Source organism: Vibrio sp. E150_011, from assembly GCF_053544015.1.
This window is the reverse complement of sequence record NZ_JBHFOL010000004.1, coordinates 229,980-287,650: the sequence shown is the minus strand read 5'-3', so window position 1 is coordinate 287,650 and position 57,671 is coordinate 229,980. Positions and strand designations below refer to the sequence as shown.

54 protein-coding genes and 1 tRNA gene (2 of these 55 cut by a window edge) are annotated in these 57,671 nt (G+C 43.8%); 25 read left to right on the top strand and 30 right to left on the bottom strand.

What is annotated here, in order from left to right:
• Positions 1 to 318, bottom strand: the 5' portion of a protein-coding gene (glgX, locus tag ACE1OE_RS09650) for a glycogen debranching protein GlgX (RefSeq protein ID WP_449210874.1). It extends 1,644 nt beyond the left edge of the window; 318 of the gene's 1,962 nt are visible here — the first part of the coding sequence; it begins with the start codon at positions 316 to 318; its stop codon lies beyond the left edge, outside the window.
• 431 nt (positions 319 to 749) lie between these two features.
• Between glgX and ACE1OE_RS09645 the strand changes: the two genes are divergently transcribed.
• From ACE1OE_RS09645 to ACE1OE_RS09630, 4 genes are all read left to right on the top strand, one after another.
• Positions 750 to 2,129, top strand: a complete 1,380-nt coding sequence (locus ACE1OE_RS09645) for a carbohydrate porin (RefSeq protein WP_449210873.1) — start codon at positions 750 to 752, stop codon at positions 2,127 to 2,129.
• A gap of 87 nt (positions 2,130 to 2,216) precedes the next feature.
• Positions 2,217 to 3,059 (top strand): MalM family protein, encoded by an 843-nt coding sequence (locus ACE1OE_RS09640; RefSeq protein WP_372061051.1) that lies wholly within the window; start codon positions 2,217 to 2,219, stop codon positions 3,057 to 3,059.
• Between the two features lie 249 nt (positions 3,060 to 3,308).
• Positions 3,309 to 4,487: a tetratricopeptide repeat protein gene (locus tag ACE1OE_RS09635; protein ID WP_449210872.1), complete on the top strand. Its 1,179-nt coding sequence runs from the start codon at positions 3,309 to 3,311 to the stop codon at positions 4,485 to 4,487.
• Positions 4,488 to 4,840: 353 nt separating this feature from the next.
• On the top strand, positions 4,841 to 5,551 hold the full coding sequence (locus tag ACE1OE_RS09630) for an oligogalacturonate-specific porin KdgM family protein (protein ID WP_372061048.1): 711 nt from the start codon (positions 4,841 to 4,843) through the stop codon (positions 5,549 to 5,551).
• Between the two features lie 96 nt (positions 5,552 to 5,647).
• Here ACE1OE_RS09630 and ACE1OE_RS09625 read toward each other — a convergent pair whose 3' ends face one another.
• Genes ACE1OE_RS09625 through ACE1OE_RS09615 form a run of 3 tightly spaced genes read right to left on the bottom strand, consistent with a single transcriptional unit; the run spans position 5,648 to position 8,628 of the window.
• On the bottom strand, positions 5,648 to 6,748 hold the full coding sequence (locus ACE1OE_RS09625) for an ABC transporter permease (RefSeq protein ID WP_449210871.1): 1,101 nt from the start codon (positions 6,746 to 6,748) through the stop codon (positions 5,648 to 5,650).
• Positions 6,745 to 7,671 (bottom strand): ABC transporter ATP-binding protein, encoded by a 927-nt coding sequence (locus ACE1OE_RS09620; RefSeq protein WP_102468086.1) that lies wholly within the window; start codon positions 7,669 to 7,671, stop codon positions 6,745 to 6,747. The genes ACE1OE_RS09625 and ACE1OE_RS09620 overlap by 4 nt, the downstream gene beginning before the upstream one ends.
• The gene (locus tag ACE1OE_RS09615; protein WP_449210870.1) at positions 7,672 to 8,628 is read right to left on the bottom strand and encodes an HlyD family secretion protein; all 957 of its coding nucleotides are present in this window, start codon (positions 8,626 to 8,628) and stop codon (positions 7,672 to 7,674) included.
• Positions 8,629 to 9,082: 454 nt separating this feature from the next.
• On the opposite strand from ACE1OE_RS09615, the gene ACE1OE_RS09610 reads away from it, so the two are divergent.
• The 4 genes from ACE1OE_RS09610 (at position 9,083) to napH (ending at position 12,425) form a co-directional block, all read left to right on the top strand.
• Positions 9,083 to 10,036 (top strand): M23 family metallopeptidase, encoded by a 954-nt coding sequence (locus ACE1OE_RS09610; protein WP_449210869.1) that lies wholly within the window; start codon positions 9,083 to 9,085, stop codon positions 10,034 to 10,036.
• A complete protein-coding gene (locus tag ACE1OE_RS09605; protein WP_449210868.1) occupies positions 9,940 to 10,467 on the top strand; it encodes a bactofilin family protein in 528 nt (175 codons plus the stop codon). The genes ACE1OE_RS09610 and ACE1OE_RS09605 overlap by 97 nt, the downstream gene beginning before the upstream one ends.
• A gap of 294 nt (positions 10,468 to 10,761) precedes the next feature.
• Complete coding sequence (napG, locus tag ACE1OE_RS09600; RefSeq protein WP_372061039.1) at positions 10,762 to 11,559, top strand: ferredoxin-type protein NapG; 798 nt, start codon at positions 10,762 to 10,764, stop codon at positions 11,557 to 11,559.
• Entirely contained in the window at positions 11,559 to 12,425 is an 867-nt protein-coding gene (gene napH, locus ACE1OE_RS09595; protein WP_449210867.1) for a quinol dehydrogenase ferredoxin subunit NapH, read from the top strand. The genes napG and napH overlap by 1 nt, the downstream gene beginning before the upstream one ends.
• On the opposite strand, the gene ACE1OE_RS09590 is transcribed toward napH, so the two are convergent.
• The 3 genes from ACE1OE_RS09590 to ACE1OE_RS09580 form a co-directional block, all read right to left on the bottom strand.
• Positions 12,422 to 12,880, bottom strand: coding sequence for a hypothetical protein (locus ACE1OE_RS09590; RefSeq protein WP_449210866.1), 459 nt, complete (start codon positions 12,878 to 12,880; stop codon positions 12,422 to 12,424). The genes napH and ACE1OE_RS09590 overlap by 4 nt on opposite strands.
• A gap of 37 nt (positions 12,881 to 12,917) precedes the next feature.
• Positions 12,918 to 13,520: a 2OG-Fe(II) oxygenase gene (locus ACE1OE_RS09585; protein ID WP_449210865.1), complete on the bottom strand. Its 603-nt coding sequence runs from the start codon at positions 13,518 to 13,520 to the stop codon at positions 12,918 to 12,920.
• Between the two features lie 174 nt (positions 13,521 to 13,694).
• Positions 13,695 to 15,506: a trans-sulfuration enzyme family protein gene (locus tag ACE1OE_RS09580; protein ID WP_449210864.1), complete on the bottom strand. Its 1,812-nt coding sequence runs from the start codon at positions 15,504 to 15,506 to the stop codon at positions 13,695 to 13,697.
• 161 nt (positions 15,507 to 15,667) lie between these two features.
• Here ACE1OE_RS09580 and ACE1OE_RS09575 point away from each other — a divergent pair, with 161 nt between their 5' ends.
• A complete protein-coding gene (locus tag ACE1OE_RS09575; RefSeq protein WP_449210863.1) occupies positions 15,668 to 16,123 on the top strand; it encodes an Lrp/AsnC family transcriptional regulator in 456 nt (151 codons plus the stop codon).
• Positions 16,124 to 16,336: 213 nt separating this feature from the next.
• Here the strand turns inward: ACE1OE_RS09575 and ACE1OE_RS09570 are convergent, their stop codons facing one another.
• The 6 genes from ACE1OE_RS09570 to ACE1OE_RS09545 all read right to left on the bottom strand — a co-directional run bounded on the left by ACE1OE_RS09570 (position 16,337) and on the right by ACE1OE_RS09545 (position 23,210).
• Positions 16,337 to 16,747, bottom strand: coding sequence for a phosphate ABC transporter substrate-binding protein (locus tag ACE1OE_RS09570; RefSeq protein WP_372061031.1), 411 nt, complete (start codon positions 16,745 to 16,747; stop codon positions 16,337 to 16,339).
• Between the two features lie 10 nt (positions 16,748 to 16,757).
• Positions 16,758 to 17,891 (bottom strand): hypothetical protein, encoded by a 1,134-nt coding sequence (locus ACE1OE_RS09565; protein WP_449210862.1) that lies wholly within the window; start codon positions 17,889 to 17,891, stop codon positions 16,758 to 16,760.
• 97 nt (positions 17,892 to 17,988) lie between these two features.
• On the bottom strand, positions 17,989 to 19,455 hold the full coding sequence (locus tag ACE1OE_RS09560; RefSeq protein ID WP_449210917.1) for a methyl-accepting chemotaxis protein: 1,467 nt from the start codon (positions 19,453 to 19,455) through the stop codon (positions 17,989 to 17,991).
• A gap of 587 nt (positions 19,456 to 20,042) precedes the next feature.
• A complete protein-coding gene (locus tag ACE1OE_RS09555; RefSeq protein ID WP_449210861.1) occupies positions 20,043 to 21,371 on the bottom strand; it encodes an anaerobic C4-dicarboxylate transporter in 1,329 nt (442 codons plus the stop codon).
• 362 nt (positions 21,372 to 21,733) lie between these two features.
• Positions 21,734 to 22,222, bottom strand: a complete 489-nt coding sequence (locus tag ACE1OE_RS09550; RefSeq protein WP_102468079.1) for a DM13 domain-containing protein — start codon at positions 22,220 to 22,222, stop codon at positions 21,734 to 21,736.
• A gap of 142 nt (positions 22,223 to 22,364) precedes the next feature.
• Positions 22,365 to 23,210: a LysR family transcriptional regulator gene (locus ACE1OE_RS09545; RefSeq protein WP_449210860.1), complete on the bottom strand. Its 846-nt coding sequence runs from the start codon at positions 23,208 to 23,210 to the stop codon at positions 22,365 to 22,367.
• Between the two features lie 423 nt (positions 23,211 to 23,633).
• On the opposite strand from ACE1OE_RS09545, the gene ACE1OE_RS09540 reads away from it, so the two are divergent.
• Together ACE1OE_RS09540 and ACE1OE_RS09535 are read left to right on the top strand one after the other, a co-directional pair.
• On the top strand, positions 23,634 to 24,530 hold the full coding sequence (locus ACE1OE_RS09540; RefSeq protein WP_449210859.1) for a DMT family transporter: 897 nt from the start codon (positions 23,634 to 23,636) through the stop codon (positions 24,528 to 24,530).
• 174 nt (positions 24,531 to 24,704) lie between these two features.
• Positions 24,705 to 25,502 carry a hypothetical protein gene (locus ACE1OE_RS09535; protein ID WP_449210858.1) on the top strand — a complete coding sequence of 266 codons (798 nt, stop codon included), beginning with the start codon at positions 24,705 to 24,707 and terminating at the stop codon, positions 25,500 to 25,502.
• Between the two features lie 166 nt (positions 25,503 to 25,668).
• Here ACE1OE_RS09535 and ACE1OE_RS09530 read toward each other — a convergent pair whose 3' ends face one another.
• The 3 genes from ACE1OE_RS09530 to ACE1OE_RS09520 form a co-directional block, all read right to left on the bottom strand.
• Positions 25,669 to 26,349 carry a hypothetical protein gene (locus ACE1OE_RS09530; RefSeq protein ID WP_449210857.1) on the bottom strand — a complete coding sequence of 227 codons (681 nt, stop codon included), beginning with the start codon at positions 26,347 to 26,349 and terminating at the stop codon, positions 25,669 to 25,671.
• 278 nt (positions 26,350 to 26,627) lie between these two features.
• The gene (locus tag ACE1OE_RS09525) at positions 26,628 to 27,659 is read right to left on the bottom strand and encodes an HlyD family secretion protein (RefSeq protein WP_449210856.1); all 1,032 of its coding nucleotides are present in this window, start codon (positions 27,657 to 27,659) and stop codon (positions 26,628 to 26,630) included.
• Positions 27,659 to 28,114 (bottom strand): magnesium transporter, encoded by a 456-nt coding sequence (locus ACE1OE_RS09520; protein ID WP_449210855.1) that lies wholly within the window; start codon positions 28,112 to 28,114, stop codon positions 27,659 to 27,661. The genes ACE1OE_RS09525 and ACE1OE_RS09520 overlap by 1 nt, the downstream gene beginning before the upstream one ends.
• A 564-nt stretch (positions 28,115 to 28,678) precedes the next feature.
• Between ACE1OE_RS09520 and ACE1OE_RS09515 the strand changes: the two genes are divergently transcribed.
• A tRNA-Leu gene (locus ACE1OE_RS09515) sits at positions 28,679 to 28,763 on the top strand.
• Positions 28,764 to 28,795: 32 nt separating this feature from the next.
• On the top strand, positions 28,796 to 29,425 hold the full coding sequence (locus ACE1OE_RS09510) for a DUF2913 family protein (protein ID WP_449210854.1): 630 nt from the start codon (positions 28,796 to 28,798) through the stop codon (positions 29,423 to 29,425).
• Positions 29,426 to 29,551: 126 nt separating this feature from the next.
• Here ACE1OE_RS09510 and ACE1OE_RS09505 read toward each other — a convergent pair whose 3' ends face one another.
• Entirely contained in the window at positions 29,552 to 30,136 is a 585-nt protein-coding gene (locus ACE1OE_RS09505) for a TetR/AcrR family transcriptional regulator (RefSeq protein WP_449210853.1), read from the bottom strand.
• 338 nt (positions 30,137 to 30,474) lie between these two features.
• On the opposite strand from ACE1OE_RS09505, the gene ACE1OE_RS09500 reads away from it, so the two are divergent.
• The gene (locus ACE1OE_RS09500; protein WP_372061015.1) at positions 30,475 to 31,134 is read left to right on the top strand and encodes a nitroreductase family protein; all 660 of its coding nucleotides are present in this window, start codon (positions 30,475 to 30,477) and stop codon (positions 31,132 to 31,134) included.
• Positions 31,135 to 31,285: 151 nt separating this feature from the next.
• On the opposite strand, the gene glgC is transcribed toward ACE1OE_RS09500, so the two are convergent.
• Positions 31,286 to 32,599 carry a glucose-1-phosphate adenylyltransferase gene (gene glgC / locus ACE1OE_RS09495; protein ID WP_449210852.1) on the bottom strand — a complete coding sequence of 438 codons (1,314 nt, stop codon included), beginning with the start codon at positions 32,597 to 32,599 and terminating at the stop codon, positions 31,286 to 31,288.
• Positions 32,600 to 33,218: 619 nt separating this feature from the next.
• On the opposite strand from glgC, the gene ACE1OE_RS09490 reads away from it, so the two are divergent.
• Positions 33,219 to 34,103 carry a DnaJ C-terminal domain-containing protein gene (locus ACE1OE_RS09490; protein ID WP_449210851.1) on the top strand — a complete coding sequence of 295 codons (885 nt, stop codon included), beginning with the start codon at positions 33,219 to 33,221 and terminating at the stop codon, positions 34,101 to 34,103.
• A 345-nt stretch (positions 34,104 to 34,448) separates the two neighbouring features.
• Here ACE1OE_RS09490 and ACE1OE_RS09485 read toward each other — a convergent pair whose 3' ends face one another.
• Positions 34,449 to 34,838, bottom strand: a complete 390-nt coding sequence (locus tag ACE1OE_RS09485) for a hypothetical protein (RefSeq protein ID WP_449210850.1) — start codon at positions 34,836 to 34,838, stop codon at positions 34,449 to 34,451.
• Between the two features lie 560 nt (positions 34,839 to 35,398).
• On the opposite strand from ACE1OE_RS09485, the gene ACE1OE_RS09480 reads away from it, so the two are divergent.
• The 6 genes from ACE1OE_RS09480 (at position 35,399) to ACE1OE_RS09455 (ending at position 43,839) form a co-directional block, all read left to right on the top strand.
• Positions 35,399 to 36,175, top strand: a complete 777-nt coding sequence (locus tag ACE1OE_RS09480; protein WP_449210849.1) for an alpha/beta fold hydrolase — start codon at positions 35,399 to 35,401, stop codon at positions 36,173 to 36,175.
• Between the two features lie 816 nt (positions 36,176 to 36,991).
• The gene (locus tag ACE1OE_RS09475; protein ID WP_449210848.1) at positions 36,992 to 37,195 is read left to right on the top strand and encodes a pyrophosphatase; all 204 of its coding nucleotides are present in this window, start codon (positions 36,992 to 36,994) and stop codon (positions 37,193 to 37,195) included.
• Positions 37,196 to 38,281: 1,086 nt separating this feature from the next.
• A complete protein-coding gene (locus tag ACE1OE_RS09470; RefSeq protein ID WP_449210847.1) occupies positions 38,282 to 39,499 on the top strand; it encodes a CaiB/BaiF CoA transferase family protein in 1,218 nt (405 codons plus the stop codon).
• Between the two features lie 12 nt (positions 39,500 to 39,511).
• Entirely contained in the window at positions 39,512 to 41,080 is a 1,569-nt protein-coding gene (locus ACE1OE_RS09465) for an AMP-binding protein (RefSeq protein ID WP_449210846.1), read from the top strand.
• Positions 41,081 to 41,123: 43 nt separating this feature from the next.
• The gene (locus ACE1OE_RS09460) at positions 41,124 to 41,900 is read left to right on the top strand and encodes an enoyl-CoA hydratase-related protein (RefSeq protein WP_449210845.1); all 777 of its coding nucleotides are present in this window, start codon (positions 41,124 to 41,126) and stop codon (positions 41,898 to 41,900) included.
• 724 nt (positions 41,901 to 42,624) lie between these two features.
• On the top strand, positions 42,625 to 43,839 hold the full coding sequence (locus ACE1OE_RS09455; RefSeq protein ID WP_372061004.1) for a phosphoribosyltransferase family protein: 1,215 nt from the start codon (positions 42,625 to 42,627) through the stop codon (positions 43,837 to 43,839).
• Between the two features lie 238 nt (positions 43,840 to 44,077).
• Here the strand turns inward: ACE1OE_RS09455 and ACE1OE_RS09450 are convergent, their stop codons facing one another.
• Positions 44,078 to 44,506, bottom strand: a complete 429-nt coding sequence (locus ACE1OE_RS09450; protein WP_449210844.1) for a MarR family winged helix-turn-helix transcriptional regulator — start codon at positions 44,504 to 44,506, stop codon at positions 44,078 to 44,080.
• A gap of 3 nt (positions 44,507 to 44,509) precedes the next feature.
• Positions 44,510 to 45,145: a cytochrome b/b6 domain-containing protein gene (locus tag ACE1OE_RS09445; protein ID WP_449210916.1), complete on the bottom strand. Its 636-nt coding sequence runs from the start codon at positions 45,143 to 45,145 to the stop codon at positions 44,510 to 44,512.
• Positions 45,146 to 45,274: 129 nt separating this feature from the next.
• Here ACE1OE_RS09445 and ACE1OE_RS09440 point away from each other — a divergent pair, with 129 nt between their 5' ends.
• Both ACE1OE_RS09440 and ACE1OE_RS09435 read left to right on the top strand, forming a co-directional pair.
• A complete protein-coding gene (locus ACE1OE_RS09440) occupies positions 45,275 to 45,754 on the top strand; it encodes a c-type cytochrome (RefSeq protein WP_449210843.1) in 480 nt (159 codons plus the stop codon).
• Positions 45,755 to 45,822: 68 nt separating this feature from the next.
• Positions 45,823 to 46,497 carry a hypothetical protein gene (locus ACE1OE_RS09435; protein WP_449210842.1) on the top strand — a complete coding sequence of 225 codons (675 nt, stop codon included), beginning with the start codon at positions 45,823 to 45,825 and terminating at the stop codon, positions 46,495 to 46,497.
• Positions 46,498 to 46,585: 88 nt separating this feature from the next.
• Here the strand turns inward: ACE1OE_RS09435 and ACE1OE_RS09430 are convergent, their stop codons facing one another.
• Positions 46,586 to 47,350: an endonuclease gene (locus ACE1OE_RS09430; protein ID WP_449210841.1), complete on the bottom strand. Its 765-nt coding sequence runs from the start codon at positions 47,348 to 47,350 to the stop codon at positions 46,586 to 46,588.
• 197 nt (positions 47,351 to 47,547) lie between these two features.
• On the opposite strand from ACE1OE_RS09430, the gene ACE1OE_RS09425 reads away from it, so the two are divergent.
• On the top strand, positions 47,548 to 48,117 hold the full coding sequence (locus tag ACE1OE_RS09425) for a DUF2959 domain-containing protein (protein ID WP_372077617.1): 570 nt from the start codon (positions 47,548 to 47,550) through the stop codon (positions 48,115 to 48,117).
• A 116-nt stretch (positions 48,118 to 48,233) separates the two neighbouring features.
• On the opposite strand, the gene ACE1OE_RS09420 is transcribed toward ACE1OE_RS09425, so the two are convergent.
• Positions 48,234 to 49,337: a carcinine hydrolase/isopenicillin-N N-acyltransferase family protein gene (locus ACE1OE_RS09420; protein ID WP_449210840.1), complete on the bottom strand. Its 1,104-nt coding sequence runs from the start codon at positions 49,335 to 49,337 to the stop codon at positions 48,234 to 48,236.
• 129 nt (positions 49,338 to 49,466) lie between these two features.
• On the opposite strand from ACE1OE_RS09420, the gene ACE1OE_RS09415 reads away from it, so the two are divergent.
• Positions 49,467 to 49,889, top strand: coding sequence for a helix-turn-helix domain-containing protein (locus ACE1OE_RS09415; protein WP_449210839.1), 423 nt, complete (start codon positions 49,467 to 49,469; stop codon positions 49,887 to 49,889).
• Positions 49,890 to 50,260: 371 nt separating this feature from the next.
• On the opposite strand, the gene ACE1OE_RS09410 is transcribed toward ACE1OE_RS09415, so the two are convergent.
• From ACE1OE_RS09410 to ACE1OE_RS09380, 7 genes are all read right to left on the bottom strand, one after another.
• Complete coding sequence (locus ACE1OE_RS09410) at positions 50,261 to 51,340, bottom strand: aldose epimerase family protein (RefSeq protein WP_449210838.1); 1,080 nt, start codon at positions 51,338 to 51,340, stop codon at positions 50,261 to 50,263.
• Positions 51,341 to 51,403: 63 nt separating this feature from the next.
• Positions 51,404 to 52,372 carry a D-2-hydroxyacid dehydrogenase gene (locus tag ACE1OE_RS09405; protein WP_372060990.1) on the bottom strand — a complete coding sequence of 323 codons (969 nt, stop codon included), beginning with the start codon at positions 52,370 to 52,372 and terminating at the stop codon, positions 51,404 to 51,406.
• Positions 52,369 to 53,910, bottom strand: a complete 1,542-nt coding sequence (locus tag ACE1OE_RS09400; protein WP_102468055.1) for a tripartite tricarboxylate transporter permease — start codon at positions 53,908 to 53,910, stop codon at positions 52,369 to 52,371. Before ACE1OE_RS09400 ends, ACE1OE_RS09405 begins: the two co-directional genes overlap by 4 nt.
• A 12-nt stretch (positions 53,911 to 53,922) precedes the next feature.
• Positions 53,923 to 54,828: a hypothetical protein gene (locus ACE1OE_RS09395; protein ID WP_449210837.1), complete on the bottom strand. Its 906-nt coding sequence runs from the start codon at positions 54,826 to 54,828 to the stop codon at positions 53,923 to 53,925.
• An 84-nt stretch (positions 54,829 to 54,912) separates the two neighbouring features.
• Positions 54,913 to 55,926, bottom strand: coding sequence for a Bug family tripartite tricarboxylate transporter substrate binding protein (locus tag ACE1OE_RS09390; RefSeq protein WP_102468053.1), 1,014 nt, complete (start codon positions 55,924 to 55,926; stop codon positions 54,913 to 54,915).
• A 70-nt stretch (positions 55,927 to 55,996) separates the two neighbouring features.
• Positions 55,997 to 56,965 (bottom strand): sugar phosphate isomerase/epimerase family protein, encoded by a 969-nt coding sequence (locus tag ACE1OE_RS09385; protein WP_102468052.1) that lies wholly within the window; start codon positions 56,963 to 56,965, stop codon positions 55,997 to 55,999.
• Between the two features lie 101 nt (positions 56,966 to 57,066).
• Positions 57,067 to 57,671, bottom strand: the 3' portion of a protein-coding gene (locus tag ACE1OE_RS09380) for a transketolase family protein (protein ID WP_449210836.1). Its footprint extends 361 nt past the window's final position; the window shows 605 of its 966 coding nt (coding positions 362-966); its start codon lies beyond the right edge, outside the window; its stop codon occupies positions 57,067 to 57,069.

Sequence of the window (57,671 nt, the reverse complement as noted above, 5' to 3'; positions counted from 1 at the left end):
TAAGGTTTTAGAAATATCAAAAGGAGGCGTGTAGTGCAGAGACTGATCGAGCGCTTTTGCATACGGATCTGAGATAAACTGCAAGCCTTCTTGCGTTTCTATAACGAAATTGTAACGTTGGTTGGCTTGAATACCGCTGATATGAATGTGTTTAATGCCTGCGTATTCGTTATCGATAGGGAACAATTGGTACGAATCGTTGTCATTAAATATAGCCAGTTGGATATCTTCACAATCTGGTGCGTGAATAGCAAAATTACAACCTTCACGATTTAGAGTCGCCCCAAGCGGATAAGGGTTTGACTGAATGTTTGTCATAAGCGTTTTTTACTTTTTAGTTTGTTTGCTGACAGATGTTGTTTTTAATAGTTAATAGGTTTGTAAACTTTAGGTCAAGCCTAGATCACATAATTTTAAATGTAATTTTATTTCAATAAATTTACCAAATCGTTAAAAAAGGTGATGTGACGCTTATTTTGCGCGTAATCTATCACCAATATCTATGGTACTCCCCCCCGAAACTGTGACCCAGCCATAAAAAACACCGTACGGTTATTTTTCTCATCCTTTCTCATCCCCCCTCTAAACCCCTAGGGTGGAGGACGTCTTACGTGTACTACTTCGTTAATCTTCATTTCGTTCAATGAACTCGGGACCCTAAACCGATATTTCAAGTTTAGAGAGCGTGGTACTGCCTCCATAGCTCTCGACAAGAATGAATATAACTATAAGTTAAACGGAGTTTTCTAATGAAAAAAGTAAGTGTAATAGCTGCTGCAGTGGTTGGTGTACTAGCGTCGGGTGCTGTGATGGCCGAAGACAAGGTTCAAGAAGGTTGGCAAGTAAATGGTTATGGTCACCTTCTTTATAATGCAGGTGAGTCACTTCAATTGAGTGAAACTTGGGAGCACCGTCGTGATTATCGCGCAGCGGGTGCCGCATTCTCAGGTAACCCAAACCAAGTCGAGTTTACTGTTACAAAAGGCAACAACTACGAAAACGGCGCTTGGTCTAAATATGTTCTTAAAACTGAATATGGAAACAACGAAGGTGGTAATGGTCGTGGGTTCTATGGTTCATCTGGTGGTAATGACGGTCACCTCCAGTCTGGTCAACTAGAATTTAAAGAAGCTTATGTTGAGCTAGGTGACCTGTCGATGTTTGCGGAAGGCACGAGTATTTGGACTGGTAAACGTTACCTTAACCGTCAAGCTGGTATTATTACTAAAGAATTCTGGAAACAATCTTCTGGTCTAGGTGCGGGTGTGGAATATACGTCCTTGGGCTTTGCAGATAAGATTGGTTTTGCTGGTGTTTCTGCGGATGTAGGTGATGGTTACTGTGTTAATGGCAACGGCGAAACGGTAAACGGCAAAGAGTGTGGCACTGTAGGCAATGATAACCAAAGCAGCACGTTAACATCTTTAGATCTGTATCTTTATGGGATAGAAGGTCTTGGTGGCAAGTTTGACTTTGATTTGAAGTATCAAACCCGTGCAAATATGGATGAAGTAAAGGTTGATAAAAACAACCCAGACGCAGCAGATAGTGGCATTGGTGCAGGCATTTCTTATTCTCGTGATTACTACGGATTGGATGGTTGGTCTTTGACTGGTATTACTTATGGTCAAGGTATATCTGCAACTAAAGGGACTAACTTCGGTAACTGGAACGGTGATTGGAACCAAGAAGATCGTTCAATCTTCTTTACTTCGTACGGTGTTCTAAATATTACGGATAACTTCCAACTTGGCTCTGAGATTGTTTATTGGGATCTCAAAGCACAAGACGGAAAGCAAGTCTTTGGGTCACAAGAAACGGTACAACGTGGTTTCGTCGGTTTGACACCGTCATATAAAGTAAGTGAAAACTTCCGTTGGGAAGCCGTGCTTACCTATGCTAACGAAACTCTGGAAGATGGTTCTAGATGGGGACGTGAAAATGACTCAACGTCTTTCTATACAGCAACTTTAGCCCCAGTATTCACAGTTAATGCTGATTACTTCGGACGTCCACAAATTAAACCTTACGTAGCTTATATGTCTTCAAGCGATGATGGGTATGGTTGGTCAAAAGACTCAAAAGGAAGCGAAACCCGTTTTGGTGTTGAAGCAGAAATCTGGTTCTAATCACATAATTTGATTAGACCGTGTTGAGTTTTCAATGAATCAAAGGCAGTCTCATGGCTGCCTTATTCTTTTAAATGGTGGAATATTATGAATAAAAATATTTTGGCGCTAGTACTTGGACTGAGTGTAGTGGGGTGTGCGAGTAATACTGGTGTTGAGCCTGCCATTTCGAAAGCTGATATGAAGACCGCGGATGTTTGCTGTGTTAGCAAAAAAGATCTAGCTTGGGTACCTCTAGACAAAACTGAGAATGTAGGTTTTGCAATAGATGAATCCTCCCCTGTATGGGAGTTTAACTCTGGTAAGAGTTACTTGAATGCATTTGAGTTTTCTCCTCAATCTGGCAAGGTCAAGGTAACACTAAGCAGTAAAATGCTTAAAAAAGAGGTGTTTGCGCCAACGGTTCAGTTGTTGGATAAAGAATACAATGTTGTACGAACTATCACGTTAGATGAATTCAATGTTCGCTTTTCGGACATGTTTGATGCTAATCGCTATGTAACGAGTTTTGAAGTTGATGCTCAATCACTGCCGTATATGATTGTTTATACCAAAACCTCTGACGTAGGTCAGATTATCTCTGTCCCACACCCAGCAAAGGTAAGGGCACAGGAAAGCGGTGAGCCGCTACCAATAGTGACGGACCCTAAGTTTACTCAAAGTTATACGGGTGAACTGAACATTGAAGTTGAGACGATTAGCTTAGGTTCACGAAAAGTTGCATCTACGCCGATTGCTGAGCCGGCAGCTGCCGCAACTGTTCCTATGACTGTATTACCGGAAACGCAAAATTACTATCATAGCGCTATCCAAAAAGCCGTCGCTGAAGACAATATCCCTAAGGCCCTCAGCCTTCTTGATGAAGCGAAAGCGCTCAACATAGATGGCGCACAGGAAGTCTTCGTTAAAGCAATCAACAGTAAGAAATAACCACACGCGATTGGCGAGTGGATCACATCGAAAATGAACCCTGGGAATGCATGCTTAAACTCATGACATAGTATCCTAGGGTTTTTTTATGAGCGCAAAACCTCATAACCGTGCAATTCTTTCTCTTTATAGCCTTGTGAGGAGAAAAAGATGTAAAACCATGTCAGAGATCGCCAAAGTCGCTTCATTTAATACACTTCCTGCCGTTACTATAAGTAGATACTTCTAACTCAATGAGCTTCTTACTTTATGTCGACACTTTCTATTGCCATCGGCGCGACAAGCCTTTCGCTCATTTTGGCGTTTGTTTGGATGTACTCTCTCTCACTGCGTACCAAACGCAAAGAGCAAGAGCGCCTACAAAGAGAAGCGGCCTATCGAAGAGCCATGGAAAAAGCCCGACAACAAGAACGCCAGGATCGAATCTTTAAAGCGGAAACAGGGCATGTTCCGACAATTCTTTTTTTGGCCAAAGAAGCGGAGCGTAAAAACGTTCAAGAAGCCTTATATTGGTATCAGAAAGCCGCGCAACTCGATAACATCACCGCTATGTACGGCATGGTTCGTTTGAGTGAATCAAAGCGCGAAGACCTAGTATTACGCGAGCAAGCGAACTATTGGCGCTTATGTATCGCTGGTGCTGAAGGGGACTTACACGCCAAGTTTGAAGCGGCTAAAGCGTTGATTTATGGCCGAGGTGTGGAGTGCAATATTCCCAGAGGAATTGCTGTCATTGAAGAGGTAGCAGAAGAAGGAAATATTGATGCTATGTTATTCATGGGAGACTGGTCGGTGTCACCAGACAATCCAGCGCCGTCACCCAAGCAATCGACACAATGGTTTGAACGTGGCGCTGAAAAACAAAGCACAGAGGCGATGACAAAGCTGGGTCTCAATTACCTCAAAGGGGTTGGGATTGAACAAAATATCCAACGTGGCTGTTATTGGCTGGAACGTGCCTCTGAAAAAGGCAGTGTTGAAGCCATGTTTTATGCCGGCGAGGCATGGCGCGATATTGCACCAAACGGGGCAGCAATCGCTTATATATGGCTGTTTATGTCTGCTCACCTGGGTTACGAACCAGCAAAGTCGCTTCGTGATAGCGTAGGCTCAACATTAGGCGTGGATTCTGTGGTGGGTCTTCAATCACTTGCCAAACCCGTTCTTAAAAAACTTCAGCTTGGGTCGATGGTTAAACATTCACTGATTAAGGCGTTGAACAAACTCTATAAGCGTCAATTACCTCTATTTGAATTGGAAGACAAAGCGCAGAGTGATAACCAAGAGCCTACAGCCGACTCCTCGTTGAATAACGACCCTTCAAATTCAGCCCAATCAGAAGCACCAACGTTTCGAACCAGTGAACAATATTCCACAGAGTCGGACACCGCATTCTCGATGGATTATTCAAATTATCAGCAATCTTAATAAGCAGAATACGTATTGATTCAACCGATAATCTTTATTTTATAAATGCGACTTGTCGATTCATAATTGATATCTATCTATCCATTAATGAGTGTAACAAATCGTTTGTGATTCTATTTGTTTTATATGTTGCGTATTTGGTCTTTTTTGTAGAAAAATATCTTCTTTATGACATTATTCCTGTGATGCTCATCACTTTAACTTTCCGCATGACATTTTCATGACATTGGCGCGGCGTAAAGCCATATTCTGGCCTCCGTTTAGTGTTGCAACGAAGGATGCTTGGCAGTGGCCTTGTTGTTAGCACGTTAAATCTATGCCGTTGGCATTCCTGTTCGATACGGAGCTTTATCATGAAAACATTAAAATTGACGCTAGCAGCAACGCTTGTTGCAGCTGTTGCTTTACCTGCAAGTGCAACCTACGTTGACGTTCGTGGCGCATACAAAACCGAAGCACAAACGTACGAGACTCGTGTACGTGCCGGTTTTGATTTCGCAGAAGATTGGCAGATCCACCTTGAAGGCACACAAAATCAAGGTGATAAGTTGTTGAGTAATTCAGGCAAAAACGTTGCAGCGTTTGAAACTGAGCTTAACTACAACTGGGCGATCAACGACAATGTAACCTTGACTCCTGGTTTCGTATACTGGAATGGTTCTGACCACACAGAATACCGTCCTTACCTAAAAGCGACGTACGCAACAGGTAACTTCTACACGGCAGCACGTTACCGTTACCAAGCGGCTACTAATAGCGTCTCTGGTGGAACAACGAATGACACGAACCAAGTTGACGCTTGGATTGGTTACAACGTGTCTGATTTCAACCTAGAATACAACCCAGCCTACATCAACCAAAAAGATGGCGGCGCATTTACAGGCAATGGTAAAGACCAAGCGGATACTAAATGGGAGCACACGTTCCAAGTTATGTACACGGGCTTTGAATCTTGGGCACCATACGTAGATTATCAAATTCTTGATAAGACTTACGCAAACGAAACATACACGAATTTCAAAACAGAAAACCGCATCCGTGCGGGTGTAACGTTTAATTTCTAAACCGTTACTTATTTCTCGTTCTATCGAGAGTCTGTTAAAAAGCAGTGCCTAGGCACTGCTTTTTGTCGTCTGGAACCTTGGCAAAAAGCCAGATCATTAATCCAAGCTTTTTTTAAACCGCAGCGATGCAACCACAATTCCGCCTAATGTGAAGCACGCCAACCACACGACATCACGCCTCACATCCATGAGGTCGGCGCCACGCAAAATAATCCCACGGATCATGCGCATGAAATGTGTCGCTGGTAAAGCCTCTGCTACCCATTGAGCGGCGTTAGGCATCGCCTCATAGGGAAACATGAACCCAGACAAGAGAATCGATGGAAGTAGGATAAATACCGTCATTTGCATCGCTTGTAGTTGAGTTTGTGCAATGGTTGAAATCACTAACCCCAACGTGAGGCTGGCGGCAATAAACAACAAGCTACCAAGTAATATCTGACTGATATCCCCGTTGATTGGGACATTAAAAATAAGCGCGCCAAGCCCGAGGATGATAAAAATTTGGATAAGCCCGATGAAAATATAAGGGACGATTTTACCAATCATCAGTTCTAACGAGTGAATTGGGGTAGTAATAAGCAGTTCTAGATTGCCACGCTCGCGTTCCCGGACAATGGCGGCACTGGTAAATAAAATCATCGTCATGGTGAGAATGACACCTAATAACCCAGGCACAATATTCACCGCAGAGCGCCTGCTGGGGTTATACAGTAACGTCGCTTCAAAAGTCTTGGTTTGGTCGGGATGATAACCCGCGATCGCAAACTCAGCAATCGGCATATTTTGGAGTGATAGCATTGCTGAGCTGATCATGGTATCCGAACCATCGACGAGCAGTTGACCTAATATCTCGTTGTGTGTGATGCGCTGGGCGAGATCAGAAGGAAGGATCAAGGCGGCGCGAACCCCCCCCTCTTTAATCGCCGTTTCCGCCTGTGCAACAGTCGCGTAAGACGCTTTAACATTCACCACCTGCGTCACTTTTATCGCCTCACTGATGATGCGACCTGGAGCTGAATGACTTTGGTCCACAATAGCAATAGGGATATTTCGCACATCCGTATTCATGGCAAAACCAAACAGGATTAATTGAATCAAGGGGATCATCACTACCATGCCAAATGTAATGCGGTCACGAGACAATTGTCGAAACTCTTTGACCATAATGGCACTCATTCGAGTTAAGCTTTTCATTGTCTTCCCTCCCCAGTGACAGAGACAAAGACATCTTCTAGGCTTGGCCTGGCGGGAGTGAGTTCGGCGCGTGTTAACTCAGGGAATTGTATTCGCAACCAAGCAATAGGATCCGAGATAGATTGGTGAATGGATATGCGTAAGCGGATGCCAATTTGCGCGGCAGCGCGAACCTCCGGTCTTTTAAGTAATTGTTCTTTTAAGGCTCGAAGATTAGTCGCTTTTACTTCAATGATGTTTACACCCATATTACTCATGAGTACTTCAGGCTCACCATCTGCGCGCATCTCGCCTGCTTCCATTATTGCGAGGCGATGGCAGCGCTCTGCTTCGTCCATGTAGTGGGTTGTCACCAAGATGGTGGTGCCTTGATCACTGAGATCAAAGAGTTGCTCCCAGAATTCACGACGATTCTCAGGATCAACGGCTGAGGTTGGCTCATCAAGGAATAACAACTCGGGTTGATGCATGGTTGCAGCGGCTAAACCAAGGCGTTGTTTTTGCCCGCCACTCATCCCGCTCACACGCTGTTTTCTTAAATTGCTTAGGCCATAAATGGCGAGTTGTTCGTCAAGGCGTTGCTTTCGCAAAAGAGCAGGCATTCCAAATATTTGCCCTATGAACTGCAGGTTTTCCACCACGGTTAAGTCGTCGTAAAGCGAAAACTTTTGTGTCATGTATCCAATTTTGAGTCGCAATGCTTCTGATTGTGCGGGAATACTCAGCCCCAATACATCAATCTTCCCTTCGGTGGGTTTTAGTAAGCCCGTGAGCATTCGTATCGTGGTTGATTTTCCGCACCCATTGGGGCCAAGGAAGCCATAAATACTGCCTTTTGGGATCGATAAGTTCACATCATTAATGGCGGTGAAATCGCCAAACCGTTTGACAAGGTGGTTCGCAGACACGGCGATCTCGGTCATTTATTTTAACCCCGCTAGGTCAACTTGGGCAGGGATACCAGATGGTAGAGGCTCGGCATTGGCAGGTAAATCAACCTCCGCAAGATACATCAAGCGTGAGCGTTCTTCCTCTGTGAGTGCGTAATAAGGAGTAAACGCGGGGTCTGTCGCTACCCAGCGTACTTTTCCTCTGAGCGGCTCGTCTAGTCCGTCGACATGAACCATTACTTCTGCACCGGGAATAAAGCGGACACGAGCAGAAGCAGGGACGTACACACGCGCATAGGGTACGCGGTCAGCCAGCACAACAGCGACAAACGCCCCCACTGATACGCGTTCACCTAAGTTAAAAGGCAGATTATCCAATACGCCATCTCGAGTGGCCACAATAGTAAGCTCTTCTAGCTGCTGGTTTTGTAAGGCAACTTCCGCATTGGCTGCGGCTAGCGCGGCTTCTGCTTGGGTGATGTCCTCGGGGCGAGTCCCTGCTGTTAATTTTGAAAACTCTTCTTTGCTCGAGTTTAGCTCAGCTCTTGCCGCATCTCGGTTCGCGACCGTTTGATCTTTTTGTGATTGACTTGCCAGTTTTTTACGCACGAGTTCGGAGGCGCGAGCGTAATTTTGTTCGGCTTCAATGAGTCTAGCTTGCGCCATATCAACCTTGGCTTGTGCGGCTGCGATGTCTTCTGGCCTCTCACCGTTAGTGAGCCTCAGTAAGTAGGCACTTGCTTTGGCCTGTTCAGCGATAGCATGAGCAAGGATGGCTTCTTGCCGCTTGGTATCAAGTTTAACCAACACATCCCCCGTATTCACCGTACTGCCCTCCCGAATAGGTAAAGCTCGGATGATTTCGCTACCCGTTGCAGAAAAGGTAATACGGTCTCGTTCTAGGGTGCCTAGGGCTTTACTGTGTTCTTCATCTTGGCAGCCTAGTAAGGCTAGAGCTAACGGGAGAACGAGGAAAAATGAACGTTTCATATTGAACCTTCTTAAATGCGGTTATCACACCAATATTAGAAAGGGTTGGGAGTATTTTCTAGCTAATTTTCAGAAAGTTATGACGATAGATAGATTTTAAGTGATGGGTAAACTAGAGCGTGTAAAAAACAAGAGAGGTTAGCGGACCTTTGAACCAAATAATTAAGTCTAACTTGTTATTTTTATTCAATATTTGACTGAGTGTCACGTCCTGACATTTTCCATATTTTGCGCCCTAGTCATGATTAGAGTGAATGCGTAGAGTAATTGAAGAACATGAGTTAACCATTTATGAGGAGGCGGCTTTTTGCGCGAGTCAGCGAGTTCTTTGGTCAACAAGTACTTCCGTTAGCACAGCGATGAACCCAATATCGAGTCAGATTAGGCAACGTATTACGCCGGGTTAGACCGCAAGATAGCAATGACTTTATTTGTCAAAAAGACAGCACTGAATATGAAAGACCAATTAACGATTTCCATCTCAACAATCAATGGCTCGGCACATTGGCAGCTAAGTAAGCGAATCAGAAGGGCTTTTAAAAGCCTCGTCGCAATAGGGGTGCTCACGTCTGTTGGTGTTTTAGGTTTGGTCATATATCTATCCAGTAGTGTGGACGATGCACAACTTAAACACACCGAGCTTATCAGTGAATCTCAGAACATGGCGAATGAGTTGATTGAGTTGCAAGACTTAAAACTCACCCTCGAACAAGACTTAGTCGAACAAGAAGAGACGATCACGCTTGTATCAGAAAGACTGACCGATTTAGAGCACGTGTTGGGTGTCACCAGTGACTCTCGAGCCGAACCGCTCGATGTGAGACTCGATATGGCCGCAATCCACTCCAATGTGCGAATGACGATGCTCACACAAATACCCAGCGGCTCACCGGTTGGTCAAGAGCGAATCTCGTCTCAATTTGGCAAGCGCGTTCATCCGGTATCGAAAAAAGCCAAGATGCATCGAGGGTTAGATTTCGCAGTCAACACTGGAACAAAAATATTCGCCCCCGCCGATGGTGTGGTTGAAGTCACGAGAAAAAGCAGCAAGGGATCAGGCAACTTCTTACGTCTACAACATGCTTATGGGTTTTCAAGTTCCTACTCGCACCTGAGCCGATTTAATGTGAAAAATGGACAGTTCGTACAAAAAGGAGAGTTGATTGCTAGCTCTGGCAATAGTGGTTTGTCTTCAGGGCCTCATTTGCATTATGAAGTACGATTTGTTGGCAGGGCACTTAACCCGAAACCATTCGTGGATTGGGGCGTGAACGATTTTGAAGATATTTTTAAAAAGGAACGAGGAATACGATGGGAATCTTTAGTAAAAACAGTCGAACAACGAGTCGCCCAGCAGCTGCAACTCTCATCGCCAAAGGGTGTACTATTAGCGGAAAACTCAAACTAGAAAGCGACATTCAAGTGGATGGCGTCCTTGAGGGGCATATTCACGTTGAAGGTGCGCTTATTGTTGCAGAATCAGGTCGAGTAAAGGGGGAGATTCACGCGAAGCAATTACTTGTGAATGGTATATTAGAAGGCAATTGCCACGCAGAGCGTATCCAAATACTCGCAAATGGCCGAGTAAAAGGAAAAATTTGGAGTAACGATCTGAGTATTGAGCCGGGAGGTAAGTTCTTTGGTGAAACGGCAGAACTACCCGATAAAGAGGCGATTGCGCTTAAAGTGCCGAACGAAGCGGCTTCTGCTAAAACCGATGCTAAAAACATAGTCTCTAATAGCATGGTCTCTAAAAACATTGCATCTAAAAACATAGCCTCTGAGAAGCCGATGCACTTGGAAACCGACCATAAAAAAACTGAATTGAAAACCGGTTAAGATCAATGACACGTAAACCACGCTCCGGGTCGTTGGGGCGTGCCTGTTCGTAAATCCCCCTAATATTCCGGTATTGTTCTCCCTCTCGTACCGCCGATTGCAATGCATGGTTGTGGTCCGTAGCGTTGCTCCTCTATTTACAAAAATGTCATGAATGTGATCGCGATGCCTGCTTTGGTTTGACGTAAATCAACCAATGTTGCGTATAACTCAAAAGGGTAATGTCAATTACCTAATTCCACATTAAATTTAAGGGATATGTGATTAATACCTGCCTATTTATAGCGTTTGTTTATGAATGGGCTCAGTCGAGGCATTGTTATGTCGAAATCAAAAACGTCGGAAGCTCGCAGACGATTTCTAAGGGATGCAGCCAGAACGGCAGTAGGTGTTGGGGCGGCGGCAACTCTGCTCGGCCTCCAATCAAAGCAAGGACAAGCACACACCAGTGGAGGCGTACCCATTCGACCTCCTGGAGCATTAGAGGGCAACCAATTTGACCAAGCTTGCTTGCGTTGCGGGTTGTGTGTCCAAGCGTGCCCTTACGATACTCTGAAGCTAGCCACGCTTCTTTCACCGGTTGCATCTGGAACGCCTTACTTTACCGCCCGCACGATTCCTTGTGAAATGTGTGATGATATCCCGTGTGTGGTGGCTTGCCCTAGCGGCGCCTTAGACCATAGCCTAACGAATATTGATGACTCTCGAATGGGACTGGCTGTGCTGATTGATCACGAAGAGTGTTTGAACTGGCAAGGCTTGCGGTGTGACGTGTGTTATCGAGTGTGCCCATTGATTGATGAAGCCATCACATTGGAACCTATCAGGAATCAGCGCACAGGATACCACGCTAAGTTTATTCCGACCGTGCATTCGGATGCTTGTACAGGGTGTGGGAAATGTGAGCAAGCCTGTGTGACGGAAATTCCAGTGATTAAAGTCGTACCGATTGAACTCGCAAAAGGTTATATGGGCGATCACTATCAATTAGGTTGGGAAGAAAAGGTAGAGCTCAGAGATGGGCAGTTCCCAGACACGCCAGCGATTGCACCAAGCGAACACATCCGAATTAACGATGGAGGTCGCAAGTAATGGCAAAGAATTTAGCGAAAGATGCAGGAAAAGAGGCGATTGTCGCGCTGGGTTGGTGGAAAGCTCATCGATTTTTACTGCTAAGACGTTTATGTCAGTTGAGCATCATTGGGTTGTTTATGCTTGGCCCAACCTTGGGGATATTAAAGGGGAACCTGTCTTCAAGCATACTGTTTGATACTATTCCTCTAAGCGATCCTTTGTTGGTTCTGCAAATAATGGCGACGGGGCATTGGCCTGAGGTTAATGCACTCATTGGTGTTGCCATTGTCGTGATATTTTATGCGGTTCTAGCACCAAGGGCGTTTTGTGCTTGGGTGTGTCCATTGAATTTGGTGACGGATCTCGCAGCGTGGATGCGTAGAAAGCTCAATTTAAAAACGAGTTACAAGTGGTCAGCAAAACTTCGCTATTGGTTAATCCCAGTGCTACTGCTTGGGAGTGCAGTGTCGGGCTCTTTGCTCTGGGCGTGGGTCGATCCTGTCGCGACGCTACACCGCGGGTTGGTGTTTGGCATGGGGGCGGGTTGGGTTGTGATTGCCTTGGTCTTTTTACTTGACCTTGTACTCGTTGAACATGGCTGGTGTGGTCATTTGTGTCCACTTGGCGCTACCTATGGTGTCATTGGCAGTAAAAGCATTATTCGGATTACAGCGACGAATCGAGAGGCCTGTACCAAGTGCATGGACTGCTACAATGTGTGTCCAGAACCAGAGGTATTGAGGCAGCCACTTAAAGAGGGTGACCGTAGAGTAATGAGCCAAGACTGCATTAGCTGTGGCCGTTGCATTGATGTGTGCCCAGAACAAGTATTAGAGTTTCGTTCTAAGCGCAGCATCATTAAATCAATTGACCCAAGTGATTAGGCCGGGTTTTGAGTCATTTTGCAGTGTTCGAAACGCGCGCTATCAGCATCAACCATAAAGCCGTCGGATGAAAACTCTGAACTTAAAACCTCGACAAAATCTTTGTCGATAACATAGCGAACGGTGGTGTGCTTTTTGAACTTGTTATTCATCGTGGCACTGCCGTTAGCGATGAAGACCTGTGTACCAAGAATTTTTCTACTGTCCGTGCGTTTGAGGTCTAAAATAGTCCCTTGTTCCGATAAGGCGTCCGCCGATAGTGTTTCGACGACCATGTTTTTTTTGAACAACTTAATCGTGAGAGACGTATTGTGCTGGGGCTGAACGCCACATTGAATGACGGTAGAAGGGGTATCTGCCGCCGATAAAGAGGCTAAAAGAAGAATTGGCGTAAGCAAATCCATGCCCTCGCGTTGATGAGTAGTGGTGTCAATATACAGGTAAATTATCGACATTTCGAAAATTTACCCATATTTACAATGATTTAATTATTCAGTTTGCGATGTCTAGATAATTATCTTTTACACCGTTGATCCTAAACCACCCTGCAATACTAAATCGTTCACGCTGAGTGGGTAGCACTTCATGAGGAAACTGCTCGGAGAAAAAGACGAGCAACCGGCCGGATTTTGGCGTTACTCGGACCAATTCTTTATCCTCGAGATCATAGACGACCAACTCACCACCATCCTCTTCTGACCACTCATCATTCATGTAAAATACCGTGGTTAATCGACGGTTCTCATTCCCTTGAAAGCAATCGAGATGCTTTTGATAGAAATCACCTTTATTGTATTTGGCAAAATGCGCTTCATATTCAAACAGACCCAAGAAAAAACGTTGGTTAGTTGCTTGGCGAATAACCTCCATCTTGCTCATGAATTGCTGAACAGGTTCACCCAATTCGCAAGTTAGCCAGCATATTTTGTCACTACGAATCGCACTTTCACGCATGACATCTTCATTTCTTCCTATGCAGGCGCTTTTCCAAGTGTCGGGTAAACACCCCTTGAGGGCATCGACTTGTTGGGGTGACAAGAAATTGTCCCAGACGTAATAACCTTGCGAGTCGAGAGTATCAATAAGTGTTTGCATAAAGGGAGAGCACCACGCCAACGGAGAATAGGAGGCGCTTTATAGAGCAATCAGAGTGTTGCTTCAAATACTCTTGTTTGTCGTCACGATTACTGAGATAAAAGCGTGCGAATAACTGGCCGTAAGCGCGGTGAAATAGCAGACGGCCAGCATCGTTACTTCTATGAAATGACGTTACGCTTTTAAGGCTTGAAAGCGTGGCAGACTTTGAGCAAATCGCTGGTGGACATCCATATAGGTTGTTATGTAAATATCATCGATGGTGTCAGGGCATGGAAAACTGGCCGAAAAGTCTGGGTGTTTGCGGTCTAATGAGAGTTTAGCGGCTTCGATGATGTGGGCGATAAACATTCTTGGATCTTCAAGTCCAATTGAAATACGCATTGTTGTCGGCTTGATTCCTGATTCGTTAAGGGCTTCGTCACTTAGCTCGGAATGAGTGGTGAGCGCTGGACATAGCGCGACAGTGTTGGTCTGTCCTAAGCTAACTTGCATGCCTATTGCCGGCTCAAGCATATCAAAGAATTGTTTGAACACGTCTCGGTTGATTGGTTCTCGGTTACCATTGCCCTCCATATCGATGGTAAAGAGTGCGGCGGGTAAGCCAAGGTGCATGTTTTTTTGACAGTGTTCGTAGTTATCACTGCTTGGTAGGGCAGGACAAGAGACATTAATGTCTGGGTGGGCATCAAAAATAGTGGCAAGGGCGAGGGTGTTAATGGTTTTCTGAATCACACGCATCTCATAGGTTTTCATGCCATTTAATACTTCGAATGCTTTGTCTGCGTCAAGGAATGCCCCTTTGATATAGTAGACATTCCAAAACAGCGTCTCATTCCACGGGATCGTAACAAGATCGCCATTGGGCTTGGTGAACGCCATATCTTCACCTTTAGGCGCAAACATCGTCTCATTACGTCCTATAACCACACCAGCAGTTGTGGTGCCTGAGCCCGCGAGCTCCTTGGTGTAAGAATGGATGACAAAATCGGGCCTTTCCATGATGTCATCGCGTTTTAGAACCGGGTGTAATAAGGGGGTGCCGACGGTCGAATCTACGATGACGTCCCATCCTCGCAGATGTGATTCCCGACTGATTGCCGCGACATCCAAAACGTACCCATGTGGATTGCAGGGGGACTCGAGGTAGACATAGATTTTTTTACCTCTCGCCAAGCGATCAGCGTAGCGTTCTGTTATGTCATCGAGCCTTTTTGCGAAGGCTTCTCCCGAGTAGCCATCGACCCATTCGACGGCAATGTTGAGATTGGATGATTTCCCAAACCAATCTTCAAGTAATTGGTAAGCACCACCATAGATATTGCGAGAGGAGAGAACAATATCTTCATAGCCAAGCAAGTGGCTAAATACACCATCAATCGCTGCCATGCCAGAGTTAAAGTTCCACGCTAGGTACTCGTTAGCTCGCGATCCCGCCTCTATGTCGACAATATGATTAGCCAACGCAATCGACGTTGGGTTCAATAACCGTGAATAGATATCATGTAAGGGTTCTTTGCCGTTAAACGCGTCTTCAATCCATTCCGTACAGGCAAATAAATAGGTTGCGGTTCTTGTAATCACAGGGCTCGCGGAGAATATCGCCGAGACATTATCGAAGATGGGGTATGCGCCTTTGGAGGCAAAATGACCATTGTTGGTCGCGATGGATTGATAGGTTGCCCGCATCGGATTTTGTAGATTATCTAGGATTTTGGCAATCTGAAATGACAGAAATCGCTTGGCATTAAACCACGCGATTCGGTCACTTTTATCCAGTTCAGAGAGTCCATCGACAGTCAAAGCCCACAGGTCATGGGTTTTATTGTTGGCGGTGTAGAGTGTGGTGGCCAGTTCGACCAGTGCGGTGCCGTATTCGGAGTTGGGGTCGATTCCAAAGTGTTGGGCTTGTTCGACAGCAAGTGCTTGGGCTTTTTCATGTTTTGTGGTTTTTCTGAGTGGGCTGAGCTGTGTCGCGATATTCATGTCTGAGTCCTTTTGACGATTCTCCTTAAAGTCTAGAAATTGCCAATGACGAATGATTGCGAGTTTGGTTAATGAGACCTAATCTTGAGCAATATTATTGCGCTTAAATGATTTATATAGTGCATTGGTGCTAAATATTGATGAATTGTGGTGAAAGCAGAATGGATGATATAGATAAAAGAATTTTACGAGAGCTGCAGAGTAATGCGAGATTGAGTAACCAAGACCTTGCCGATCGTGTGTCTTTGTCTCCGTCACCGTGTTTACGTCGTGTACGTGCATTAGAAAAACAAGGCATTATAAAAGGCTACCATGCGAGCGTTGATCAAGAAGCCTGCGGACTGCCGATTACCGTCTTTGTATTGGTAAAGCTAGAAAAGCCGACAGAGGAACAAATGCACAGCTTTGAGCAACATGTTGAGTTGTTGGATGAGGTATTAGAGTGTTTTTTGATGACGGGTAATCATGATTACTTGTTGCATGTGGTCAGTGGTTCATTGAAAACCTATGAGCAATTTATTCGTAAAGAGTTAACTCGATTACCTAACATTGCGGCGATTGAGTCTAGTTTTGCGTTTGGACAGGTGAAAAATAAAACCCGACTGCCTGTTGCTTGATTGCTTTTATGACAGGGAAAAATAGATGGTTCAGGTTCTTTGCATTGGTTGGCTTCGATGAACCCTTCTCGAGTGACATGATATGTCGGTCATTGAGCGCTATGTACGATGTTATGTAAAATAAAAATGGTCAGTGCAAAGCAACTGACCATAAACCGTACGAGTTAATCGTTAGAGTGCACTCTAAAACGTTAACCTGTGAACACTCACGAATTAGTACTTAAACAGTACTTTTACGCCGTCGGTAAGTGCCGACTCATCAATGTAGCCGATAGCATTGGCATCAGCGGCAACGGTGCTGACAACCGCCCCGAAGTCAGCAACCTGTACTGGCGCTTCGGCTTTACCGGTAAAGACAAGACGTGACCATGCTGATTGCAGTTGCGACTCAGAGCGACCAGTTGCGGCATCGTGAAAGGCGATACGTTGTGCGTCACCATCGTTGAGCTCAACTAAGTTGGCGGTTTGACCATTGCTAAGTTGAGTCTTCTTGCCTAAAAAGAGCTGTTTAACTTCACCACTTGATAAAGCATCCACGCCTGCGGGGTTGCCAATGACCACAAAGCCCGCTTGGGCGTTAAGAGACAATAAGCTTGTAAGCACTAAGGCTGTAATTTTTTTCATGAATTTCTCCTTAGAATACGAAGTCTACAGTTGCTGAATAAACCAACGAGCTATTTTCGTTGAATGAGTCGCCAGTGGCATTAATGTTGCCGATCAAGCCACCAGAAGTGTCGCGGTAATCGACGTACGTGACATCAAGTTTAAGCGCCATGTTCTGAGCAAAATCCCAACGAGTACCTGCTGAATAGGATAAGCGCTCAAAGTTATTTAGAGTTTGCTCACCGACTGGCGCATTGTCACGTTCATCGTCATCTGTGGTTTTATTCCAACCCATTGCAAAGTATGGCATCACACTATCAATACGATATCCGATTAATCCAGACACAGCACGAACGTCTGAATATCGCCCTTCCATCTTCATTTCCATTGCTTCGATAACGCCAAGTAAGCTTCCGTTATCGTATTGAGCACCGATAGAAGCGAACGATGCTTTTTTGTCGTCCAAAATGCCTTCGACATATGCTTTTGTTTGGTCACTATCCATTGGTGGAATTTCAAGGTCACCTGGTGCTGAGTAGCTTGTTTTTGTCGATACATAAGAGCCGCGGAAGGTAAAGTCATCTACGTACCAAAGGGCAGTTAAACCAACAGTTTGGTTAAGATCAACCTCACCCCAAGTAGAATCACGTTCTTCTACCTGCGAAACGCCCGCAAAAGGTTGCAGTTGCAGTGTGGTTTCGCCGATAGAAAAAGGAATTAAAAGATCCGCACCCGTGTAACTGTTGACAATGATGTGCTCGTAAACCTCTTGAGAAGGACGAATCATTGGATAGGCATAACCTACATCGAGGTAATCAGAGTACATGAAAAGCGGGGTACGCATTTTACCTGCACGGGCAGTAAAGCCATCGAATTTGTACGATAGGTACGCCACTTCGATGGTTGGCTCGAAGTCATAGCGTCCATTAGCGACAAGTTGTGTGGTGAACTTGGCTTTGTCGTTGATATCAAAGTCAAACTGAATTCCAGCGATGGTATCTTGCTTGGTATCGAAGCGTTCGCTGGTGTAACCAGCGTATCCAGCATCGTTGTTTGATTTACCAATACCAACAGAACCAAAACCACTAATTTTTAGATCATCCAAACTGGCAGCGCTAGCGCCAAAGGAAAGCGCGATTAGAGAAGCAACCACTGTTTTTTTCATTACAAACTCCATAAGTAACGTATTTTCTTTTTATTTAGGCAAAACAAACCCCTCTCATGCCAATATTGGAATGAGAAAGGGATTTAAAAATAGGGATTTAGCTGACTTTAAAGCGACCCGTCAACTGATTTAAATTGCTTGTGATAGTGTTCATTTCCAGAGCTACTTGATTGACGTGTTCGACGGATTCTGAGGTCGATTTTGCCATCTGAGAAATGTCACCAATGACTTCTTGTATGCGAGATGACGAGTTTTCTTGTTGCTCGGTAGCACTCGCAATACTTTCGTTTCGTTCGTTGATCTCGACCATGTCCGTCGTGATTTGGCGCAGAGATTGCTCCGCGACAAGGGATTGTTCAACACAGGCTTCTGCTTTTTCGGCACTCTCGGCAATGATGGTTGCAGCCGTGCGCGTCTGATCTTGCAGTTGTACCAAGACTTGCTGAATCTCTTGCGTTGAGGTTTGTGTTCGGGATGCTAGCGTTCTTACTTCATCAGCAACGACTGCGAACCCTCGGCCTTGTTCACCCGCGCGAGCAGCTTCTATAGCAGCATTTAATGCCAGCAGGTTGGTTTGCTCGGCAATAGAGCTGATAGAGTCAAGGATAGAGCCTGCACTTTGTGCATTAGTGTCAAGCTGACGTACAACATCAGAGGCTGAACGAACATCTATCGTTAGGTTTTGAACGGATTGAATGGTCTGATTAACTTGCTGTTCACCACGTTGTGCTTGAATATTGGCACTTTGCGCCGATGCGACGGTATCGTTCGCATTCATGGCGATGTGTCTGACACCCTCAAACATTTGGTTAAGCGATTCAGTTGCTTCGTCGACAGCAAGGTGCTGCTTTGTTGTGAGTTGATTCGAGTCTTGACAAGATTGCACCAGTGTATTGGCAATGGTATTTAAACCTTGGACGTTTTCAATTGTTGCCGTTACGTTTTGTTGTAACTGTTCGACAAAACTATTAAACGAATGGGCAAGTTGCGCGAGTTCATCACGTTTATTATGAACGAGTCGAACGGTTAAATCACCGTCACCTTCAGCGATATCACGCATCTTATCACTGATATTCTTAAGGTCATTACGAATACCTTGTACAACAAAGAACCCAAATATACTGAGCAATGCCAAAGCAATGCCACCAATTAATAACATATAACGTTGAGATTGAGCATTTTCATTTTCTAAGGTTTGAACAATAAACTCAAACTCATCAGAACGCTGTTCTCGAAATTCGATCATATCATTAGATAAGGTTTCTAATGTCTTATTGTTTGCTGCCGCTAGTGATGCAGCACGAGATAAATCTAACGTTCCTTCTATCATTTTAAATGCAACATCATGCGTACCATTGTAATATTTATTGGCAGCTTGCTCTAAGCGCTGTACTGATAATGAAAGCGAAGGCTGTAAGAGCTTTTGTTGTTTAAAGTTAGCCAGTAAATTATCAAAAGTTAGTTTATTTTGCTCAAGTAACTCTTCATCACCAAGCGTAACGGCGAGGTTAAATCGCTCGGCGATTTGATCTAAAATGACCGTATTGAGTGTAGCTGAGCTCATTATTGGATAATAACTATCCTTTAACTGTGCTACTAGTTGAGTATTTGAGGTTAAGGTTTTATTACCAACGGTAAATATACTCGCAATACCGATGACCGCTAATACGCAGAGAAGCGTGATTTTGTTTTTAATAGACAGCATAGAGATAACATCCGACAGTATTTATTTTTATATTCCTTTATCGGCAAATCTATCAGAAAATTTATAGTTTTGACTCTAAATTTACACTTTTTTTCGAATTATTTGTTAGGGGCGATGTCAGAATGATATATTTTAATTTGAGCAACGCTTGTATTTTATAAAATCAATATTCCCCTTGAGTTATTTTATAAAGGTGATGTTGATTAACGTGGAGTCATTCAATTAAATAAACAATGTCAAAAAGTATAAATATTAAATTTTTTTTGCATAAATAAGATGAGTGGTCCGATAGACGATGCCATATTTAATGTTGATAGTTAAACTTTAAGTAGTGATTAATGTTGATATTAATATTTATAATAATAGCTAATGACTCATTCCTTTTAATCATTAGCTATATTATTTTGATGAAGTGAAATTATTGTTCACTATTGTCAATAGTGAGTTTAGCCAATCACTATTTGACCCAACACATAACCGGCGCAGCACGCTGAAATCACACCAATGAGACCAACACTCATGAAAGAGTGGTTGAAATACCATTTACCAATCTTTGTGGTTCCCGATGAATCAAAGTTCACAGTCGCAATGTCTGATGGGTAGTTTGGAATGAAGAAATACCCATAAACGGCAGGCATGAGACCGATCAATAGCGCAGGTTCTAAACCCAACGCTAGTCCGACAGGCAGCATCATCCTGGCTGTAGCAGCTTGTGAATTGACGACGACCGAAACGGTAAATAACGCCAGTGCAAAGGTCCATGGATAATCGGTAACCATACCTACGATGCCAGATTTAAACTGGGGCATGGCATACTGGAAATACGTATCGGACATCCAAGCAATACCAAAAATGGCGATCGCGGCAACCATACCTGACTTAAATACGACGCCGTTAGGCACTAAGCGTGGGTCGGTGTTGGTTGCCAGTAAGATAATTCCGCCAAAGCAGAGCATCATCATTTGAATAATGACCGACATGCTGATGGGTTTACCGCCGTCGGTGATTGTGCGCAATTCTGGCACCATAGCGATGATAACGATGACAACGATCGAGAAAAGAAAGATGAGTACAGAGTTTCGGGCGGACTTAGGTAGCACTTCATCCAATGATGTCGCGGTAGTATTCAAAATACGCTCGCGCCATTCAGGGTCTTTCAGGCGTGCTTGGTATTCTGGATCATCGTCTAGTTCTTTGCCTCGTTTCATACTGTACAACGACATTAGCAATGTACCAAACAAGGTTGCAGGTACTGTGACCATCAGAATTGACAGCAGGGTAATGCTAGTTTGAATCTCTGCAAGTTGGGCGAGGTAATACACGACGGCAGCAGAAATAGGCGAAGCGGTAATCGCAATTTGAGAGGCGACAGAAGATGCCGCCATTGGGCGCTCTGGGCGTATACCATTTTTAAGCGCGACGTCACCAATGATTGGCATGATGGAGTAAACGGCATGTCCGGTGCCCAGCAAAAAAGTCATGCTGTAGGTGACGAAAGGGGCAATGAGTGTCACTCGTTTAGGATTTTTTCGTAGCAACCGCTCGGCAACTTGCAGCATGTATTTGAGACCACCTGCCGCTTCCAGTATGGATGCACACGTAACAACAGCCAAGATGATAAGCATGACAGTAACGGGGGGCGACGTAGGGGGCATTTTGAAGATAAAGACTTCAATTGTCAGACCAATGCCTGACACCACGCCAAGACCAATACCACCCTTTCTCGAGCCGATGTAGAGCATGGCGAGTAAGAATAGAAACTCTAGGTATAACATCACAATTTCCTTATTTACATTTTGTAACAGTGACGTAATTATCCTTTATTATATTGTGGTTAATTGAACGGAAGATCACATAACTTATTGAATAAGATTCGAAAATTTATTTTTCTATGTTGGATCACTGTATGGCTGGTATTCGTGATTGAGGTGTAAATTGGATGTGAATAATTCGAGGCCGTTACGTTGCATTACTGATAGGGATAGAGGTAAGAAGCCTGCAGAAGTTGGTCCTGCAGGACGGTAACATAGTAAGGGCTTCAATAACGGGTATTTTGCGTCGTAGGGTCATGAGTTTGCAACTGTCCCTGCGATGCGTGTTTACAACGTTATTGATTCACCGCTCACTGAATATTCACTTACTGAAGAGGGGAGTCCTTAGATGTGAGTTCGGCCGAGGTAATAAATTCACCAAACGTTTCACACCAAATCACAGCCGTATTGAAATCCGATAGATCTGTGCCACTGGGCAGAGGAAGAAGGAAGCGGTCAAAGGTTTTGATATCACCGATTCGTACCATTGTGGCTTTGTGTTTATTAAAATCGTCTTCGGTTTCCACAAAGGTGGGAGAAAGGTAAAGTTTGTAATCGGGCCCAGGGGCGAGTTCACCCATGAACATGACTGAGTCCTGCGTCAAGGCGATATCACCCTCTCCCCAATGGAAGAAGTCGCTGTCTTCCCGCTCTTTATCAAAGCGACCGGTTAAGGCTACCTGATTTGATTGATAAGAGATGGCGTCAATATTGGGGGAGTCAGGTTGTATTAAAATCGGTAGCACATAGATACCTAACATAAATCCCGCGAATAATGTGCCGAGATGGCTGAACAGCAAAATCACTCGTTTCAAAACTACACTCCAATCGTTAACTGATATTCATACGCAAGTTAGGCATGCGCCTGTTCTTAAACCTTAGTCCATATCATGCGAATGTACTTCATCAATTTATCGTTCAGGTTTTACTCTTATCTTGTTGGTGGCGCGCATCTGTTTATCGGTATTGATTGTTTTGGATGATGTGCTTAATGTTTTGACGAATCAGCTTGTGTTGCTCGTCATTTAGGAAGCGTCGATGATAGATCATTCGAAACTGTAAGTTGCGCATTGGAAACGGTATTTCCAAGACCTTGAGCTTGAGAATAGGTGCCATGTGTTTTGCTAGTGATACGGTCGAAGCGCCAATTAAATTGGTGGTCGCGGCTAACGACAGCATACTGGATATGGAACCTGTTTCTGCTTTAACGCGGCGGTTCGGCACAGGCTTTTCTGCCAGGAATTCAAGCATGATGACATCATTTCGTCGCAGTTTTAATCCGATATGTTCCAACTCAAAGTATTGTTCGAATGATAAGGAATCCCCAACTTCAGGGTGATCACTTCGACATACACATACGACGGGTTCACTAAAAAGATCCTCGACGATATGAGACTGACTAATGCTGGTGGCGACGTCGATGACCAAGTCAATTTTTTGAGAGTCAATATCAGCCAACAATTGTGACTCACTGAGAGGGGGCTCTTGAAAGGAGATACCCGCAATATCACAAACAAGATGCATCAGACTTTCATTGCAATACACCTTCGTCATGTCTTTATTTTGTTCAATGGTTTCGAGTACCGCTAGTGGGGTTTGAATTTTGTTGGCGAGCGCAACTGCGGCGCCTGTAGGCGCGATGCCTCTTCCCGAACGGATAAACAAGGCTTTGCCAACCACGCCCTCTAATCTTTTTAATGCGGCGCTGACCGCCGGTTGTGTTAGCTCAAGCTGTTCTGCGGCCAGAGTGATAGAACAGTGCTTATAAACCGCTTGAAACGTAGTGAGTAGATTGAGATCCATAACGTGTTGCTGCTCCATAGGATGAGGGGTTTTACGGTCAAAATATGAGCGAACGATTCTACAGCGAACGACATTTTTATTAACTAATTAGCCATCAACAATACGGTGACGACGGATATCTGTGAGCGCACTAGAACGCTGGATTAGTGATATATCTACATAGCATCGCTATCGTGATTGTTCTTTTAGCACTATGCTTTTTTGGAGTATCAACATACCTATTTTAAGCATCATTAATAGTAGTATAAAAGGCTAATGGTCTGTGTTCTAACGATAAAATTTATGCTACCAAAGCATAGTGATGTGTCAATGGTTGAGGCTGATTGGAAGTGTTGCAAGTAAAATCTGAGATGAACAAATTGATTGTAGTTTCACTTTTGTTGCCTCACAGTGGCGTTTAATGGAATTTTTAGAGAGCAGGTCATGGATTTTGCCAGTTTTGTACGCCTTTTTGTTCTAGCCGCCATCTGGGGTGGCTCATTTTTGTTTATGAGACTTGCCGCTAACGTCATGGGCCCAGCAATCCTCATTGAAGCGAGGGTGTTGTTCGCAGCACTAGCGTTACTTTTAGTGGGTGTCTATCTGAAAAAAAAGCTGGAGTTTGTTCGATACCGGCGTCACTTCTTCACCATCGGCTTGTTTAACTCTGCATTACCCTTTCTTCTTTTTGCCTATGCGGCTCAAACCTTGAATGCGTCAACCTTGGCAATACTGAATTCAACCGCACCCATCTGGGGGGCGATTATCGGCGTATTTTGGCGTAAAGCGCCGCTGACTAAATCGGGTGTGCTCGGATTATGTGTCGGGGTGATTGGTGTCGTTGTGCTCGTGGGGTGGGATGCAGGACGAATCGGACAAGAAGCGGCGCTACCCATTCTAGCCAGTATTATGGCCGCCTGTAGTTATGGTATCGCGACTAATTATGCTAAAAGTGCCCCGTCTATCTCTTCGTTTAATAACGCACATGGCAGCATGTGGGCGGCCTGTTTAATTGTCTTACCGTTGGTGCCATTTGTCCCGATGCGAGGGGAACCCACAAGCGATATCTGGTTAGCGGTTGTTTTACTCGGTGTGGTGTGTACGGGTGCGGCGTATTTATTGTATTTTCGTCTAGTGAACGATGTGGGACCTTCTTCTGCGTTGTCAGTGACCTTCTTGGTCCCTATGTTTGGTATTTTGTGGGGTAATTTGTACCTAGATGAGCCAGTGGGCGTGAATACGGTTGTAGGGGCATTGTTGGTGATCACCGGAACGATGTTAGTGACGGGCTTTTCATTTTCTACATTTAAAAATAACATAAAAAATAAAGCTAAGTCCTGATGGTATAAGGATTAAGCTACGGTCAAGACTCAAAATGTAATGAACACTATAACCCTTGGTTAATTGAGGTTAACGAGACGTCCTTTTAGGCTGCACGCGCGCTAAATGGACAGGGCGTTGTTTTAACTTGTTTATATCTGCTGGACGCGGATGTAAATCATAAGGTGATAGTTAATGCGTGCAAATACTTCAATTTTAGCCTCAGCAATCGTTGCGGCTTTTTCTTTTTCTGCAATCGCGTCTGAATCTGAAGCCACTCAAGTACAAGATATGTCTGACCCGTTAGCCGTTTATACCCAAGCGGGTGCGGGTATTTCGGATAAAGGTATCAACGTAAAAGTTGGCCAAGTCTACGATACGGGCAATCCTGATACCATGGCGATGAACATTCTTGAGGTGAAGGGTGTAGCGGGTGAATGGCTTGGTTGGACTGGCACTGGTGACCGCGATAATTCCATTGATTCCGTTCGAATCCGAAACTTTAGCGTAGACAAAACAAATGGCCGTGGCTCACAAATTGATGTGAACTACGACGTTGCGCAAGAAAACCTGAATGCGTCATATAGCATCATTCAAGCACTGCCAGCATTTGGTAATCTTAATCTTTACCCCCTAGCAGGCTTGGGCTTAAATGTTCGTAATGGGGAATTCCCTGGATATGGTGAGATTGAGCAGCAAAATATTGGCTATACAATTCCAGGCACCTATGCCGTTGTCGGTGCTTACACTAAGTATGCCATTACCGACAAGATCTGGCTCAACTATAACCCGATGTGGTTGACCACAATCTCGGGATCCAAGTCGTATGTAGATAATGCATATGGACAAGGTCAGAGCTCAATTTTTACCAATGAATTTGCCGTGTCTTATCAGATTACAGGGCGTGCCAATGTTCGTTATTTTGCAAACTGGACACAAAATCAGAGCTATTTTGAGGGCGACCAACGGGTTGAGTTTAACTACCAGTTTTAACGTTTAGATAGTGCTGGCTTAGGCTTGAATACAGGGAGGTGTTCTTGCAGGTAATAGCGATTGAGTAGTGTGGAAACAGTGATATTCAATCCTTCGAATATCGACGGTTTTCTTTTTTGGCTATTGAGCCACTCAGTTAGGATGACCTAAGTAAGTTTGTAAGAGATTAGAACGGGAAAATAACACCCACTTTACCGTATGTATTGCGAGTATCTGTACCGAATGCGCCTTCATTGCCGACTTCTACATAAGGCACCATGTTTTGGATGTCAGTGAAGGTTGCACGTAGTTCAACGTTGTAGGTGGTGTCTTTGTTTTTATCACCCGTGATTGCTTTGTCGTTGCTTTCTTTCTGGCCAACGACTTTTGCGTTGAAGTACATACGCTCAGTGACTTGCTTACCTGCGGCAAGGTCAAAACGGTAAACATCGCTGCGCTCTTTGCCTTTCCCTGAATTTAGGTCAGTATCTTTACGAAGACGTAGTGACGAGTCAAATAGGTCTGCTACGTTACCACCAACAGTCACACCAAACTTGTTTTGGTCATTTGCAGGGTCTTGACGACTTTTCTTGTCAACAAACTCGTATTCGCCTTTCAACCAAAAGTTAGTGAAGTCATGCTTGTAGTTAACGTTGTATTCATTTTCGAAATTCGCTTTACGTTTCGCTGATGCGCCAAAGCCCTCATAACCAACAAATGCTTTGATACCAGAACCGTTGCTTGTGGTGTATTCCGTTTGACCATTTACGAACTTAGCGTCTAATTCTACGCCACCTGAGAGACCTTCAGCCATAACATTGGTTGCAAATACCGATGTTAATGCGAGAACGATTGCTGTTTTTTTCATGTTAGTTACCTTTATTTTTATTAGTCCACTGATTTGGAACGCGGCTAAGGTAACGGGAATGTTGAATAGTTCTAAGTTACTTTGTATGTGGTTTTCGAATAGATTGATGGTAGTCGATGAGTACAAGAAAGGTCGGGTGATTAGATGTGGGTTTGTTGATCAGTAGACGTAAAAAAAGCACCGCACATAAATGCGGTGCCTTGAGCCCAAACGCCTGTTCCAGAACCATACAGAGTTCAAATTTTTTTGTGGGCTCCAAAGGGTCAATCGATAGTGGTCTAAAACGCGTTCAAGTAAGCCTTTAGCGCCTTAAGACGAACGGTTGCTCCACCAATAATGTCCATAAATCCGAGTTTTGTTGACGGTTTTTCTGCTGATACCCAGCCTGAGCCTGTGGCACCTAGAGGGACGGTATAGCCCTCTGGTTCATCAAATTCAATGACAATAGTACGACCATGTGAACCTGCATTGTTACCAACGTGCTGGCGAACCTGTTGGCTTGAACCTATTGAAGAGACCGTGGCTTCTCCGGTGTTGCTTGTGATGCTATGCACTCGACCTCTAAAAATTTCTCCAGGGTGTGAGTTAACAAAAAACTCAGCAAACTGTCCTTCTTTGATGTGGCGATACGTCTGATCGCTGACACGCATCTCGACAAATTTACGATCGGTATCGTAAAGGAATAAGTTACCAGTACGGGATCCTTCGGCGATGTTGATCACGCCGACAATACCATCAAATGGAGCACGCACCTGATTTCGATCATTGAGCCATTCTGTTTGATTGATCTTTGCTGTGATGCCGTCGGCGTCAGAATGCGCGGCCATTAAATCAGCGTTTCCTTTTTGGATCTTGGTGTAAAGCTCATCTCGCTCTTGCTCTGAGCTGAATTCATCAAGCCTGACTAAACGCTGGTGGTTCTTTTTATCAATAGTGATTTGTTCTTCGATGCTAATAATACGGTGGTGACTGGCGATCAAACTTGAACGTAAGCTTTTTATCTCTTCATCCGTGTCTTCAGACTCTAACGTATACAATAGGTCGCCTTTTTTGACGCTTTGGTTATGGGTGACATAAATATCTTTCACCTGTTGCCCAAACAAAGGGCTCAATACGGCGTGAGGGGCCTTTACCGTGGTACTGTCAGTTAAATCAGCAGGCGACCAAAATCGGTGTGCCGTAAAGAGCATGAAGGCAATAAATGCCCCAACACCAACGCTGATCACTGCATTTCTTAGTGTCCATTTGATGACGCCAAGTTTGACGAGTAACCAGATGATGAGTACATAAGGGAGCATGATTTCTTTCATTACACTTCCTCCTTTTTGTTACCGTGAATGCCAATGTTTATGACATGGCTTATCGCTTTGCCGACGGCTTCCCAGTTGGTAAAGGCAATGATGATGGCTAACACCCACCAAAGCTTATCGATGAACAAGCCACAGAGCGATAACGCGAACACGAGATTGGCATGTGCGCTCTGCATGTATTGACTGCGATGCACCGCAACTTCATGCAACTGCCACAGCAGATACAGTACGTAACCGATAATCGACAGCGTAATGACAAAGATCATGCCCATAAAAATTTCAGAATTGAGCAGCCCGATAATGTTTGGTTCACCATTGGTAAAGTGCTCTGGTGGCAGGGTTTGTCCGTGAATGGTTGAGAGCAAGGAGAATGCGTAGCTCAACGAGAGAAAACCACCCACAACGACGATGGCTTTGACGCAAAATCTAAGGGATTTTAGGAAAAATGATTTCATGTTTGATAATCCGTGTTTAGATACAAAAGAAAAAGTCATTGAGAACTTTTTGCGTGAATAGGGGAGTGAGGCAGCGGAATGCGAGCGTTAGCTCGACGGTGCATTGCTATCGTTGAGGTCGTGACAACAATGCTCGCTGGTAAGAGCTCGCACGGATGCAATGAATAAATTTGATTTAATAGTCTGAGCATAGTTCTTCTTAGTTCAGGCTATCCTTAGCGTAAGAGTAAAGTGGTCAAACACGCATTGAATCGCTAATTACAGGCGTGTTTTGAAAAGTAGTTCGGTGTGCAATTATCATATTCGAATCATGGTTTTGGATATAGTGGGTCAACTTTGGTTCACACATTAATCAGATTTATGAGTCTATGCCTTCGGTTCAAGCTTCTATATGTAGGCAATGTGATGGCGAATCGTACAAACTGCTCATATGTTCATCAAACGAACGGGTTCTTATGATTTTATCTAACGAAATGCTATACAAGTAAAATATCGTCAGTTAACATTCGTTTGTTCCAGAAAATTGGAACCAAATGAAATAGACTTAGGTTTGTATTCATTGATGCCGAGATGGTGAAATTGGTAGACACGCTAGCATGAGGTGCTAGTGCCTTATGGTGTGAGGGTTCGAGTCCCTCTCTCGGCACCATTCCCCCCTTCTATACAAGTACACAGACTACAATGCAGAACAACGGAATCAGTTCAAAGCAAATCAGTACGTCTAGCTCGGAATCAATTCAACTGTTGACCGAGGTGTCTCTTCACGCCCTTTTGCACCTAGAATTTAAGAAACTTGAAGCCAAAACAACACATTTCGATCGTGAAAAATGTAATGAACTCTTGGTGCGTTGGTTAAAGCCGAAGCTCAAAAGCAATAAGTACAAAGTCGTTCGAAAACAGCTGAAAACGATGAGCCTGCAGGCCAAAAAGTCACAAGTTGACCTTGAAGAGGTACTTTTGACAGGGATTGAGGCAAAACCTGATGCGATCCAACCACACCTGGACAGCTACCTATTATTGATTCGTGAAATTGAGAAAAAAATAGGGACGACGGCGCTTCTTTCAAGCCCAAGACAAGTTGATCTGACTCATGATGAAGATGGGTGTTTGTTGTGTGTATTATCTGACGATCTCAATGGGCATTTCGGGACCAAAAATCAGCTTGTGAGCAATATATCGATCCTGTTCCGAGGAACGGTTCGAGAAAAGCACCTTTTCCTTGGCGCGATTTATGCGAATGATGTTTTTGCTTACCAAATTCAATACGAAGATGAACATTTTGTCCGTATTGAACTTGAGTTAAATAAATAATTTAACTCAAACTGTTGGTTCAAACGACTTAGTCTTAGGGTACTTAGTTTTAAAATACATAGTTTAAAGTACACTGACTAAACAAAATGTTGGGCCAAATAAAGCGATAGGGCAGAAAAATTTAGGTTATATAAATAGGGCAAAAATATCATCAACCAATGCTTTGGTTTGCTGAGTATCGCATTGGTTGGCTCGAACATAGGTTCGAATACCCATAATCTGAATTTGCACATACTGGCCTATCCGCTGAGCGTCACGAGATGGGTCAACGTCACCACTGTCCTGTGCTGCCTTGATGACATTCGCAAACTCTTTCTCAATACGACGTAGTCCCTTTCTCGCGCTATCCAAAAGCTCTGAGTTCTCCTCCGTTAATTCTGCTACTGTTTTCGCGAGCATGCACATGTTGCTTGGTGTGGGTTGATCGGTGGGCACGACGATATCGCTAACGAATTGCTTCAAGCCTTGTAATGGTGATGCTGCATTCGCGACGGTCTGTGTTAATCGTTGAACACTTTGTTCCGCATAGTGATCTAGCGTGATCTGATACAAACTTTCTTTACTGCCGAATTCTGCGTAAATACTGCCTGGTCTCATATCGATAGCATCTTGTAGGGCTCTCATTGAGGTTGCATGGAACCCTTTCTCCCAGTACAGAAGCATCGCATTGTGAATGACTTCTTCACGTTGGAATTTAGCCGCTTTAGCCATCGTTATTTCTCGTAATTTGAACGTATGTTCAAATTTTAACGCGAAGGTATAGTGAAGTAAAGAAATGTGAGGCACTTGAAGAAAGGTGTCAAAATGAGTTCATCAAAATAGGTGAGTATGATTATATAGGTGAGTATGATTATGGTCATTTATTGCCATAATAACTGGACGTTTTGACCCTTTTTCTTTTTGACTAGAGCCTTTATTCTAGCGGCGTCAACATGGTTGATGGCAGGGTACAACGAGATTTACGATGCGTTCCGACACCAGTAATTTCCGTAAATAGGCCCCATTTATTATAGCAAATTATAGATTCTTAGAATCTTGGAGAAAGCAACGTGACTCATCAAATTATCAAAGATCTAAACAGCCGTTATACCGCGAAGAAATACGATGCAACAAAACGCATCGCGACGGAAGATATGGATGTGATCAAAGAAGCACTGCGCTTGTCTGCATCCTCTATCAACTCTCAACCATGGAAGTTCATTGTGATTGAAAGTGATGCAGCAAAACAACGCTTTCATGACTCTTTTGCCAATATGCATCAGTTCAATCAACCGCATGCAAAAGAAGCATCACACACGATCTTATTTGCACATAATCCAAATTTTAATAAAGATGACTATCGCAAAGTGGTCGATGTTGAAGTGACCTCTGGCCATTTGCCTGCCGACATGTATGAAACGATGTTAAATGGTGCCTTTGGTTTTGTTGATTTAAATACAGATGAGAATGGCTACAATGGACAGTGGACCAAAGCGCAAACCTATATTGCCTTAGGTAATACACTGCACGTTCTCGCGCGTCTAGGCATTGCATCAACACCAATGGAAGGGGTTGATGCAGAACTTCTTGGTGAGATCTTTAAAGATGAACTTAATGGTTATGTGTGTGACTTTGCCTTAGCTCTGGGTTATCACAAAGAAGGTGAAGACTATAACTACGGCTTGCCAAAATCGCGCTTGGCACAAGACGATATTATTGCCGTGTTATAACTTTCAGTCGTCGCTGATGATCGCTGAACAGCATGGCGATGTAGCGATGATTAAAGTTAAAAAAGGAGCCTTATAAAGGCTCCTTTTTTACGTGGAGATAAAGCTGGCGAAGACAACAAAGCGAGTCGATGCGCCAGTTAATCCTGAACGATTACGCAGAGGTTTTTTCCTTGCCTGCTACAGGTATGACAACCTGTTCAACGAGCTTGTCAATCATCTCATTAGTGACCAATACAATCCCTTCTTCTGTGACAGTAAAGCGCGCCTTATCGTGTTCGACGTCAAAACCAATCGTCATTCCATCTGGGATTTGGCAGCCTTCGCACACAATAACTTTACGTAACTTACAATCCATGCCTACCGTGGCACTTGGTAGTAGAATACAGTCAGTCACTTCTGAACGGTCTTCGACACGTACGTCTGAAGAGATAAGGCTATGAGTCACCTCAGCGCCTGAAATGATGGCGCCAGCACTTAGTACTGAATCTACAGCGAATCCACGACGGTCTGATTCATTGAACAAGAACTTCACGCCCGGTCGCTGTACTTGAGATGTCATGATTGGCCAGCTCTTATCGTAGAGATCCAGCTCAGGCGTTGGAGCAAGCAGATCCATCGTCGCGGCATAGTACTCTTCAACTTGGCCAACATCGCGCCAGTATCCGTTGGCACCAGGGTGTCCATTTTCAGTAAAAACGTAGCCTTTCAGCTTACTGCGTCCAATGAGGCTTGGAATAATATTGTGACCAAAATCATGCTTGTAGTTTGGATCATTAAGCGCTTGTTTTAGCTCATTATCCAGTACATCTAGGTTGAAAATATAGATGCCCATTGAAATCAGCGCTTTGTCTGGTTCGTTTGGCATACACGTTGGGTTTTTTGGTTTTTCAACAAAGTTGATGATGTCACCCTCTTCATTGAGGCCCATCACACCAAACTCAGATGCTTGTTCAATTGGTTTTTGGATACAGGCTACCGTGACATCGGCGCCGCTTTCTACATGGAAGTTTACCATGCGAGAATAGTCCATTTTATAGATATGATCGCCACCTAGAATCAGAATACGTTCTGTCTGGTCATAACGCTTCATTAGATCTAAATTTTGGTAAATCGCATCCGCTGTACCACGATACCAATCTTCACCTACTCGCTGTTGTGCAGGAATAATGTGAACACCTTCATTCAGCGCTGAATAGGTGGACTGCCACCCCGTCTGAATATGGGTAATGAGGTCTTGCGCCATATATTGCGTCAAAACACCCACTTTACGAATACCAGAGTTGATACAGTTGGACAGTGCGAAATCAATGATTTTGAACTTGCCACCAAACGAAACCGCTGGTTTTGCTACCGTAGACGTGAGTTCTTTAAGCCGAGTTCCTTTTCCTCCTGCGAGGATCATAGCCGTTGTGTTACGTAGTCGAGCATTGCTCGAAATATGTGAATATTGGTTTCCCTTTGGCATTGTATTACTCCATTTACTTACAAGCACAAAGACGTGAGGGGGGAGAATAAAAACGCGCTTTCTTCTAGGTGAGAAAGTCTTGTTTAAATGTGTGCACCCAAAAACGTCAAAAAATAACCCTTCTATAAGAACAGAGAAGTGTTATGCGATCCATGTCATATTTGTAAAAGACCTTACCAACCGTACGATTTTAGCGATAGATCACAATTATAAAAGTACGCTTTAGACTAAATTGTGTAATTTTGTTCCAAAACTGGTTGGCCCAGTTACAATTGTGTTTCTATCAATGTGAACCGTATATCGATAGCATTACGTTTTCATTACATAGTGACGTTTGACCGCTCACAAATAACTCGAATTTTTGTGTGATTGGATGATGGTTGAGCAACTGACTGTAGGGTGAGTAATTATTAGACAAAAATGAATGGAAAGAGATGGCTTAGCAAAAATAGGCGGAACGCTGGCTAGGTCTGGCTTCGGTAACATGAATAAACCCCAGTTTCGCACGAATAAATAGTTGAGTTATCCGTAATAATACATAAACTTGTCGGTATTCAGGGCGTCAGAAATAATGAGCACGCCCATTTGCGTTTATGTCGATGAGTAATGAGGTTTTAGCATGTCTAAAAAAGATTATTACAGCGTGCTAGGTGTCTCAAAAGGTGCGTCAGAACAAGAAATAAAAAAAGCTTATAAGCGGCTTGCGATGAAATATCATCCCGATAAAAACCCGGGCGATGCGACGGCAGAGGCGAGCTTTAAAGAAGTAAAAGAAGCGTACGAAATTCTGACTGACAAAGATAAGCGTCGCCAATACGATCAGTTTGGTCATGCGGCCTTTGAAAATGGCGGTCAGGGTGGTCGCGGCGGACATCACGGCGGGTTTGAAGACATCTTTGGACAACGTGGTGGCTTTGGCGGCGGCGGTGGTTTCGGTGGGTTTGAAGATATGTTTTCACAAGGCCGCGGGCGTCAACCCCGTCCTAGACGTGGACAAGATAATGAATTCACTCTTACCGTTGACTTTGTTGATGCCGTTCAAGGTGCCGATAAAGTAGTGGATTTACCGATTAATGGTGAACATAAAAAAATCAACGTTAAGATCCCAGCGGGCATTAAAGACGGTGAAAAAATTCGTTTTTCAGGGAAAGGTGGAGCGGGCTCTCACGGAGCACCTGCTGGTGACCTATTGCTTATTATTGCCACACGACCACATGCTTTCCTAGAACGTGAGGGCAATGACCTAATCTGCAATTCACCAGTGGATATGATTACAGCGGCCTTGGGTGGAGAAATTGAAGTCAATGTCCTGGATAGTCGCTTTAAACTGAGAATTCCAGCCGGCACTCAGCACGGTCGTAAATTCAAAATGACGGGCAAAGGTGTGACAAGTCGTAAAGGTGAAACGGGCGACTTATTGATTCGAATTCAAATAAAGATCCCGACAGGTCTTAGCGATCAACAGCGCTCATTGTTAGAGCAGTTTAAAGAAACAATGCAGTAGTAAAATTCAATAAGAATTTGAATTTCAAATCGTTGTTCATTTATTGCTGAAAACAGCCGCCTTGTGCGGCTGCTTTTTTATCTACGCAGTTCGGCGTTTACTGTGAACTAGCGCTATGCTTAAAGATTGTCATTTAATCGATGAGCTAGAAGGAGGCAGCAATGGTTATGGTATTTAAAGCGCTAATAATAGGGCTGCTGTTTGGGCTTGTCGCAAAAGAAGTGCTTGCGCAGCCACTTCTTTTCACGTGTTGATGCGAGAGTCGCATTTTGTTGTGGTCAATTAACGCCATCAAGACCAAGCTGATGTCAGCCCCTGTCCTTTGTGAATAACGCCGTGCTGGTATCACTGTTTACTTGAGTCAAAAGGATGCTCATCTAACCCGTCGCTTATCCCGTCCTCATCATTGTCGTTGTAAATCCCGTCTACAGGGCTCTCTCCCCAAACGTCAATAGGGCGATTGATTGCGTATCGGTAATTTTGACCGCTTAAGATTCTCTTCCGAGGTGTCAAAAAACGCGACGTTTTGACCTCCAAGATCATAATCTTCAGCTTCGATAATAGTTGGTAGAGTATGGATAGGGAGTGCATATCGTACGGGTATACATTGAGTGTATCAACAACCCCATCGTTGTTAGAATATAACTCATTCACTTTACTTTCAAGTGTGGTCATCGCGGTTATTTGAGTGATGACACTACACAGGACTAGCGTTCGCCATTTGGGTTTTGTCATGGACATCACAGTAGTTATCTCGATTAATTCAGTCGGTTTTGCGCGCGTTTATTCAGCGTATGCTCTTAACGGTTTCATATTCACTAGGCAACGAAAAATGGCATTAATAGAGTGCACTTTGGCCAAAGGTAGTGGTTTTAACCTTATGTAAACTCAATGCACATTGAATGTGTGAATGATTGTGGTGGTAGAGGGAAGTTATTTGTCTTGTGCTTAAATCTTGTATGGAGTGAGTGGTTATCAATGGATGGGTAACTAACGGCTTATATTTTATGTGTGCACAATTTTTGCTTAGATAAAGAGATGGTGTTGTTGCTAAATAATTAGTGGATACATGACGATAACCTCTGTTATTGATTGATGAGAGCACAGCAAACACAATATGGCTTACCCGCATAAGTTTTACAGGTAACTCATTGAATTTAATGGAACAATAATCAACAGACAAACACTTTTACTCAGTTTGGCATTTTGTGTCATTTTGGTATCAAGATCGCAGCTAGTTTATCTAGTCGTGGTTCTACCAGTTTGATATGCTGTTGTTGAATTGGAGGGGTTGTATGAAGTGGAAAGTCGTCGTCGCGATAAGCGCCGCATTCACCTTGTTTGGGTGCAGTAAACCAAATGTTGAGCCAACAAAAAGTGAGTTATCTAATCATCAAAGCCAGCAAGTTGTCATTGTGCATGGCTTAGGTCGCAGTGCTTGGTCGATGCAATCGATGTCTAAACTTGTCTCTGAGCAAGGCTATCAAGTATGCGTTGTCGATTACCCCACAATTCGTCAACCCATTACAACAACGTTGCAGGAAAGCTCAACGGCCATTTCAGATTGCATCACCCAATTTGAGCACGCTGATTTTGTTCACACCAATCAATCCAAAACGCATTTTGTTGGCCATTCATTGGGCGGTTTAATGATTCGGTCTTATCTCGCTAATCACCCAGATTTTGTCGCCTCTAAAGAGATGGGGGAGGTGGTGTTTTTAGGTACACCCAACCATGGTAGCGATGTGGCGGATTTCTTTGAAAACAACGGTATCCTTTCATTGCTAGGTGGCACAGCCACATCTTTAACGACGGATTCAGACAGTTTCCCAAATACGCTTCCCACCCCTAATTATGACTTTGGTGTCATTGCTGGCACGCGGAGTTATCCGGTGTTTAGCGGGATGTTTAACAACACAAACGATGGCTTGGTCTCAGTTGAATCGACCAAATTAGAAGGGATGAAAGATTTCGCTGAGGTCAATATTAAGCATGACAAACTTAGACGTGATCCGTATGTGACCCGGCTGATTTTGAGTTTTATCGCGACAGGAACATTTGACGCTTCGTAGTGGGGTGTTTGGTAGAACTCTTGCTTCGAAGGGGGCTTTACTGCAATACAGTCAACGTGAAAAAATTGCATGACGTTGGAGTGAGTTGAAGATAATTCACTGTTATTTCACAATGAAATTGATATAACTGATGTACCCCAAGGAAGAGGGAGTACGACATGGAGTTATTGATAAAACTGGAATACATTGCCTTGCAAATCTGGGCGATATTTTTGATAAAAGCACTACTGTTTGGTTAGTGTGAAATAAGTAGCGTTTGAATACCTATTTTTAGGTTTGAGTCTAATACGGCGCTACCTATCTCCCCCCTCGGCTGTATGCATTTATAAATGCCATTCGCAGTTTAGGCTGCATCTCGTTTTTTAGACCACGACCTCTTAGTTAATCGCTCTGTAAGCTATCCCAATTAGGCCGTCATCCTAGTGCAGACGAGGCTTTCCCAACGCGTGTGACTCACTTAAATAGAAATGAATGACACCCGAATAAGTTCATAACGCGCTGACGAAGATCCCCTTTTTCAAGGGGGTGACGGTTAGTTTTTATTTGTGGAGGCAGTCACATGCCGGAATTTATTTTGCGCTGATGAAAACGAACAGGCACGTTTGTGGACAGAAATGAGTTTCGGAGAACCAAGTATTAGCAAATCACGAATTAGCATAAGTATGGAAAGTCACTAAGCTCACTGTCCAGTATTGATGGTGCACATCACTGTCTTGCTTTCACACAAATCTGACATAGATGAATGCCATAAACTATCGATATAAACATCAATATATTGTATTATTACATCCGTATTTATACTTATTAGGATTTTCTATGTTGATTCACGAATTTTCGAATAAGGACGTTACCGCTGAGCATGTAATTTTAGCTCAAGCAATACTAGCAGGGACTGCTCAAGGTGATAAAAGTAAAGCACAGCGCTTTATGACTTTTGTAAATGAGATTCCCGATGCGCCGACTGTGCAAAGCCTGATTCCACGCTTTAGTCAATTTATGAAGCGCTTTAAAGCCAGCTGACATTCAGAATACGTTACACAGGGATGTGTAATTAAGATCACCAATTCCCCCCTAACCACTACCTACTTTTAAACTCTATCTGACCCTATGCTCGCTCTATATCTAACCATTGTTGTCGGAGGACAATCGAGTTTGATCAATTTTAAAAACGTTCCTGGACATAAATGAGTCAGTGATATTGCTAGTCTGGAAAGTTATGAATTAGCCAATATAATGAAAAATAACTTCTGACTAAGGAGTGAACACCAATATTACCACCTGAGCTAGAATGGAAAATACCAAACCTTAATAATCATTCTAAAACACTGGTTAACTGTGCTTCAAATAGGTCGTCCATTTCTTTGAATGATGTGAAGCTGAGAGATTTTGCTGTAGTACCTTGATTAGAAAAATAAAATCCCTACAAACAATACCATTAATTCTTTCTGGGTAGCCCGTGATATATCTCATTGCGCACCTAATGTCTCCAATTCCACTATGCTAGATATATTGTGATACTTTCTTCTAAGTTTGTATTCAATAAGATGTATCGATAATTATCCATTACTTTTCAATGGGTTGCTTTTAATTCTTGAGGTTTATTAATATAAGTCATTGATTATAAGGTAATTGGTTTTTACTTTATACAATGATAATAGACTAGCCTATTTATTCTCATCTTTTAGTGGTTTTTGATGTTTACTTTATTTCTAGTTGGTCAGTGTCAGGAGTGATGAATTCAACCATGTTGCAGGGTGGTTTTTTGTGACAAGATCTAGCTGTGAGGCTGCTGTTATTCTTGGTTGTCGCCAATTACATCGTCACTTATTTTTCTTGTTATATTTACTGAAGTAACCAGTCTCGCTCATTTTACCCATTAATAAATTTTAACGTGGAATGTGGAATATAAATATAGTAATGCTAAAAGTCGGTAGGAAGCATTGTAGGGTTTAGTCCTCCCTAAACGATTGGGTAAGTTTAAATTATTACGTTAATTTTGTGCTCAAGCGTATTTCCTCAGAGCCCTTATTTTGTAACTAAGTTTGCTTTGCTAGATATACGAAAAATAACTTCTTTATCTACTCTATATAATTAAGGCGGTAACACATGGCAGGAATTTTAGATGGCATTCGAATAATCGAAATAGCTTCAATGGCAGCAGCTCCTTCAGCAACAGTAATGCTTGCCGATCATGGCGCTGAAGTGATCAAAATTGATCCACTAGAAGGAGACCCATGGCGCAACGGACACCTGACTCCGGGCATGCCTAAAAGCAATATTCCTTGGACAACTTATATCCAAAATCGCAGTAAAAAATCTGTTGCTTTAGATCTGAAAAAATCAGAAGCACAAGATGCTCTTCATAAGTTGATTGCTACGGCGGATGTTGTTCTCACTAACTCTCCTCGTAAAGTACAAGAAAAACTTAGACATACTTATGAAGATATCAAGGCTATTAACCCCAACGCCGTTTATGCATGGGTAAATGGTTTTGGTTTAGAGGGGTCAGACACTGATGCTCCAGGGTTTGATATGACGGCTTGGTATGCGCGAACCGGTGCTATGGATGAATTTCGCCCTTATACGGGTGGTCCAGTTCCTTTACCTATCGGTTTTGGTGACCTTAATACTGCTACAACATTATTTAGTGCTGTGATGACGGGTCTATTCCACCGTGAACGTACAGGGAAAGGCTCAATGGTGTCCACATCTTTGATGGGGGCGGGCTTGTGGGCCAATTCAAGCCTATTACAAGCTGCCCTTGCAGGGACCTCTGCTTTCCCTAAGTTTGAGCGTGAAGAGTGGCCAAACCCAGTCACTGGTGGGGTATATAAAACCTTAGATAACCGTTACATCATCATTGTTGAGTTAAATCCGAACAATATAGGCAACCTGTTTTCAGCATTTAATGCCGACGAACTTAAACACGATGAGCGTTTTTCTACTCCGAAGTTAATTAGCCAGAATCATCAAGCGTTGTTTGCTGAAATGGACGGGATTGTTGGTAAGCATAATCTCGCAGAAGTGAAAGAGCGATTAAGCAAGTTCGGCGTTAACTACAGTGCAGTTCAGACAACGCAAGAATGTATTCATGATGAGCATATGATCGCTAATGGTTGTTTTCCTGATGTTGAAGGTACTGATGGGATGCGAACGATTGATAGCCCAATTCATATTCAAGCCGATGGTGTAAGTAAGGTTAAACCGAGAACGCCTCCAGGTGTTGGCGAGCATACTATTACTGAACTTGAGTCTCTTGGTTACAGTAAACAACAAATCGCAGCACTTTCAGAATCAGGTGTTATTGGTTTACCAAGAAAATAAGAGAACTCGATATTGGCTAATTTATCTAACATAGAACAAGTATCTAAAGGCAATCAATTTCAGAATATGAGTGTTGTTTGGTTACTTGACCAATGGGTGGAACGTCAACCGGATAAGGATTTCATTGTCTGGGCTCCGTTTGAAGGAGAACCATGTTCTTGGACGTACCAACAACTTGCTGATGACGCTAAGCGCTTTGCTTCAGGATTGGTTGAACGAGGCATTCAAGACGGTGATTTTGTACTGATCCACCTTGATAATAGCCCTGAGTTTCTTATTGCTTGGTTTGGGTGTGCTTATATTGGCGCAATTCCTGTTACCACCAACACTCGGTCAACGAGCGACAACATGAAACACTTCTGTGAAGTGATGCAACCTGTTGTCGCTATTACTCAGCCTTCTTTACATAGCGTTGTCTCGAAGGCGTGTAAAAGTGGTACCCAACTCATAGTGGCGGGTGCTGAAGCATTACCAAGTAATGCTGAGCACTTTGCTTCTATTTATAGTGATTCTTTACTCACTGTATTACCTGCTGATCATCAACGTGATTTTGCAGTGCAATTTACGTCAGGTACGACATCGCGCCCAAAGCCCACATTATGGACAAACGCAAATGCGATGTGGGGAGGAAAGTCTATGGCATTCAATATGCGCTTGAATCAAGGCGATATTACTTTGCTGTACTTACCTTTGTTTCATGCAAATGCACAGATTACCTTGCTGAGTACTCTTTGGACTGGTGGCACTGTCGTCATACAACCAAAATTCTCTGCCTCGCGATTTTGGGATGCTTGCGTTAATCACAGCATTACTTGGGTGTCGATGATTCCGTTTGCGTTCAAGGCTTTGTCTGGACGACCGGTACCTGAGCATCAAGTTCGTTTTATGGTCGGTTTAGAGCGCTTGCCTGAGATTGAACAAGAATTTGGCACTAAAACCATGGCGTTGTGGGGTATGACGGAGACGATGTCCGCTTGTATCGTTTCGGATCCAGACCATCCTGGGCCTCCTGGCAATATTGGTCGACCATCACCATTTTACGGAGTTGAGGTTCGTAAGGATGATGGTGGCCTAGCAAGGCCAGGGGAAGAGGGGCGACTATATATCTATGGTGAAAGAGGCGTCACGCTCTTTAAAGAATATTACCGCCACCCGAAACAAACGCTGTCGTTGTTTAATGAGCGTGGTGCGTTGGATACAGGGGACCGCATCCATATCGATGACGCAGGTTGGATGTTTTACGTATCTCGCACGACCGACATGTTACGAATTGGCAGTGAAAATGTGGCGGCACTAGAAATTGAAACCGCGATAAGTGAGACCGGTTTAATTATGGAGTGCGCGGTTATAGGCCAACAACACGACATGCTAGGTGAAGTACCGGTTGCTTTTATATCGCTTAATAAAGCGGGAAAACAGCATGAGCCTAATGAGGTGTTTGCTTTAATTACTCAATATTGCAAAGAGAAAATTGCCGATTTTAAAGTTCCCGTAGCAATACACATAATCGACCATTTTCCGCGTTCAACCTTGGATAGGATATCCAAAAAACAGCTACGAGAACGACTAATATCTTCATGAAATTTATGAACCCTAACCTTTAAAAAATTTGGAGTACTATAATATGTCTCAATATAAATACGTTAAAACAGAACAAATTGGCCAAGTTGGACTCGTCACTATTAATAGACCTGAGGCGTTTAATGCCCTAAATTATCAAGTGACAATAGATATTGTAAATGCACTTAAAGCTTTTGATAGCAATAATGATATTGGGTGTATGGTTTTGACTGGAGGCGACAAAGCATTTTGCGCAGGTGCCGATTTAAAATGGATCGCATCACAAGACTTTGAGAGTGCATTTACTACAGACTTAGCATCTGAAATTGACCAAGTGGCTCAACTACGTAAACCTGTTATTGCTGCTGTTCGTGGTGTGGCTTTTGGCGGTGGAACTGAAATTTCTCTAATGTGTGACATGGTTGTTGCTGACCCTACGGCTAAATTTAGCTTACCTGAAGTTACATTAGGTGTCATTCCTGGGGCGGGAGGCCCTGCTCGTCTTACGCGTGCAATAGGTAAGGCTAAAGCGATGGAATATATCCTGACCGGTAAAGTGTTTGATGCACAAGAAGCAGAACATATGGGAGTCATAACTAAAATTGTGGAAGAAGGGAAGCACATCGAAGAAGCAATAGCACTTGCGACATTGATTTGCAATAACCCGAGAATGGCAGTGTTGGCTGGCAAAGAATCCGTTAACCAACAAGCCGAAACGCCGTTACAACCGGGTCTAAAGTTAGAGCGTCGATTATTTCATGCCCTATTTGGTTCACAGGACCAGCGTGAAGGTATGACAGCATTTGCTGAGAAACGTAAACCTAATTACAAAAAGTATTAATGTATTTAATTAAATAACAGTGTAAATGCTATTATATAGGTTAACTTTGAAGCGCTTAGTAATAGTGTGGTTAGACAATCTCTTCTTTTTATATAGTTTATAGCTAGTGTCGATATAGCCTTAATTTGTGTTTAGTTTTTACTATTAAAAGGCTATCTCTGAGGTAGGTGCTGTTAGGGCAATCATTACCGCTTGAACATGAATATATATTTGGAGGGAAGAAAGAGGACTGAACGTAGAAACGTTCGGTCCTTTATTTTACCTATAGGAATGAAGTGACCAAGACTTTCTTAATTCGCACCAGTAGTTTTGGACACTGAGTTAATAGTTTTGGACACTGACTTAATAGAGTTGGACTGCCCAGACTCTAGTCTTACTGGAGCGAATCACATTACGGATTATTGATTGATATTAGCCCATGTGTTTAGTGAAAAATATGAACTCTAAGTAGGAAAGGGGTACAACTAAGCGCCAGAGCAAAAACGGTGAGATCTTGTTTAACCAAGTGCCGCTTAGCTTAGTTGATAAGTGAACTCATTTTGCCTGCCTTCGAGAAGACGAAAAAGACACACCGAAAGTCATTAGACTCTCTCAAAGGGATAGCCTAGCCGCGATATCATAAGCCTTGACCACAAACCTGGAATTCCCTCTGCCGTTTTGCTCGCTTTACCGCTAGAATACCCCCATCACAACCCACTCATTTTCCGAATTAATAAGGAATGCCATGAGCAGCCAAAACACACTATCTAGCGATATAGTGATTGTTAGTAACTCTTCCGATAACCCATTTGCCATCGATGTCGCCTATGCGATGGGACAACATGAAGACATTTCAGATGTCATCAGTATGAAGCACTTCATGAACACCGAATTTTGCCCGCGCTTTATTTCCGATGAAGACGACACAGACAATATCGGCAACAGTTTGGAAGGTAAGACTGTCGTGATCGTCAGCACCGGCAACCTGGTTACCAGTCGCCAAGAGTTGGCGATGCATAACTTTATTATTGCCCGTGCTGCCAAAGAAAATGGTGCCAGTCGTGTGGTGTTGGTGGAGCCTGATCTGTTCTTCTCTGCTCAAGATCGTGGTGCACGCCCTGAGCTTGGCGATACAGGTGGTGAGCGTTCCGTTTCAGACATTAAGAAGTTTGATGGTCAGCCGTTTACCGCGCAACTGTATGCGCAGTTACTAAAGCTGTCTGGCGTTGATGATGTGGTCACGGTACATAACCACTCTGATTCGGTGCAGAAGATGTTTGGCGATGTGTTTGGCGGCCGTTTCTATAACCTCATTCCTTATCAGATTTACGCCCATTATCTACTTAACTCTAACATGTTGAACTATGGTCCAGACGGTGAAGGCTTGGTACTTTGTGCACCAGACAAAGGGGCGCGCGACTTTGTTAAAGAGATGTACAACAGAATTGGTTTGAGTAAAGCTAAATTTATCATGTTGGATAAAGAGCGTACTGCTGAGCGCAAAGTGGAAATCACACTGCATAAAGAAAGTGAAGATACTTTCGAGGGGCTGGAAAAATCGAGCATCGTACTGTTTGACGACATGGTACGTACGGGTTCAACGGTGGTGAAATCGTGTCAGTTCCTACAGCAGCTTAAACCTGAGAATATGGTGTTTACGGTTTCACACTTCTACGCCAGTACTGAAGGGCGTGAGCGCATGTCTCACCCTGCATTGGGTGAAATTCTAACGCTGAATACTATGCCAACCATTCTTAACCGTGATGAACAAGGCCGCTTACGCAAGAAAATGGTGGTGCTGAAGATTGAGAAGTATTTGGCGCAGGAGCTTAGCAAGATCTTAGCGATCCCACAGCGCTTAGAAGAAGAGAACCCATATAAGATCGATATGTCTTCTAAGAACCCGCGCTTTCAGCGCAAGATTTGGTTCTCTGATCAGCTATCTGAGCTTAAAGGCTAACTGACGCGCCATATTGTCGTAGTGTATCGACGCACATGGCCCAGTGATCGGTGAGTCAGTGAAAAACGGCAAGTACTGTAGTTAGTGAGAAGCTTTACTATCTTTTCGTAGATGTGCTGTTTTTGAAGCGTTGTTATTTTCTTACGTCTAAGGTGTATGAAAACAGAGCTACTTATTCGTAATGACCTCCCATAATATGGGAGGTCATGTCAGTATGATCTTCTCAATCATTGAGCAGCTAGACCTGAGCGACCATTTTTTGTAGTAATCCAATCATGGTTTTTTGCTCATCAGGATTGAGCGCTGAAAGGATTTGTTGATTCACTTCTACAGGCAAGTGAATCACTTCATTTTTAAGTGCCTGACCTTCAGCCGTCAGAAAAATCCGAAATGAGCGGCGACTTTCAGGGTCGGCCTGACGCTCTACTAACCCAAGTGCCACCAGTTTATCGAGCGTTCTTGTTGTGGTAGAACTTTCTACTTTCGACATTTGGGCAATTTCTCGCTGTGTGATGCCTTCTTTCTCCCATAAGCACATCAACGTTGGCCAAAGTGCTAGGGTTAGTCCTTTCTCTTTCAGGCGCTTATCAAATTCTTTCGACGCATGATTAGCCACGACATTTAGCAACCAACCAAAGCTCGTTTTTCGTTCAAAGTCTTGTTCCATGTTCTACACCATTGAAATAGCAACTATTGCGATAGTAACTGATGTTGCTGCCATTAGCACGACTATTGCTCGTCGATGACTGGCGATCACAGGTTGATCAACTGGCGTGTCCCTTGAAACCCTCTGGTAACCAGACAGCATGGCCCACAAAAGAGGCTTAGATTTAAATTTATAAACGATGACGGCGCCAACATGCAACATGATTAACAGCGGTAACCCGTCCGCGAGTAGCACATGAAGCTGCTCTGCCATTCCATACATAACATCTGGAAACTCGATACCAATGAGGCTTAAACCATCAAACATTCCAGCAAGAAGCATCCCAGTCAAGCACTGTAGAAGTAGGCTAGTGAGTAGTGTGATCACCATCCAGCCTCCTAGTGGGTTATGACCTAATTTCAGTTGCTGAATGCCTCTGATGTAAGCCCATACTCTTTTAGGGGAAGCAACAAATTGCTGAAAAATGCTGGTTTCGCTGCCGACAATGCCCCAGATAAAACGCCAGGTAAGTAAAGTAAAAAGTGCAAGACCTAACTGGGTATGCGGGCCGTTCCCTGTTACACCCGTTACCATTAGTGCTGTAAACACTATCGCTTGAGCCCAGTGATAGACGCGTGTGCCCAGATCCCATATCGCTATTTTCTTCATTTTTATGACCTCATCTTGGAAAAGTTTATTTAATTTACACAACAACTGTTGCGTGCGCAACAGTTGTTGTGTAAATTATGAATCAGGCAATCAAGCAGACAAAAAAGAAAAGGGCATGACATGACTATTTTGAAAGGTTTGAACACAAGAGAAGTAACGAAAAACGTCGTTCTATCATGGACGCGAGTACTGATTGGCGGCGCTTTAATGTTGAGTAGTACCACGACATTGGCAAATGCAGTTGAACAGCGACAACAAGCATTTTCAGATATTGAATCGAATACGAAATCCGTATCAAGATTGCTCGATCAAGACCATATCGCTTGGGACGAAGTGCAACTGATGAGTGAAAAACTGCAGCTGGACAGCAATATTGTTTCGACTGCGTTTGTAAATGAGGCGCAAAAGGGAGGCAAAGCCAAGTCGGACATTTGGGAAAGCCCTGAGAAATTTGATCGCTTAATGCTGGAAATGACCGACAGCTACGCCTCGTTGAAGGAGGCGGTCAGAGACCAAAATGAAAAACAGGCAAAGCAGGCGATTAAATCGGCAGAGTCCACATGCCGCAGTTGTCATCGTTCATACCGTTCAAGGTGGTGATATCCGTAATACCGAAATGAATCCTATAAATAAAATCACAGAAATATAAGCATAAAGAGAGTAAGTTCATGAAACTAATTAATAAAATCGTATCTAGTATTACCGTATTCGTGCTTCTTCCTAACGTCGCGATGGCGCAAGATTATGGTGTTGAATTGCAATGGAATACCCAAGACATCTATCAAGTGCTCGAAAAGATGCCAGAGCAAAAACAGGCATTTAAACAGTTTATCGATAATGGTCGGGTGAAAGATATGTTTGTTACCGACAGCCAAGTTGGCGATAAAGCGACGCAGCTATTACGGTTTGTCATGGAAGGTGACAGTGAAGCGGATATTCGAACCACGTTGGCAGGACTGCCACTTTACAAAGCAAATCTTGTGACGATAAGTCACGTCCAACCCTTGGGTTCAAAGTGGTTAGACTCAACGCCGCAAGATAATCATTACGGCCTGACACTGACCTGGAAATCGGGGATTGAACCGATGGAGATAGACCGAGTCTTAAGCATTGATCTACAACGTGTTATTGCATTAAATCAGGTTGGGTCGGTATCTTCATCTTACATTAATACACAAACCGTTATGTCGAATGTCGTACGTCCGGTGTACCTAGTTTCAGTGTTAGCAAAAGATGCCGCTCAAGCATTAGAAATGAGCCATCAGTTTGAGGCGATTCGCCTTGGGTACGCCGATGTTGAGGTTATGCACCTTGGAAGAAAGCTAGATATGACGCAGCTTTAGAAAGATAAATACTTAAGTTAGAAAGCTAGATAGTAACGTTAGGAACGTAAACATTCACGTTAGAAACTTAACCACTAACGTTAGATGTTTAAACGCCAATTTTAGGGCAGCTTGGCCCCAGCGGGCAGCTGCCACAATTTGGTACCTTGTTGCAAAACTGCTGTCCGTGCTCAACAATGAGTCCGTGATAATAAGCGTATCGTTTTGTATCAGTATCAGTATCAGTATCAGTATCAGTATCGGCATCAGTGCTAGTGCCAGTGTGGACTCTCACATCTGCCTCACAATTAATAGGCGTTACGCTAGTGACGGAGAGAGCGCTCTCCATTAGCAGCCGAAAGGCTTCATACCCGCGTGGTACTGTGATGCCGTTTCTTGACACAATTCTTCTCGCGTAAGCATCAATCACAAATGAAGGTTTGCCGATGGCATATACAAGTATGACATCGGCGGTTTCACCGCCCACGCCTTTAATATCCAGTAATTCCCCCCTCAAGGTCGTCAACGCTTGGGCTCGGGCTCGTTTCATGTCGTAGCCATACTGGGCATACCATTGAGTAAGGGCTTTGAGTTTCAGTGCTTTCTGGTTGTAATAACCACTGGAGCGAATTTTGTTTGCCAGTTCTTCAAGAGGTAAGCTTGCCACATAGGCAGGTGTCAGGTCATGGCCCAAGTTGTGAAGCGCCTTTTCGGCATTTTTCCACGTCGTATTTTGTACGAGTACCGAGCCAACCATGATGTCATAAGGCTGAGGGGTTGCCCACCAGTCAAACCAACCGTAATGGTGCTCTAGGGTTTGGAAAACCTGCTGAATGGCCGGGATTTGATGTGCGTGGTTTATAGAGTCATGCATAGTGATCCAATGTGGCGTGTTATTAAGACAATAGCGAAAAAGTGAGGTCGTATCTTGAAAGTTAGTCTAATGAGTCGTTATAGTGATAAAGGATGTTAACTAATTGTAATGGATGATACATAAACATGCGTTGTTTACTTATTGCGGCACTGTCTTTGACAACTCTCGTCGGCTGCCAGTCGGCCTATTATTCGGCAATGGAACAGGTAGGTTATCATAAACGCGATATCATGATTGACCGCGTAGAAGACGCCAAAGAATCACAAGTTGACGCTCAAGAAGAGTTTACTAGTGCATTGGAGGCAGTATCAGCGTTGTCTGGGTTTGATGGAGGAGACTTAGAGTCGGTCTACAAAGAGATCGACGAGAAGTATCAAGACAGCGAGAAAGCGGCCAATGATGTACGCGCCCGAATTACGGCGGTGGAAGATGTCTCTGATGCCTTGTTTGAAGAGTGGAAAAAGGAGCTCGAACTCTATTCGAGCGCCAAATTACGACGCTCAAGTGAACAAAAATTGCGTGAAACTCAATCGTCTTACCAAGTGATGATTAAGGCCATGAAACGTGCAGAAGCAAAAATGACACCGGTTCTTGATACCCTCAGAGACAATACACTGTATTTAAAACATAACCTTAACGCTAGTGCGATTGGGTCGCTGCAGGGAGAGCTGATCAGTCTAGAAAAAGACATTCAATTGGCGATTGAGCAAATGAACGCCGCCATTAGCGAGTCAGACAAATTTATTGGTCAACTTAATAAAAATTAGTGGTTACCCATTGATGTTGATGAACAAGACGTGACGATGAAGATTGCGTTTCATCGCCACTTTGCTTAATCAAATAAACGGTCAATCCCTATAACCTATTATTTAGCGGTCGTGTCTCAATCTAAACACACTTTAGTATACTCACTGAAACGTGGGTTATCCCCCGATACATACGCACAGCCATTCTTCACATCAAACACCATGGCTTCAACGGTCACAAAATCTTTATCGTTATATTTCGTGAGATTGATTGGACGTTGATTAAACAGATATTGCATCCCTTCAACGCTCAACTCTTGCGAATAATCCAAAAATAGATTGGCGGCATCTTCGCGGGCAAACGTGTCAAAGAACGCTGCATTCATCTCGTACTCGGTTTCTAACTGGCTCATCTGTTGGCGAAAGTCTTGGTTATGGTTGGCATGGGCGACACCACGCTCACCTCGAATGACGTTCATGCCGTCAGCACTGATCTCGATTGCGGCGCTCGCGCCTTTATCATCGACCACCGTGAAGTTTAGCGCCACAATTGTGCTGTAGGGTTTCAGCATATTGATGACGTCTTCCACACGCTCTTGTTGCACGGCAGCCGCGAAAATCGCGTCATGAGTCACTAGGTTATCGGCGTCGATGCCACTTTTTCCTGATGGTTCACCAAGGAAGTTAAGAACGATACCGACATGACGTCCCATGCCTTGAAAGTGTGCGCCATCGGCTACCACAAATAGACTATCATCGGTTTTTACTAGAGTGGTGTGGTCGGTCAGTGCCGAGAGTGACAAGTCATTGGTCTGACCAACGATACCATTATTGAACGCGACCGTGGTACAGCCTGAAATCGTGTCAGCCGTACCTTTTTTTATGCTTTCATTCACGACCCAATCCGTATTGACGGCGGCAGCAAACAAGGTCGCCACAGACACGCCTTTTAACTTGGCTTGGGCTTCCATCATTTTGGTGTATTCAGGTGCGAGTTTACGGTTATTGTTAATCGCACGCTCAGCGGCTTCGATAACGATTGGGTTTGGTGACAGTCTCTCCATTTCGGATAAGGCTTTCGCCAGTTGTTGATCAGACTGACCAGACATATCAAGTACCAGCGCCCCCGATTGAACCGCTTCCCGCTCTCCAGAAAAATAAGGGAGGTTGTCGCCAGCTGTATTGGCGTAGGTGGCGAAAGATGCGCTGGCAATCAAAAGTGATAAAAGTGTTGTTTTCATGTGGGATACCTCAGTTATTGGATGGTTTAATGCGATTTACGCGGCATATTCATTGTCGATGGCTTTAAGTTAACGGTTTGGCAGTCTAAAATCTGGACATGTTAATGATGATAATTTGGTATTTTGGACATGGAACTGGATTCAGACGGTTATGAGTTTTTTGGATTTTCGGATCCTGAATTGCGCGGAATGCTCATCGAGCGAATTGAATTTGCATTAGCCGCGGCAAAATGGAGTCGTGTTGATCTTGCGAAGAAGTCGGGTTTACCTAAAAGCAGTGTCTATGCCAAGCTCAATCGAGAACTCACTAGCGAGCTGACGTTTTCGGATTTGTGTGCGATAGCCAAGGCATTGGATGTCAGCCTATTACAGCTATTGCCAACCACAGAAATGGAACGAAAAGCCGCAGGAAGACCGGTTGCCAAGGGGAGCACACTCAAGAAATTGGATGATCTCCTAAGCCGCCCTGAAGAAGAGTTTGAACTGGTGTATCAGCTCGACTTGGTGATTCGAAATTACATGGCGCGCCAAACGAACTCGGATGACGAGTAACGCGTCTTCGGTTGATTTTTGGGTGCAGTAATGTGTTAGTGCCACCGTTATGTAGGCGTTACCGTTGGAAACGGTCCACGTAACTTAGCGATATTGAGTTAGCGGTTTATTTGGGTTGAGCAAAATAGTCGGAAACTAAAGGTAGAGCAACATTGCCCAAAAAGTATTGTTGGCAGGCGGTGTTTGAAACCAGGTGCTATTTTGTTCATATTCTTGATGTGAAGTCTGGACGAGATTGGTATCAAAAAGTATTTCCTAAAGTGGTACTTAGACTTTTAACTAAAATTGAAAAAGTAAGGCGTTTAGAGGAAAAGTTAGCTAGCCGAGTCAATTTTAAGTCCCATTACCAATCTTTGTCATCGCTGTATCAATTATGGCAAAGTAGAAAAGTCATAAACAATAGTATGATTATAAGGCACACTTGGAGATACAATCGATGTTGGAAACTGAGCAAGGTTTACTGAATTGACATACCCCTTAGGTTCAATGCACACCCCAGAAAATTTTCCATAGATAACCCCTTTTTTTCCCTGTACCTTGTGAAGGTTATGCCCATTATAAAAGTGAACGGTTTGCTCATTAGACAAGACGTTCAAGGTCAGTTCCTGAGTACGTAACTTGGCGATGTTTCGTATCGTATTATTTGTGGCTAGGGTATAAGAGTCGTTGATATCAATATTTCTGTCTATGCTTTTCGATAGCTTCTCTCCAGTGGAGAAATCAAAGATTGAGTCAGCGATCGACATAATGTTTCCATTCGGAATACGGTCGTGTTTTTGTTGAAGCACGCTTTGCGATGGCAGTGTTAACAAATGATTTCTCACATCTGTCGATTCATGTCCATTGAGATTAAAGTAACTGTGTGCAGTTAGGCTTATTGGGGATGCAGCGTCGGCGGTTGCATCGATGGTAAGCGTTAATGTGTTGTTTGTTTCACGCTTCTCTGCTCCCTGGTGTTCTGAAGTCGAAGGGGACGATGTTAAGGTGTAGGTTGCCGTTAAAAGCAAATTACCATGAAAGCCTTCTTCCCCATCGCCATCTTTCAGGGTGAAGGTAGCTGAAACAAAGTCAGCAGTTTCAGCGGTTTCTTCTAGTGTCCAAACTCGGTGGTGGTAACCAAACCGACCACCATGTACACAGTGTCTTCCGTCGTAGGCATTGCCATTAACTGAAATATCTTGCTCGTTAAACCGAAACTTAGCATTCTCAATTCTATTGGCAACACGACCAATGATAGCGCCCATGTAGTGGCTATCATTCGCGTATTGTTGCACAGTGTCATAACCGAGAACGACGTCTACCCGCTGACCGTTACGAATAGGGACCAAAAGATTCTTGATTATCCCCCCAAGGGTTAATAGTGACACAGACATTCCTGTTGCCGATGTCAACGTCACCTCGTTAACTTCTTGGTTGTAAAAAAAACCAAAATGGTTAATTTCTATTGTCATATTCGTCATCCTGCCGGTCGTCGCATTTGTAATAGTGGTAGCCGCTATATCGGTTAGAGCTCTTTAGCGATTGACAACGTTGCTTGGTACTCCTTCAATAAAGTGTTTTATATTGTCTGCGACCATATTCATTATCCGTATTCGAGCATCTAATGTAGCCCAAGCAATATGCGGGGTGATCACGCAGTTTTTTGCGGTTAATAATGGATTGTTTTCTGCTGGAGGTTCTTGCCACAAGGTATCCAGAGCGGCGCCGTATATATCACCTTGGTTAAGCGCTATAGCAAGGTCACTTTCGTTGACCAGTTGCCCTCTTGAGGTATTCACCAATATGGCATTGGGTTTCATTAGCGCCAAACTTTTTTGGTTGATAAGGTTTTCAGTAGCGGGAAGTGCTGGGCAGTGCAGCGAAACAATATCTGAGCTCTCTAGTAGGCGCTCTAGTGGCACTATTTCGTGTCCGTAGTTTGGTTGAGATTTACAGTAGTCATCATGGGCTAGTACCGTCATACCGAAGGCCGACGCGATGGCGCCGACGCGTTGGCCTATGTTGCCAAACCCTATGATGCCGATGGTTTTTCCCGCTAATTCAAGTTGTGGGGACAGCCAATATGTCCAATCGTTGTTTCGACTCCAACCTAGGTTTTCTTTTACGTCATTGCTTATTGATGCCACATTGCGAGCAAACTGAAAAATGTGTGCAAACACCATCTCAGCAACGGTATCAGTGCCATAAACTGGCACATTCATGACCGGAATTCCGCGCTGCTTTGCATAACGGGTATCAACCACGTTGTAACCCGTCGCGAGAACAGCAATACACTCTAATTCAGGGCAAGCCTCTATCACTTCTTGAGTTATAGGGGTCTTATTGGTCAGTAAAATATTTGCGGTGCGCGCGCGTTCGATAACTTGCTCAACACCATTTGTGCTTCTATCGTAACTACGAAACGAGCCTAGGGATGCTATTGGTTGCCATGGGTTATCGCCGGGGTTTAGGGTATAGCCATCCAAACATACTATTGTTTTCATGATGCTTCCTTATGAGATGGTAATCGATTCTTCAATGAGTTAAATAGTGAGCGTATTGCACGGTTAACCGCGGGGATCTGACTACAAATAATCATCACAATGACACAAACCAATATAAAGGAGATTGGACGCTCAATTAATGGCATCAAGCTACCGCCGGTTGTTTTTAACCCAGTACGTAATGATGTGTCTGCCATTGGGCCTAATATCACACCGATAACCAGTGGTGCGATAGGTACTTTTAGCTTAATGAAAAAGTAAGAAATAATACCGATGATACCCATTAAATAGAGATTAAACACACGCATACCCAACGCAAATGAACCGATAACACAAAGCACCGCGATCAATGGCATAAACAAGGTCTGTGGGATACGAAGGATATGGATAACTTGTTTAGACAAAATCATGCCGCACACCCACATTGCAATCGCGGCAGCAAACAAGATTGCGGTCACTTCTGGAATGAACGATGGGTTGGTTTTCAGCAACATAGGGCCTGGAGCGACGTTATGGAGCATCAAGGCGCCAAGTAGCATCACTGCTGGTGGCGACCCCGGAATACCAAGGCTTAACAGTGGGATCATAGCGCCACCCACACAGGCCTGGTTCGCCGTCGAGGTTGATATCACACCTTCAGGCGCACCTTTACCAAATGTCTCGGGTCTTTTACTGGTTTTACGAGCAATCCCATAGGCAACCCATGCCGCTATATCTTCTCCAATGCCCGGTACAGCGCCAATACCGACCCCGGTCAAAGCAGAGGCGATGATATTTCTTGTATTACTAAACATTGTTTTGAAGTCAGGCAGTAATCGACCTATTGACTTGGCATTCATCGACCCCATCTTCATCTTAGACTCAAGCACTGACATGATTTGTGGTATTCCAAATGCGCCAATGAGTACCGGGACAACATCAATACCATTGTCGAGCTCATGTATCCCCATCGTGAAGCGCGGATACATCTGCATATGATCCTGGCCAATCGTCGATAACCAAATGCCAAACAACCCTGCAATCCAACCTTTGATAGCAAGCTCTGGAGAAGTTAGGCTGCCAGAAATCAAAATACCGAAAAGGGCGAGTAAAAAGTATTCATAGGAAGTAAATTGCAGCGCTGCTTTCGCGATAACTGGTGAGAGTAAGGCGACAAAAACCATACCAATAGCAGAGCCGATTAGTGACGAGGTGGTTGCTAAACCAAACGCTCGTCCTGCTTGACCTTTTTGTGCCATTGGATAGCCATCCATTGCAGTGGCGGCGGAGGCGGCTGTTCCGGGAATATTAAGTAAAATGGAGGTATACATTCCACCATACACACCGCCAACATAGATAGACAATAACGCCAGTAGAGCGGTTTGATTATCTAATCCATAGGTAAGGGTAGTAAGCAATGCCACCCCTAATGTCGCCGTTAAGCCAGGCATGGCACCAAAAATAATGCCTAAGAATGTACTGCCAACAAGAATGAGTATTAACAGTGGTGACGTGAAAATATGCCAAAACATACTTCCAAAAGTAGAGAGAATATCCATGTTCCTTCCCTATTAGAATGCGTCTTCAAGTAATTGCATGTCTTCATCTGACAACTGCAATTCTTCAGTGTGTTTTGTGGGTGCCAAGTAGGTGTAGTACGTTTGATTAAATATTTGTTCAACGACTAAACCTTCGTTTGGCAAGGGCACTAATAAGAAGTATCTGAAGATAGGACACAAAACGGCAGGAAAGACAAAACTGATAATCAACAGTCGTCTTACTTTTTCTGTCACCTCAGAGCCGTATTCTTTGGCCACCTGATAAAGGTAACCGCACATGACACCACCACTTATTACGAGTACCAAGTCAGTGGTATAGGCGTAATAAGCGTTAAGATACGCGGAAGCACCGGAGCCAAATAGCGCAATAGAAATTACGACCGTTGCGCCATAGATTTTTAGTAATTGTTTAGTCACTTGCTCGATGTCGAGATAATACAGACCAATATAAAACGTCAGGAATATCGCTGACGCTAAGAAGAAGTCATACCAAGTAATTAGTACATAAATGTAAGTAAGAATACCCCCACCAGAAATGAGGAAACCAGTCGGGTTAATATTCTTGTAGTGCTTAATTAATAATGCTTTTCCTTGTTCTTTTTTACTTTTTACGAACACCGATAGCCCGGCAGCAAATAAAGAACAACCAATAAAGAGTGGCAATAGTCCAGGAGATTCATACCACTCGGTAGTGACACCGCCAACCGTCCCCGAAAAAGGCATTGTGAGTGAGTTGGCAACCACCATCAATGCAAATATCATGACGACTAAAGAAAAAGCAAAGTCCCAGCCGTGCATCTGTTGTTGTTCAAGTGTTTCTTGGTCTTGTTCTCCATGACCTGTACTCTCCTCGTTTGTTGATAGCTCGTTCTGAGAAGACGGTTCACATTGAGAAGAAAGTTCGTTATGAGAAGACATCGTTGCCCCCAACAGCAAGTCAAAAATTGAAAGATAGCGGCCAACCGCCCTGCGACTGGCCGCTATATACGCTCAGATTTTGCATTATTCAGGTTTTGGAATACCCAGTGACTCAGGGTTGATTTTCGCCGCTTCAAGATCCCACAACGTCCAGCTAAATAACGACTCAAGTCGTGCCATACGTTGATTCGCTTTCTTGCCAAATTCGCCTAAGAGTTCGTAATGATTTTCGCTGGCGTAGGTTAAGACTTCATCGCTTTGCATTGCACTCGCGAAGGCTTTAGCCACCGTTTTCTTGATCTCGATAGGTGTTTCTTTCTTCATGGCAAACCCAATTGCCTGAGAAATCGGTAGGTATTCTTGCAGTGTCGGGTAGATTTCTAGTCCAGATGGAATAGTAATGTCACCCACTGTAAAAGGTTTTTCTGTAAGTGTCGCAAGTGCTTTAAAGTCACCGGATTGAATCAGTTGGTTTTGCTCTGCTACTGAGGTGATAACCACATCAACCTCACCGCTGAGCGCTGCATTTTGACTTCGTGAAGAACCTGGGAATGGGATAAAGTTCATCTTGCCACCAATACCCTTTTCAAAGGCAAGGTAGTTGATGTGGTGAAGCGAACCAGAGGATCCCGCACCTACTCGAACTTTACCTGGGTTTTCTTTAACGTGAGCGACGAGTTCTTCAATAGTGTTGATAGAAGAGTTTTTAGAAACAGAGATCACGTCTGGAGAACTCGCGACGATAAAATAGTCGAATACGTCCATTCGATTGTTCCACCCACCCATCACTGCCGCAGCAACGTTGGACTCAGACAAGCCAACTAGTGTATAGCCATCTGCGTCAGAGTTGTATCCTTCGAGTAGTCCAACAGAACCAGAAACACCACCAGGTTTGTTGATGACATTAATATTCGTACCTAGGTATTTTGCCATAGAGGCGGTTGCGACACGGTTGATAACATCAGTACCACCACCGGCAGACCAAGTGACTACGTCGGTGATATTTCGGGTTGGGTAACGGTCATCCGCGTGTGAAAATGATGTCGTTAGGGTAAGTGCAGCGGCTAAAACACTTGTAAGTAGAGTTTTTGTTTTCATTAGTTTCACCTTTGTTAATGCAGCGCTTAATCTAGAGCCAAGCTTTCGCTGCTGATTACGTAAACTGGGGTTAGATCTTTAGGAAGTAAGTTTCAAGATCGGCCCAGATATCCATGTATTCTTGTTTTCTTAAGGTCTCGCCAAAACTCTCCATACCAATCGCGTCAATGCGATCTGATATGCGATTCGTTACTCGGATATTTGCTTCAAACATCTTTACCATATCCCAACGAGTCGGAGAGGTATCTGATGTAAGCCAACCTTGATAATTAAACTTTTTCAAATAATAAATAAATTCAATGTATTGCATTAAACTGCGACTTCCGCAGAAATAGTCCCAATCCCACTTACCATCATTATCATTGATGTGTATGTAGTACTTCATGTCGAGAGAGTTGAGTAATGCAAGCTCTTCCGCGGGGTTGTTATCACCATAAAGTGAGTGACCATAATCAAGTGTGACACCAATATTCGGGTTTCCAATATCGTTGATTAAACAGATGGTTTTCGCAGCATCATCAAGGTAACAACGACCACGAATCTCATTCGGCTTGTATTCAATAAACAATGGAATGTGTGGTTTATAATCGCCAGCTTCACCAAATGTTTCGCACAAACGCTGCCATGTTTCGACGTAATCGGCTTGAAATGAGAATTCATAGCCATCGCTAAGTGGGCAACACTGTACCTTGTCGGCCCCCACTTCTTCTGCGTAGTCCTTGGCTTGTTTAATAAAGCTTACTGCGCGGTCTCGGACCGCTTTATCTGGAGAGGTAAGCCCCCCAGAAAGAAACTCTTTTTCCACCTTCACATTGACGTTTATACAAGCAACCTTTACCTCATATTTAGCAAGGAGTAGCTTAAGTTCAGTCAAGTTGTCATAGTTGACTTCATAGGGGTAAACCAGTTCTGCTCCAGTCATTCCGTCGATAGTGCGAAGTGTTTGCATTTTTTGCTCCAACGACTTGGGGTCGTTGTATTCAGAGAACCGATCTCGGGTTTGGCCGAGAAACGGTGTTATTACGGCGTGCTTAAACATAAATCTCCCTAGGCATTTGCCTGTGCTTCTAAACTAAGCAATACGTTACTTGTAAACTGATGATTAAATTACCTTTAACCTAATCATATGGTGCCTATCCGCTATGTGGTCGGTTGTTTGGACACCAACATCGTGCTGGCACAATCAATAATATGTTTTGACGATAGGCCGTACTTATCTAATAAGAGTGGGTATGCACCTGACTCCGCAAATGTGTCGTTTAAGCCAATGTGGTCAAATTGAGCGTGAATCTGTTCCTTGGCCATGCGAGTTGCAATGTCATACGCCATGCCGTTGCGTTTTTGGTGACCCTCAGCAATGATGACCTTGCCAGTTTTTTTAATAGATTGGCGTATTGTGTGCCAATCAAGAGGCTTGACGCTGTAGGCGTCGATGACTTCAACGTTGACACCTGCCTGGTGAAGTTCATTAGCCGCTTCTAGCGCTTGGAAAAGGATGTCGCCGTAGGAAACGATAGTAAGGTCATTGCCATGCATTAAGGTGTGGCTTCCACCACACTTGAACGTAGTGGTGTCGTCATACAGTTCGTAATACGCATCACGCATCAAGCGACAGTAAACAGGGCCTTGGGTTTCCAGCGTAACGTCAAAGAGCGCTCGGGTTGATGCACTATCACAAGGGGCAAAAATGTGCATGTTAGGCAGCGAAGACATGAACGCCATGTCTTCGGAGGCTTGGTGAGTCA

Coding starts and splice junctions, on each gene's coding strand:
- ACE1OE_RS09645 (WP_449210873.1), top strand. CDS start 750: ATGAAAAAAGTAAGTGTAATAGCTGCTGCAGTGGTTGGTGTACTAGCG.
- ACE1OE_RS09640 (WP_372061051.1), top strand. CDS start 2,217: ATGAATAAAAATATTTTGGCGCTAGTACTTGGACTGAGTGTAGTGGGG.
- ACE1OE_RS09635 (WP_449210872.1), top strand. CDS start 3,309: ATGTCGACACTTTCTATTGCCATCGGCGCGACAAGCCTTTCGCTCATT.
- ACE1OE_RS09630 (WP_372061048.1), top strand. CDS start 4,841: ATGAAAACATTAAAATTGACGCTAGCAGCAACGCTTGTTGCAGCTGTT.
- ACE1OE_RS09625 (WP_449210871.1), bottom strand. CDS start 6,748: ATGAAAAGCTTAACTCGAATGAGTGCCATTATGGTCAAAGAGTTTCGA.
- ACE1OE_RS09620 (WP_102468086.1), bottom strand. CDS start 7,671: ATGACCGAGATCGCCGTGTCTGCGAACCACCTTGTCAAACGGTTTGGC.
- ACE1OE_RS09615 (WP_449210870.1), bottom strand. CDS start 8,628: ATGAAACGTTCATTTTTCCTCGTTCTCCCGTTAGCTCTAGCCTTACTA.
- ACE1OE_RS09610 (WP_449210869.1), top strand. CDS start 9,083: ATGAAAGACCAATTAACGATTTCCATCTCAACAATCAATGGCTCGGCA.
- ACE1OE_RS09605 (WP_449210868.1), top strand. CDS start 9,940: ATGGGAATCTTTAGTAAAAACAGTCGAACAACGAGTCGCCCAGCAGCT.
- napG (WP_372061039.1), top strand. CDS start 10,762: ATGAATGGGCTCAGTCGAGGCATTGTTATGTCGAAATCAAAAACGTCG.
- napH (WP_449210867.1), top strand. CDS start 11,559: ATGGCAAAGAATTTAGCGAAAGATGCAGGAAAAGAGGCGATTGTCGCG.
- ACE1OE_RS09590 (WP_449210866.1), bottom strand. CDS start 12,880: ATGTCGATAATTTACCTGTATATTGACACCACTACTCATCAACGCGAG.
- ACE1OE_RS09585 (WP_449210865.1), bottom strand. CDS start 13,520: ATGCAAACACTTATTGATACTCTCGACTCGCAAGGTTATTACGTCTGG.
- ACE1OE_RS09580 (WP_449210864.1), bottom strand. CDS start 15,506: ATGAATATCGCGACACAGCTCAGCCCACTCAGAAAAACCACAAAACAT.
- ACE1OE_RS09575 (WP_449210863.1), top strand. CDS start 15,668: ATGGATGATATAGATAAAAGAATTTTACGAGAGCTGCAGAGTAATGCG.
- ACE1OE_RS09570 (WP_372061031.1), bottom strand. CDS start 16,747: ATGAAAAAAATTACAGCCTTAGTGCTTACAAGCTTATTGTCTCTTAAC.
- ACE1OE_RS09565 (WP_449210862.1), bottom strand. CDS start 17,891: ATGAAAAAAACAGTGGTTGCTTCTCTAATCGCGCTTTCCTTTGGCGCT.
- ACE1OE_RS09560 (WP_449210917.1), bottom strand. CDS start 19,455: ATGAGCTCAGCTACACTCAATACGGTCATTTTAGATCAAATCGCCGAG.
- ACE1OE_RS09555 (WP_449210861.1), bottom strand. CDS start 21,371: ATGTTATACCTAGAGTTTCTATTCTTACTCGCCATGCTCTACATCGGC.
- ACE1OE_RS09545 (WP_449210860.1), bottom strand. CDS start 23,210: ATGGATCTCAATCTACTCACTACGTTTCAAGCGGTTTATAAGCACTGT.
- ACE1OE_RS09540 (WP_449210859.1), top strand. CDS start 23,634: ATGGATTTTGCCAGTTTTGTACGCCTTTTTGTTCTAGCCGCCATCTGG.
- ACE1OE_RS09535 (WP_449210858.1), top strand. CDS start 24,705: ATGCGTGCAAATACTTCAATTTTAGCCTCAGCAATCGTTGCGGCTTTT.
- ACE1OE_RS09530 (WP_449210857.1), bottom strand. CDS start 26,349: ATGAAAAAAACAGCAATCGTTCTCGCATTAACATCGGTATTTGCAACC.
- ACE1OE_RS09525 (WP_449210856.1), bottom strand. CDS start 27,659: ATGAAAGAAATCATGCTCCCTTATGTACTCATCATCTGGTTACTCGTC.
- ACE1OE_RS09520 (WP_449210855.1), bottom strand. CDS start 28,114: ATGAAATCATTTTTCCTAAAATCCCTTAGATTTTGCGTCAAAGCCATC.
- ACE1OE_RS09510 (WP_449210854.1), top strand. CDS start 28,796: ATGCAGAACAACGGAATCAGTTCAAAGCAAATCAGTACGTCTAGCTCG.
- ACE1OE_RS09505 (WP_449210853.1), bottom strand. CDS start 30,136: ATGGCTAAAGCGGCTAAATTCCAACGTGAAGAAGTCATTCACAATGCG.
- glgC (WP_449210852.1), bottom strand. CDS start 32,599: ATGCCAAAGGGAAACCAATATTCACATATTTCGAGCAATGCTCGACTA.
- ACE1OE_RS09490 (WP_449210851.1), top strand. CDS start 33,219: ATGTCTAAAAAAGATTATTACAGCGTGCTAGGTGTCTCAAAAGGTGCG.
- ACE1OE_RS09485 (WP_449210850.1), bottom strand. CDS start 34,838: ATGACAAAACCCAAATGGCGAACGCTAGTCCTGTGTAGTGTCATCACT.
- ACE1OE_RS09480 (WP_449210849.1), top strand. CDS start 35,399: ATGAAGTGGAAAGTCGTCGTCGCGATAAGCGCCGCATTCACCTTGTTT.
- ACE1OE_RS09475 (WP_449210848.1), top strand. CDS start 36,992: ATGTTGATTCACGAATTTTCGAATAAGGACGTTACCGCTGAGCATGTA.
- ACE1OE_RS09470 (WP_449210847.1), top strand. CDS start 38,282: ATGGCAGGAATTTTAGATGGCATTCGAATAATCGAAATAGCTTCAATG.
- ACE1OE_RS09460 (WP_449210845.1), top strand. CDS start 41,124: ATGTCTCAATATAAATACGTTAAAACAGAACAAATTGGCCAAGTTGGA.
- ACE1OE_RS09455 (WP_372061004.1), top strand. CDS start 42,625: ATGAGCAGCCAAAACACACTATCTAGCGATATAGTGATTGTTAGTAAC.
- ACE1OE_RS09450 (WP_449210844.1), bottom strand. CDS start 44,506: ATGGAACAAGACTTTGAACGAAAAACGAGCTTTGGTTGGTTGCTAAAT.
- ACE1OE_RS09440 (WP_449210843.1), top strand. CDS start 45,275: ATGACTATTTTGAAAGGTTTGAACACAAGAGAAGTAACGAAAAACGTC.
- ACE1OE_RS09435 (WP_449210842.1), top strand. CDS start 45,823: ATGAAACTAATTAATAAAATCGTATCTAGTATTACCGTATTCGTGCTT.
- ACE1OE_RS09430 (WP_449210841.1), bottom strand. CDS start 47,350: ATGCATGACTCTATAAACCACGCACATCAAATCCCGGCCATTCAGCAG.
- ACE1OE_RS09425 (WP_372077617.1), top strand. CDS start 47,548: ATGGAACAGGTAGGTTATCATAAACGCGATATCATGATTGACCGCGTA.
- ACE1OE_RS09420 (WP_449210840.1), bottom strand. CDS start 49,337: ATGAAAACAACACTTTTATCACTTTTGATTGCCAGCGCATCTTTCGCC.
- ACE1OE_RS09415 (WP_449210839.1), top strand. CDS start 49,467: ATGGAACTGGATTCAGACGGTTATGAGTTTTTTGGATTTTCGGATCCT.
- ACE1OE_RS09410 (WP_449210838.1), bottom strand. CDS start 51,340: ATGACAATAGAAATTAACCATTTTGGTTTTTTTTACAACCAAGAAGTT.
- ACE1OE_RS09405 (WP_372060990.1), bottom strand. CDS start 52,372: ATGAAAACAATAGTATGTTTGGATGGCTATACCCTAAACCCCGGCGAT.
- ACE1OE_RS09400 (WP_102468055.1), bottom strand. CDS start 53,910: ATGGATATTCTCTCTACTTTTGGAAGTATGTTTTGGCATATTTTCACG.
- ACE1OE_RS09395 (WP_449210837.1), bottom strand. CDS start 54,828: ATGTCTTCTCATAACGAACTTTCTTCTCAATGTGAACCGTCTTCTCAG.
- ACE1OE_RS09390 (WP_102468053.1), bottom strand. CDS start 55,926: ATGAAAACAAAAACTCTACTTACAAGTGTTTTAGCCGCTGCACTTACC.
- ACE1OE_RS09385 (WP_102468052.1), bottom strand. CDS start 56,965: ATGTTTAAGCACGCCGTAATAACACCGTTTCTCGGCCAAACCCGAGAT.